Below are 56,901 nucleotides of genomic sequence, written 5' to 3'. Positions count from 1 at the left end.
CGCCTGCTGGTCCTTGTCGGAGGTGACGGCGAGGACGACCGCCGGGATGTCGTCGGTCGAACCGGCGATGACCTGCGGGTCCACGTCGTCGGGAAGCAGCGCGCGGGCGCGGTTGACCGCCTGCTGGATGTCGGCGACGAGCTGCTTGGTGCCCCCGCTGTCGAAGTCGAAGGACGCCATGATGACGGCGCTGCCCTCGCTGGCGGTGGAGGTGATGCCGGTGACCCCGTCGACCGCCTCCAGGGAGTTCTCCAGCGGTTCGACGACCTGCTTCTCGACCACATCGGGGGACGCGCCCTGATAGGGGGCGAGCACCGACACCATCGGAAGCTCGATGGTGGGCAGCAGCTGCTGCTTGAGCTGCGGGATCGCGATCGCTCCGAATACGAGCGCGACGATCGAGATCAGTCCGATCAGGGCCCGTTGCGCGAGGCTGAATCTGGACAGCCAGGACATGGGTGAGGTCTCTCTTCTGTGGCTTGCGCGGCAGGTGGGGCGGGTGACTCGGGACAGACCCGGCCCAGTTACACCTTCGCTCATCGCCGGGGGCGCGGACCTCGGCCCCAGGTTCGCTTTCTCACTGCCCGCATACCGCAGGTGGAGTACGCCGAATCTCCACCCGTTACTCCACCCTGGGGCGCACCAGGCCGGATTCGTAGGCGATTACCACCAATTGCGCCCGGTCCCTGGCGCCCAGTTTCGCCATCGCCCTGTTCACATGGGTCTTGACCGTGAGCGGGCTGACGACGAGCCGCTCGGCGATCTCGTCGTTGGAGTGGCCGCCCGCGACCAGGACGAGCACCTCGCGCTCGCGGCCGGTGAGCGCGGCGAGCCGTTCCGAGTACTCCGCGGCGCTCGGGCCCTCGCCGTCCGAACTGCCGCCCTGGGCGAGGAAGGTGGCGATCAGGCCCTTGGTCGCGGCCGGTGAGAGCAGTGCCTCGCCGGCCGCGGCGATCCGGATGGCGTTGAGGAGTTCCTCGGGTTCCGCCCCCTTGCCGAGGAAGCCGGACGCCCCGGCCCGCAGCGACTGCACCACGTACTCGTCCACCTCGAAGGTGGTGAGCATGACGACCCGTACGTCCGACAGTTCCGGGTCGGCGCTGATCATGCGGGTCGCGGTGAGCCCGTCCGTACCGGGCATCCGGATGTCCATCAGCACCACGTCGGCCCGGGTGGAGCGGGCGAGTTCCACGGCCTGCGCGCCGTCCGCCGCCTCGCCGACCACCTCCATGTCCGCCTCCGAGTCGACCAGTACCCGGAACGCGCTGCGCAGCAGCGCCTGGTCGTCGACGAGCAGCACCTTGATGGGCGGTGTCATGTTTTCTCCCCCGTCCGGCCCGCCGTGTCCGGTTCCTCGGACTCCTCCTCGCGGGCCTTGACGGGCAGGATCGCATGGACCCTGAATCCGCCTCCGTAGCGGGGCCCGGCGGTGAGCGTGCCGCCGAGCGCGGTGACGCGTTCACGCATGCCGAGCAGGCCGTGGCCGCCTCCACCGCCGCCGGGCCGGTCGTGGCCGTCGCCCCCGGCCGGCGCGTCCGCGGCGCAGCAGCCCCCGCCGCCCGCGCCGTTGTCGATCACGGTGATCTCGGCGGTGGACCCGACCCGTACGACGCTCACCTCGGCCCTCGCCCCGGGGCCGGCGTGTTTGCGGACGTTGGTCAGTGCCTCCTGGATGACCCGGTACGCGGCGAGGTCGACGGCGGCGGGCAGCGGGGGGCGCCGGTCGGTGCAGGCCACCTCGACGGGGAGCCCGGCCCGGCGGACGGTGTCGACCAGTTCGTCCAGGACCGCGAGGCCGGGGGCCGGTTCGGTGGGCGCCGCGGGGTCGCCGGACTGGCGCAGCAGCCCGACCGTGGCCCGCAGTTCGTCGAGCGCGGAGCGGCTGGCCTCCCGGACGTGGGCCAGTGCTTCCTTGGCCTGGTCGGGGCGCTTGTCCATGACGTGGGCGGCCACCCCGGCCTGGACGTTGACCAGGGCGATGTGATGGGCGACGACGTCGTGCAGGTCGCGGGCGATCCGCAGCCGTTCCTCGGCGACCCTGCGCCGGGCCTCCTCGTCGCGGGTGCGTTCGGCCCGTTCGGCCCGTTCCCTGATCGCGTCGACGAACGCCCGCCTGGAGCGGACGGCGTCCCCGGCCGCCCCGGCCATGCCGGTCCAGGCGAAGACGCCGAAGTTCTCCTGGCTGTACCAGGGGGCCGAGCCGAAGAACATCGCGGCGGCCGTCAGCACCGCCATCGTCAGCAGTCCGACCCGCCAGGTGGTGGGCCGGTCGGTGCGGGCGGCGACGGTGTACAGCGCGATGACGGTGCAGGTCACCACGGGGGCGGGCGGGTCGGACCGCGTCAGTTCGGCGACCGTCAGCCCGGCGGTGGCCACGAGCACCGCCATGGGACGGCGGCGACGCCAGATGAGCGCGACGGCCCCCAGCACCATCAGGAGCACGCTGCCCGGCTCGGGTCTGCGGGTGGCGAAGACGGACCCGTCCGGTGCGCCGGGGTGGACGAAGGACCCGATGATCATGGCCACGAGCACGGCCAGGGCGAGCGCGGCGTCCAGCGCGAGGGGATGGCCGCGCACCCAGTTCCGGACGCGCCGCACCCCGGTTCCGAGGGTGGTCACGTCGAGCTACGTTACGGCGTGTCGCGCGGGGACCGGGCCGGAAGCCGCACATGGGGCCCGGACCCGGGGAACGGGCGCCCGAGGACCGGCCGGGCACGGGAACGGACCGGCGGGCCGCGCGCCGGGCCGCCCCGGACGCACCCGTGCCCCGGGTCCGGCGGGCCGGATCCGGGGCACGGGTCCCGTGCGGGCGGGTGCTGGAGGGCGCCGCGGGTCAGCCGGGGATCAGGCCGTCGTCCCGGAGCATGGCGCGCACCTCTTCGAGGGTCGCGTCGGACGACGGCAGGATCAGCTCGGACGGCTCCAGGGAGTCGTCCGGCAGGGACGTGCCGAGCTCGCGCACCCTGGCCAGGAGTGCGTGGAGCGTGGTGCGGAAGCCCGGGCCGTCCCCGCGTTCCATCTCGGCGAGCAGTTCGTCATCGAGCTCGTCGAGCTCGGCGAGATGGCTGTCGGCCAGGGCGACCTGACCCTCCCCCATGATCCGTACGATCATGACGCTGCCTCAACTCTTGTCGAACCGGTGCGGGGACTGCGACGACTGCCGCTGGGCGGCGTCCTGCGGGCCGCCCTCGATCGCCTGCTGCGACGTGGAGCCGCCGGCCAGCTCGGCCTTCATGCGCTGGAGCTCCAGCTCCACGTCCGTGCCGCCGGAGATCCGGTCCAGCTCGGCGGCGATGTCGTCCTTCGCCGTGCCGGTCGGGTCGTCCAGGGCGCCGGAGGCGAGCAGCTCGTCGATCGCACCGGCGCGCGCCTGCATCTGCTGGGTCTTGTCCTCGGCCCGCTGGATCGCCAGGCCGACGTCGCCCATCTCCTCGGAGATCCCGGAGAACGCCTCGCCGATCCGGGTCTGCGCCTGGGCGGCGGTGTAGGTGGCCTTGATGGTCTCCTTCTTGGTGCGGAAGGCGTCGACCTTGGCCTGCAGCCGCTGGGCCGCGAGGGTGAGCTTCTCCTCCTCGCCCTGCAGCGTGGAGTGCTGCGTCTCCAGGTCGGTGACCTGCTGCTGGAGCGCGGCGCGCCGGGACAGCGCCTCGCGGGCCAGGTCCTCGCGGCCGAGCGCGAGCGCCTTGCGGCCCTGGTCCTCCAGCTTGGCCGACTGTCCCTGCAGCTGGTTCAGCTGCAGTTCCAGCCGCTTGCGCGAAGTCGCCACGTCGGCGACCCCGCGACGCACCTTCTGCAGCAGTTCGAGCTGCTTCTGGTACGAGTAATCGAGGGTCTCGCGCGGATCCTCGGCCCGGTCAAGGGCCTTGTTTGCCTTCGCGCGGAAGATCATTCCCATACGCTTCATGACACCGCTCATGGGCTTCGCGCGCCCCCTTCTGACGGACTGAGCTCCAGCACTCCAACAGAACCCACAGTACGGGCCCTGCCTCTATTACCGCACTGTTCGAGCACGGATGTGCTCCTCCCCAAGGACGACTGCGTCCGGTCACCGCTCCGGCCCAGGGAGTAGGTGGAGGTCGGGGAGAACCGTTACGCCCGCATCCCGCCGAACACGCGGGTACACCAGCCAGGACGCGGGCCGTTGCCGGATCGTTCCCGACCGGCCTGGGGTCATCGCGATCGAACCCGTACCCTTGGACCTTGTGTTCCGTAGCCGTTCGAAGGAAGAGAAGGCGCCCACCGACAAGGTGACGGCGGACCTCTCCAAGCAGCCCCGCGACCCGCAGGCTCCCAAGGGTCGCCCCACCCCCAAGCGCAGCGAGGCACAGTCGCAGCGCCGTCGCGCCTCCAGTGGCGCGCCGCTCGACCGCAAGGAGGCAGCGAAGAGGCAGCGCGAAGCGCGCCGGACGGACCTGGCCAGGCAGCGCGAGGCGCTCGCCAGTGGTGACGAGCGCTATCTGCCGGTCCGTGACAAGGGCCCGGTGCGGCGCTTCGTCCGCGACTACGTGGACTCGCGCTTCTGCGTCGCGGAGTTCTTCCTTCCGCTCGCCGTGATCATCCTGATCATGAGCGTGATCCAGATCAAGAACATCCAGAACATCTCGCTGTTGCTCTGGCTCTTCGTGATCGTGCTGATCGTCGTCGACTCGATCGGGCTCTCGATCCGTCTGCGGAAGCAGCTCAAGGAGCGCTTCCCCGACACCCCCAAGCGCGGCGCGGTCGCCTACGGCCTGATGCGCACGCTCCAGATGCGTCGCCTGCGACTGCCCAAGCCGCAGGTCAAGCGTGGAGAGCGGCCCTGAGTACGCACGTCTCCGGCTCGGCCGGCGGTCCGTCCGCCGGCCCGCCCGACGATGCCGCCCCGGCCGTCACCGGCTTCTCCGGGGCCTCCCCGGTGTGGCTGAAGGAGCTGGGCGGTCTGCGCAACACCGTCCGCCAGGAGCTCGTCGCCCGGCAGCTGGACGAGCAGATCGCGGCCCGTTTCCCGGTCGGGCAGCGGCTGCGGGTGCTCGACGTCGGCATGGGGCAGGGCACCCAGGCGCTGCGCCTGGCCAGGGCGGGGCACACGGTGACCGGCCTGGAGTCCGACGCCGAGATGCTGCGGGTGGCCAGGGAGGCGCTCGGCAGCGAGCCGGCGGGCATCCGTGAGCGGGTCCGGCTGATCGAGGGCGACGGCCTGGACACCGGGGTGCACTTCCTGCCGGGCAGCTTCGACGTGGTGCTCTGCCACGGCGTGCTGATGTACGTCCGGGAGCCGGACGCGATGCTGGCCGGCCTGGCCCGGATGCTGGCCCCGGGCGGGCTGCTGTCGCTGCTCGTGCGGAACGCGGACGCGCTGGCGATGCGCCCCGGGACCGCCGGGGACTGGGACGCGACGCTGGCCGCCTTCGAGAGCGACACGTACACCAACCGGCTGGGCGTCACCGTACGGGCCGACCGGCTGGACGCCCTGACGTCCACCCTCGCCGGGATCGCGGCACCCCTGCACGCCTGGTACGGGGTGCGCGTCTTCACGGACAACGTGAGCAACGACGTGGAGCTCCCCGCCGCGGCGGAACTGGAGCGGGTGCTCGCCGCCGAGGACCGCGCCGGGCGCACGGACCCGTACCGACGGGTGGCCGCGCTGCTGCACCTGTGCGGCGTGCGGGGCTGACCGCCCGCCGTGTCCGGCCGGGCGGACGCGGGCCGCTGCCGGGGCCGCCCGGCGGCGCACCCTGGCCGGCCGAACCCAACAGGCCGCCGGAAGCGCCAAAAGCGACAATCCAGGCATGGACGCTTCCCATTCCCGCAGCCGTGCCCGGCGGCTCCTGCCGCTCCTGACCGCAGGCGTCTGCGCCGCCGTCCTGGTGAGCGGCTGTTCGGACACGGCCTCCAGTTCTCCGGAGGCCGAGCCCAGCAAGCCCGCCTCCGCTTCCGGGACCGCCGGTGACCTGCAGAGCGACTACCAGACCGTGATCAAGAACGTGCTGCCGTCGGTCGTGCAGATCGACGCCGCCGAGAGCCTGGGCTCGGGGGTCGTCTACGACTCCAAGGGCCACATCGTCACCAACGCCCACGTGGTCGGCGACGGGAAGACGTTCAAGGTCACCGTCGCCACGGGCGAGAAGGCGCAGCGCGCCTCGCTGGTGGCCACCTACCCGGAGCAGGACCTGGCCGTCATCAGGCTCGACAGCGTGCCGGACGGGCTGAAGCCCGCGAAGTTCGGCGACTCGGAGAAGGTCGAGGTGGGGCAGATCGTGCTGGCGATGGGTTCGCCGCTGGGGCTGTCCTCCAGCGTCACCCAGGGCATCGTCTCGGCGGTCGGCCGGACCGTCAGCGAGAGCCGCGCGGGCGGCGGCACCGGCGCGACGATCGCGAACATGGTGCAGACCTCGGCGGCGATCAATCCGGGCAACAGCGGCGGCGCGCTGGTCAACCTGGACAGCGAGGTGATCGGCATCCCGACCCTGGCGGCGGTGGACCCGGAGCTGGGCGACAGCGCGGCGCCGGGCATCGGGTTCGCGATCCCGGTGTCGATGGTGAGGACGGTCGCCGACCAGATCATCAAGAGCGGCCGGGTCACCGACTCGGGCCGGGCGGCCCTGAACATCACCGGGCGCACGGTCGTCGACGAGAACTACCAGCCAGCCGGGGTGGCGCTGGTCAGCGTGGAGAAGGGCGGTGCCGCGGAGGAGGCGGGGCTGCGGGCCGGCGACATCGTCACCGGCATCGGCGACGTACCGGTCACGACGATCACGTCCCTGTCGGAGGCGCTCGCCTCGGACAAGCCGGGCCAGAAGGTCACGGTGACGTACCTGCGCAACGGGGCGGAGAAGACCGCGGAGGTCACGCTGGGCGAGATCTAGGACGCACCCGGCGCCCGTCCCCTGCCGGGCGGGCCGGGAACGGCCGTGCGGGCCCGGCGCGGGCCCGCACGATCGTTTCCGCGCCGGGGCGGGGTCAGCCCTGGTCCGCCTGGAGGCTCATGGGGCCGTAGATCTTCGTCGAGTCCTCGAAGAGCGTCACCTGCTCCGCCCCGCCGTCGAGGAGTTCCTTCCAGTACTCGCCGATCCAGGACTCCGCGTCGCCCTGGGTGGTGAATTCCTCCGGCTGCAGCGCCGGCTCCGTCTCCGTACCGTCGGACTTCTCGAACCGCCACGTCCACGCCATGTCCGCCTCCTGGGTCGTGTTGCTGTCCGCAGCCTAGTGCCCCTCCCGGCAACCTCTGCCCCGCGGCGCCGCCCCGCACGCACGCTCCCGCCGGGCGGAACCGGCCGGCCGCGGCGCCGGGGCCCGTGCCCGGTGCGGGGCGGTGCCCGTACCCGCCCGAAGTGTCCCAAGTCGCGCACCCGCCGCGCGGACGCGGGAGGATCGAGGGCGTGGAACTGACTCTCCTCGGCACCGGAGCCCCCGACGGGCTGCCGCGGCCCGAATGCCCCTGCGCCGCCTGCGCCGTCGCCCGCGGGGCGCGCTCGCGGGCCGCCACCTCGCTGCTGATCGACGACGCGCTGCTGCTCGACCTCACTCCGGGGGCCGTGTTCGCCGCGGCCCGTGCGGGGCGCTCGCTGACCGGCGTACGGCAGGTACTGCTCACCCATCCGCACGACGGGCCCGCCGTGGAGCTGCCCCCCGGACTGCCCCCGGCGGGGCGGGTGCCGGACGGCCGGGTGCTGACGCTGATCAGCGGCCACCGGGTGCGGGCGGTGCCCATGGACGCCCCGGGCACCGGGTACGAGGTCACGGCGCCGGAGGGGACGCGGCTGCTCTACCTGCCGCCGGGGGCCGCGCCCGCCGGTCTCGCGGACCCGGTGGCGGAGCCGTACGACATGGTGGTCGGCGACGTGACGGGGCGGCCGGACGCGGTGGCGCGGCTGCGGGCCGTCGGGGCGATCGGCCCGGCCACCGAGATCGTCGCCGTCCACCTGGACCACGACGCGCCGCCCGGGGCCGAGCTGGACCGGCGACTGGCGGCGGCCGGTGCGCGGGTCGTGCCGGACGGGACGACGCTGGGGGTGGGCGAGTACCGCGCGGGGCCGGGGGTGCCGCGGCGCACCCTGGTGACGGGCGGGGCCAGGTCGGGCAAGTCGGTGGAGGCCGAGCGCCGCCTGGAGACGTTCCCCGAGGTGGTGTACGTGGCGACCGGCGGGGGCCGGGAGGGGGACGCCGAGTGGGCGGCCCGGGTCGGCCTGCACCGGGAGCGCAGGCCGGCCGCCTGGCGCACCGAGGAGACCTGCGAGCTGGTGGAGCTGCTGGAGTCGGACGGGCCGCCGCTGCTGATCGACTGCCTGTCGCTGTGGCTGACGGACGCGATGGACCGGGTCGGCGCCTGGGACGACGCGGCGTGGGCGGACGGTGGCGAGGACGCCCTGCGGAAGCGGACCGCCGCCCTGGTCTGCGCGGTGCGCGGAACGCGGCGCACGGTCGTCGCCGTCACCAACGAGACGGGCTCGGGCGTGGTGCCCGCGACGGCCGCCGGACGGCGCTTCCGGGACGAGCTGGGCCGGCTGAACGCCGCGTTCGCCGACGAGTGCGAGCAGGTGCTGCTGGTGGTGGCCGGCCAGGCCCTGACCCTGCGGGGCTGACCGGGGCGCGTGCACGGGCGTGCGGGGCGCGTGCCGTACGCGCCGGGCGGCGGGAGCGGGCCGGGGCCGCTCCCCCGCCACCGCCGCACGCGGGCCCCGGCCGGGACGGGCCGCGCTCCGGCCTGGCGCCGGAAACCCGGCGGGTACTGTTCCGCAGTGAGCCCGCCGCCGGGCTCGCCGGCCCACTCGACGCATCGACCCGCGAGGCAGACCCCCGTGAATCTGGACGACTTCTCCGACCTGATCGAACGCCCCGACGGCGGCGTACGGCGCGACGCCGAGGAACGCCGGGAGCGCATGATCGTTCCCACCGGCGCCCTCGGCCGCCTGGACGAGCTGGGCGAATGGCTCTCGGCCGCGCAGCAGGCCGTCCCGGTCAGGGCGATCGAGCAGCCGCGCGTGGTCCTGTTCGCCGGTGACCACAAGGTGGCCGAGCTGGACGTCTCCGGGCGCGCGGCCGGTACCGCGCACGAGCTGGTGCGGGCCACGCTGGACGGCACGACGCCGCTCGCCGTGCTGGCCCGGCAGTTCTCCGTACCGGTGCGGATCATCGACGCCGGACTGGACTGCGACCCGGAGCTGCTGCCCGAGCCGGTGGTGCGCCACCGGGTGCGGCGCGGCACCGGCCGGATCGACATCGAGGACGCGCTGACGGCCGAGGAGGCCGAGCGGGCGGTACGACTCGGCATCGCGATCGCCGACGAGGAGGCCGACTCCGGCACCGACCTGGTGGTGCTCGGCGATCTGAGCGTGGGCGGCACGACGGCCGCGTCCACGCTGATCGCGGCGCTGTGCGGCACGGACGCCTCGGTGGTCACCGGGCGCGGCGGGGCGGGCATCGACGACCTGGCGTGGATGCGCAAGTGCGCGGCGATCCGGGACGCGCTGCGGCGGGCCCGGCCGGTCCTCGGCGACCAGCTGGAACTGCTGGCCACGGTGGGCGGGGCCGACCTCGCGGCGATGACCGGCTTCCTGCTCCAGTGCGCGGTGCGCCGGCTGCCGGTGATCCTGGACGGGGTGGTCTCCTCGGCCTGTGCGCTGGTGGGGCAGCGGGCCGCCTTCCGGGCCCCGGACTGGTGGCTGGCGGGCCAGGCGAGCGGCGAGCCGGCGCAGAGCAAGGCACTGGACCGGATGGCGCTCAACCCTCTGCTGGACCACGGCGTCATCGTGGGGGAAGGAAGCGGGGCATTGCTCGCACTTCCGCTCGTCCGGGCCGCTGCCGCGCTTGCGGCGGAACTGCCCGAGCGCGAGCCGGGCGCCGACGAGGAGGACGGTGCCGGCGAGGGGGCCGACGCGGGCGCCACGTACGACGACGCGACCTGAGGACCGGCCGGGCGGAGACCCCCGGCGGGCCCCGGGCCCGCGGACCGGCGGTGCCGCGGCCGTGGAACACCGGCCGCCGCACGGCCCCATGCGATGCGATGCCCCATATGATCGCTTTTCATGGGAGAGGTCCGTATGGGCACCGAGGATTCCGAACGGGCCGGCATCCGGCCGCCGAGCACCGTCCGGTCACGACGCGGCGCCGCGTTCGCCATCTGGTACCTGCGGGTCGTCTCGTTCATCAATTTCCTGAGCGCCGTCTGGGTCACCCTCGGCAACGACCTGCGCCGTCACAACACGGCGAACTACTTCACCCCGTACCTGCTCACGGCGGGTTTCTCCTCCGGCGTCGTCGCGCTCTTCCTGGCGATCACCATGCGCCGCCGCAAGCGGGCCGCGTGGATCGTGAACCTGGTGGTGAGCGGCCTGCTGCTGGTCCTGTTCGCCCTGGTGCTCATGTTCCCGGAGGTCCGGCAGTACCCGCAGAACTGGATCTCGCTGGTGCTGACCGCCGCCTTCGTCGGGGCACTGCTCGCCGGCCGGCGCGAGTTCTACGCGAAGGGCGACCGGTCCAACCCGAAGCTGGCGGCCCTCGTAGCGATCGGCGGGCTGCTGGTCACCTCGCTGCTCGCCGCGGGCCTGGTCGCCCTCACCAACACCGCGCACGACGAGCACCGGGCGACCTTCCTGGACCGGTGGCGCTACGGCGCCCTGCGGCTGGTCTCGGTCGCCGACAACGACGCCGCCTTCCCCGGGATCACCACGCCCGGCTGGGTCGACGTCACCATCAACATCCTCTCCACGCTGCTGCTGATCGCCGTCGTCTACGTGGCGTTCCGCTCCCGCCGGGCGGTCGACCCGATCACCCCCGAGGACGAGTCCCGGCTGCGGGCCCTGCTCGACCGGCACGGCGAGCGCGACTCGCTGGGCTACTTCGCGCTGCGCCGGGAGAAGAGCGTCGTCTGGTCCCCCACCGGGAAGGCCGCCGTCATGTACCGGGTGGTGGGCGGGGTCTCGCTCGCCTCCGGCGATCCCATCGGCGACCCCGAGGCGTGGCCGGGGGCGATCGGGCCGTGGCTGGCCGAGGCCCGTGAGCACGGCTGGGTCCCGGCGGTGATGGGGGTGAGCGAGGAGGGCGGCACCGTCTACGCCCGGCACGGCCTGGACGCCCTGGAGCTGGGCGACGAGGCGATCGTGGAGACCGCCGAGTTCACCCTGGAGGGGCGGGCGATGCGCACCGTGCGCCAGGCGTACAACCGGGTGCGGCGCGCCGGGTACGAGGTGACCGTCCGCCGTCACGCCGACATCCCCGAGGAGGAGATGGCCGAACTGGTGCGCCGGGCCGACGACTGGCGCGACGGGGCGACCGAGCGCGGCTTCTCGATGGCGCTGGGCCGGCTCGGCGACCCGGCCGACGGGCGGTGCGTGATGCTCGAGTGCCGTGACGCCCCGGCCGCGGAGGACGGCGCCCGGGGCGAGTTGCGGGCCGTGCTGAGCTTCGTCCCGTGGGGGCCGAACGGCCTCTCGCTGGACCTGATGCGCCGCGACCGGGACGCCGAGAACGGGCTGATGGAGTTCATGGTCATCGAGCTCCTCCAGCGGGCCGAGGAGATCGGGATCACCCAGGTCTCACTGAACTTCGCGATGTTCCGGTCGGTCTTCGAGAGGGGTTCGCGGCTCGGCGCGGGACCGGTGCTGCGGCTGTGGCGTTCCCTGCTCGGCTTCTTCTCGCGCTGGTGGCAGATCGAGTCGTTGTACCGCGCCAACGCCAAGTACCGACCGATCTGGGAGCCGCGCTTCATGCTGTTCGAGAAGAGCTCCGACCTGCTGCGCATCGGTGTGGCGGCGGGGCGTGCCGAGGGGTTCCTGGAGGCGCCCGGCCTGCCCAAGTGGCTGCACCGCTCGCATCTCGGGACGCGTGGATGAGGGCCGGGGGGCCGCTGCTCGCCGCGGCCCGTCGCGAGTGGGGTCCGCTCCTGGCCGCGGTGCGCGCCGGGTTCGGCGCCGCCGGGGCGCGGGCGGTCCCGCTGGCGCTCGCCGCGGTCTGTCTGACGGCGCTGCTCCATGTGGCGCAGCACCGTCCGTGGGGCTTCGACGCGGTGCGGGTCCTCGGGACGGTGCGGGCCGAGGACCCGTTGTGGGCGGCCCTGCTGCGCACCCCGCTGTCGCTGTTCGTGCCGGCGCCGGACCTGCCGGTGTGGGGGGCGCTGGCGCAGATCCTGGTGGTGTTCGGCGTCGCCGAGGTCTGTCTGGGCCGGTGGCGCACCCTGCTGATCGCGTACCTGGCGACACTGGCCGGGACGCTGTACGCGCGGATCGGTGTCGCGCTCGGCCCGGACGGGCCGTTCGGGCTGCCCGCCTCCGACGCCCGGGTCGTCGACACGGGGCCCTCGGCGGCGGTGGTCGGCCTCGCCGTGTACCTCTGCTGGACGTACCGGGCCCGGTTCACCGGCTGCCTGGTGGTCGCGGCGATGGTGGCCGAGGTGTTCGTCAAGGACAACCTGGCGGGCAAGGAGCATCTGGCGGCGATCGCCGCGGTGCTCGCGCTGTGCGCCCGTACGAGTATCCGTACGAGTATCCGTACGACCGCCCGGACGACCGCCCGCGCGGCCGTACGGGCCCGGCGGCACCGGGGTCAGGGCCGGTGTCCGGGCAGCGGGGTCCGGTCCGGCGCGCCGCCGATCAGATCCTGGAACCTGCGGCGGGGGCCCGCCCAGCGCACGTCGTGGTGGTAGGCGCGCAGCAGCGCACGGGCGCGGGCGCGGTGGCGGTTCCGGTAGAAGCGCCTCGCCCACATCGAGGTCGGCCGGGCCAGCCGGAGCGCCCCGACCAGCGCGACGAACGGGACGAGGGTGCCGACGACCGCGAGCCGCACCTTGCCCTTGAAGAGGGCGATCAGCACGAAGCAGAAGTTGACGACCAGGGTCAGGATCACGCCGAGCCGGTCCTGCTGTTCGTCGCTGCTCAGCTCGTTCACGCCCAGCGGCGAGAACCCGGCCAGGACCAGCAGCACCAGTGCGGCGGTGAGGACCACGGCCTCCACGCTCTTGCGCCCCTCCTCGGTCCAGTACACGTCGTCGAGGTAGAGGATCAGGGCGAATTCGTCCAGCACCAGTCCCGCGCCCACGCCGAAGACCACCGCGCAGATCCCCGCCCCGGGGCCGTGGCGTCCACTCGCGACCGCGCCGAACCCGCCGATCACGCTCAGCACCACGCCGGGGACGACGTGGTGGATGTGCATCCCGCCGGACGTGACGTTGCGGAACGGGCCCTTCCCGGCCCGGATCATCCGGGTGACGAACCGGGTGACGGCGAAGGTGAGCACGAAGGCGGCCAGGGCGAGCAGCAGGGGCAGCTTCCCCGGCTCGACGATGTTCCGTTCGAACCAGTGACCCATGCCACCCACTCCCGATATGCCGTGTCTGCGGCGCTTTATCCCGACATGGGCAATCTATCGGTCGACGGCACCGATTAGCCTGCGCGCCGTGACCTCCCTGAACAGCCACGGCGTGCGTTTCGCCTTCGGCACCCTGACGGTGCTCCCCGTCCGCGTCACCCGCTGGGACCGTGGGGCCGCCCGCGCCGGGATGCTGTGCGCGCCGCTCGCCGGTCTCGTCGTGGGGCTCGCCGCCGCGCTGCCCGGCGTCCTGTCGCTGCTGCTCGGCGCGGGCCCGCTGCTCGCCGCCGTGGTCTCGGCCGCCGTGCCCGCGGTACTGACCCGGGGGCTGCATCTGGACGGCCTGGCGGACACCGCGGACGGTCTGGGCAGCGGCAAGCCGGCGGACGACGCCCTGCGGATCATGAAGCAGTCGGACATCGGGCCGTTCGGGGTGATCACCCTGCTGTTCGTGCTGCTGGCCCAGGTCGCGGCCCTGTACGAGCTGTACGGGCGGGGCTGGGCGTACGGCGCGGCGGCGGCGGTCGCGGCGGCGGTCGTCGCCCGGCTGGCGCTCGCCCTGGCGTCCCGCCGGGGCGTGCCGCCGGCCCGTCCGGAGGGGCTGGGCGCGGCGGTGGCGGGCACGGTGCCGGTGGGGGGCGCGGTGGCGGTCGGGGCGGTGGTGGTCGCGGGCTGCGCGGGGGCCGGGGCGCTCCTCGGCGGGTACGGGGCGGCGCACCACGCACTGGCCGCACTGACCGCGCTCGGTGCGGCCGAACTCCTGCTGCGGCACTGCGTGCGGCGCTTCGGCGGGGTGACCGGCGACGTCTTCGGCGCCCTGGCGGAGACCGCGGCGACGGCTGCCCTGGTGGTCCTGGCGCTCGGCTGAGAGGTGTCCGGATCGTGCCGTGTCCGGAACGTGCCGCGTCCCTGTGTGCCCGGGAGGTCGGCCGCGGGGGCCGGGCCGCCGACCGGCCCGTTCCGTGTCCCGCCGGGCCCGTGCGGGCACGGAGCGGCCCTCCCGGGGCGAAGCCTTCACGCCACGAGGCCCCGCGGGCGGCCCGCCGCCGTGATCCCGCAGCAAAGGCGCGCGTAGGCTCATTCCCGGCACATTGCGGCGGCGTCTACGATGCGCCGGGCACGGTCGGCCCACCCATCGACCGACAACGAACTCAACGGAAGCGAGATTTCACCACCGTGACTGCTCTCACTCTCAGCACTGCCGGTGCGGCGACGCTGCGCGCCGACGCACTCGTCGTGGGCGTCGCCAAGGGATCCAAGGGGCCGGTCCTCGCACCGGGCTCCGAGGCCGTGGACAAGGCGTTCGACGGAAAGCTCGCCACCGTCCTGGAAGCCCTGGGCGCCACGGGTGCCGAGGGCGAGGTGACCAAGCTGCCCGCGCCCGACGGCCTCAAGGTCCCGGTCGTCATCGCGGTCGGCCTCGGCTCCGTGCCGGAGAAGGACGGGGCGTACGACGCCGAGGCGCTGCGCCGGGCCGCGGGCTCCGCCGCCCGGATCCTGGCCGGGGCGAAGAAGGCCGGCTTCGCGCTGCCCCTCGCGTCCGCCGGGGACGCCGGGGCGGTCGCCGAGGGCGCGCTCCTCGGCGCGTACGCCTTCACCGCGTACCAGGGCGGCGAGGACAAGGTCGCGCCCAAGGGCAAGAAGAACGGCAACGGCGTCAAGCTCCCGCTGGCCGAGGTCGCCCTGCTCGGCGGCAAGCCGCGCGACAAGGCGTTCAAGGCGGCCGTCGAGCGCGCCACCGCGGTCACCGAGGAGATCAACCGCGCCCGCGACCTGATCAACACCCCGCCGAACGACCTGTACCCCGAGTCCTTCGCCGCCGTGGCCACCGCCGCGGGCAAGGAGCACGGCATCAAGGTGCAGGTCCTCGACGAGAAGGCGCTCGTCAAGGGCGGCTTCGGCGGTCTGCTGGGCGTCGGCCAGGGCTCGGCCCACGGCCCGCGCCTGGTGAAGCTCGCCTACACGCACCCGAAGGCGGAGAAGACCCTGGCCCTGGTCGGCAAGGGCATCACCTACGACTCGGGCGGCATCTCGCTGAAGCCGGCCGGCCACAACGAGACGATGAAGTGCGACATGAGCGGTGCCGCCGCCGTGTTCGCCGCCGTCGTCGCGGCCGCCCGCCTGGGCCTCCAGGTCAACGTCACCGGCTGGCTGGCGCTCGCCGAGAACATGCCGTCGGGCAACGCCACCCGCCCCGGTGACGTGCTGCGCATGTACAGCGGCAAGACCGTCGAGGTCCTCAACACGGACGCCGAGGGCCGGCTCGTCCTCGCCGACGCGCTGACCCGGGCCTCCGAGGAGAAGCCGGACGCGATCGTCGACGTGGCGACCCTGACCGGCGCGATGGTGCTGGCGCTGGGCAACCGCACCTTCGGCATCATGGCGAACGACGACGCCTTCCGGACCTCGATCCACGAGATCGCCGAGGAGGTCGGCGAGGCGTCCTGGCCGATGCCGCTCCCCGCCGACCTGCGCAAGGGCATGGACTCCCCGACCGCCGACATCGCCAACATGGGCGAGCGGATGGGCGGCGGTCTGGTGGCCGGCCTGTTCCTGCAGGAGTTCGTGGGCGAGGGCATCACCTGGGCGCACCTGGACATCGCGGGTCCGGCCTTCCACGAGGGCGCGCCGTACGGCTACACCCCCAAGGGCGGCACCGGTTCCGCGGTCCGCACGCTGGTCGGGCTGGCCGAGCGCACCGCCGCCGGGGACCTCGGCTGATCTCCGGAACGATGCGCCGTACGGCCCCGGGCATACGTCCGGGGCCGTACGCGTTGCCTCCCACGGCGTCGCCGTACGGATCCGGCGGGGTTTCGCTCTGGACGAAACACCAGCGTTCCCGCCCGTCTCCCGCGCCGGCCTTCCCGGGCGGCGCCGCGCACCCGGAATCACCCCCAGTCCCTACTTCGCGGTAACCCGTCGGGGCGGATGATCGTCCGCCCCGGACCCGGGCCCCGCGTCCCGCCGACCGTCAACAAGTGCGAAGATGGGTTCTCGGCAGGACAGGGCCCCCACCACAGGGCCGACATAACACAAAGCGGCCGAACACCAGCCGACCGGCCGGTCATCCCCCAGCGACGGGGCCCGGCGTACGGCGCACATGCATGGAGGACGTGACGTGGCGAACGACGCCAGCACCGTTTTCGACCTAGTGATCCTCGGCGGTGGTAGCGGCGGTTACGCCGCGGCCCTGCGCGGAGCGCAGCTGGGCCTGGACGTCGCTCTGATCGAGAAGGGCAAGGTCGGCGGCACCTGCCTGCACAACGGCTGCATCCCCACGAAGGCCCTGCTGCACGCGGGCGAGATCGCCGACCAGGCGCGCGAGTCCGCGCAGTTCGGCGTCAAGGCCACCTTCGAGGGCATCGACATCGAGGCCGTCCACAAGTACAAGGACGACGTGATCTCCGGCCTGTACAAGGGCCTGCAGGGACTCATCGCCTCGCGCAAGGTCACCTACATCGAGGGTGAGGGCCGGCTCTCCTCCCCCACCTCGGTGGACGTGAACGGCCAGCGCATCCAGGGCCGCCACGTGCTGCTCGCGACCGGCTCCGTGCCGAAGTCGCTGCCGGGCCTGGAGATCGACGGCAACCGCATCATCTCCTCGGACCACGCGCTGAAGCTGGACCGCGTCCCGAAGTCCGCGATCGTGCTGGGCGGCGGCGTCATCGGCGTCGAGTTCGCCTCGGCGTGGACGTCCTTCGGCACCGAGGTCACGATCATCGAGGGCCTGAAGCACCTCGTCCCGGTCGAGGACGAGAACAGCTCGAAGCTTCTTGAGCGCGCCTTCCGCAAGCGCGGCATCAAGTTCAACCTCGGCACGTTCTTCCAGAGCGCCGAGTACACGCAGGACGGCGTCCGCGTGACCCTCGCCGACGGCAAGACCTTCGAGGCCGAGGTGCTGCTGGTCGCCATCGGCCGCGGCCCGGTCTCGCAGGGCCTGGGCTACGAGGAGGCCGGGGTCGCGATGGACCGCGGCTACGTCCTCGTCGACGAGTACATGCAGACCAACGTGCCGACCATCTCGGCCGTGGGCGACCTGGTCCCGACGCTCCAGCTCGCGCACGTCGGCTTCGCGGAGGGCATCCTGGTCGCGGAGCGGCTGGCCGGTCTGAAGACCGTTCCGATCGACTACGACGGTGTCCCCCGGGTGACGTACTGCCACCCCGAGGTCGCCTCCGTGGGCATCACCGAGGCCAAGGCCAAGGAGCTCTACGGCGCGGACAAGGTCGTCGCTCTGAAGTACAACCTCGCGGGCAACGGCAAGAGCAAGATCCTCAAGACCGCGGGCGAGATCAAGCTCGTCCAGGTCAAGGACGGTGCCGTGGTCGGCGTCCACATGGTCGGTGACCGGATGGGCGAGCAGGTCGGCGAAGCCCAGCTGATCTACAACTGGGAGGCGCTGCCCGCCGAGGTCGCGCAGCTCATCCACGCCCACCCGACCCAGAACGAGGCGATGGGCGAGGCCCACCTGGCCCTGGCCGGTAAGCCCCTTCACTCCCACGACTGATCCAGTCGACCGGGCGCGACGACCGACCCACTTCCGCACTTTCGTAAGGAGCAACCGAAACCATGTCGGTTTCCGTAACCCTTCCGGCGCTCGGTGAGAGCGTCACCGAGGGCACTGTCACCCGCTGGCTGAAGGCCGAGGGCGAGCGCGTCGAGGCCGACGAGCCGTTGCTCGAGGTCTCGACCGACAAGGTCGACACCGAGATCCCGGCTCCCGCCGCCGGCATCCTCGCCTCCATCAAGGTCGCCGAGGACGAGACCGTCGAGGTCGGCGCCGAGCTGGCCGTCATCGACGACGGCACGGGCGCGCCCGTCGCCGCCGCGGCCCCGGCCGCCGAGCCCGAGGCCGCCCCGGCCCCGGCGCCGGCGCCGGTCGCCGAGGCCCCCGCCGCCGCTGCCCCGGCCCCCGTCGCCGAGGCTCCGGCCGCCGCACCGGCCGGTGGCGCCGCCGGTACCGACGTCGTCCTGCCGGCGCTCGGCGAGAGCGTCACCGAGGGCACCGTCACCCGCTGGCTGAAGGAGGTCGGCGAGGAGGTCACGGAGGACGAACCCCTCCTGGAGGTCTCCACGGACAAGGTCGACACCGAGATCCCGGCCCCGGTCTCCGGCGTGCTGCTGGAGATCGTCGTCGCCGAGGACGAGACCGCCGAGGTCGGCGCCAAGCTCGCCGTCATCGGTGCCGCCGGTGCCGCTCCGGCGGCCGCTCCGGCACCCGCAGCCCCGGCGCCCGCCGCGGCTCCGGCCCCGGCCGCTCCGGCACCCGCTGCCGCCGCTCCGGCTCCGGCCGCCCCGGCCGCTCCCGCGCCGGCCCCGGCCCCGGTGGCGCCCGCCGCCCCGGTCGCCGCTCCGGCTCCGGTGGCCCCGGCCGCTCCGGCGCCCGTCGCCGCCCCGGCCCCGGTCGCCCCGGCCGCGCCCTCCGGCGACGACGGCGCGTACGTCACGCCGCTGGTCCGCAAGCTCGCCGCCGAGAACGGCGTCGACCTGGGCTCGGTCAAGGGCACCGGCGTCGGTGGCCGCATCCGCAAGCAGGACGTCGTCGCCGCCGCGGAGGCCGCCAGGGCCGCCGCGGCCGCGCCGGCCCCCGTCGCCGCCGCCGCTGCTCCGGCCGCCGCCTCGAAGGCGCCGAAGCTGGAGGCCTCCCCGCTGCGCGGTCAGACGGTCAAGATGACCCGCATGCGCAAGGTCATCGGCGACAACATGATGAAGGCGCTGCACTCGCAGGCCCAGCTGACCTCGGTCGTCGAGGTCGACGTCACCAAGCTGATGAAGCTGCGCGCCCGTGCCAAGGACGCGTTCGCGGCCCGCGAGGGCGTCAAGCTGTCCCCGATGCCGTTCTACGTCAAGGCGGCGGCCCAGGCGCTGAAGGCCCACCCGGTCATCAACGCCCGGATCAACGAGGACGAGGGCACCATCACGTACTTCGACTCGGAGAACATCGGCATCGCCGTGGACGCCGAGAAGGGTCTGATGACGCCGGTCATCAAGGGTGCGGGCGACCTGAACATCGCCGGCATCTCGAAGAAGACCGCCGAGCTGGCCGGCAAGGCCCGCGGTGGCGGCCTGACGCCGGACGACATGTCCGGTGCCACCTTCACCATCAGCAACACCGGTTCGCGCGGTGCGCTGTTCGACACCGTCATCGTGCCCCCGAACCAGGCAGCCATCCTGGGCATCGGTGCCACGGTCCGCCGCCCGGTGGTCATCGACCACCCGGACCTCGGCGAGACGATCGCGGTGCGCGACATGACGTACCTGTCGCTCTCCTACGACCACCGTCTGGTGGACGGCGCGGACGCCGCCCGTTACCTGACCACGGTCAAGGCGATCCTGGAGGCCGGCGAGTTCGAGGTCGAGCTCGGCCTCTGAGCACCACTGCTGTAACCAGCCTCACCAGCGGCGCCCCCGTCCGGACACCTTCCGGACGGGGGCGCCGCCGTATTGTCTAGGGCACGCCCTGGACACACCGGTCGCCCGGCGGCCGCGATGCACCGCTCTGTCCCCGAAGGAGCTCCCCATGACCCCGCCCGTCGTCCACTCGCTGCGCGAACAGATCCGCGAGCACATCGTGGAGGGGATCGTCAGCGGGCGCTGGAAGCCCGGTGAGCGGATCGTGGAGCGCCGGATCGCCACCGAGCTGGAGGTCAGCCAGACGCCGGTGCGCGAGGCCCTGCGGGAGCTGGAGACGCTCCGGCTGATCGAGTCGGCGCCCAACAAGGGCGTACGGGTCCGCAACCTCACCGCGGCCGACCTGGAGGAGAGCTATCCGGTCCGGGCCGGTCTGGAGCAGATCGCGGCGGAGCTGGCCGCCCCGGCCCTCGGCGAGGACTGCTCGCTCCTGACGCCCCATGTGACGGCCCTCTACGAGGCGGACCGGCTGGCCGACGGCGAGGCGCAGGTGCGGCACACCGTGGCCTTCCACCGTGAGATGGTGCGGGCCGCCGGGAACGCCGTGCTGCTGCACACCTGGGAGGGGCTGGGCATCGAGGTGTTCACCGCCCTGTCGATCCGGTGGCTGGGCACGGTGCAGAAGTCGTACGCGGAGGAGCACGAGGCGCTCATCGAGGCGTTCCTGCGCAAGGACCCGGACATCGGCCTGCTGGCCAAGGCGCACGTGCTCGGCTGCGCACCGCGCGCCTGAGCCCCGGGCCGCGGGGGCTCCGGGCCGACGCGGGGCGGCCCCGGAGCCCGTTCGCGTACGCCGGGAGGGTGTACGCATCTGTCGTGAGGGACGCTCTTCCGTGCAGGTGGGCGCCCTTTTTGCACGCTAAATCCCGTCACTCCGTGCCCCGTTTCGCGGCACCGAATGCCAATTTCTTCATATCGAGAAGTTTTGCCCTTCATCCTTTGATCGATCATCGATCGGCGTCCTACAGTTCATTCGCGGGCCCACCGGCCCCATCGCCCTGTCCTGCCAGTCAGGGCCTTCTCCACCCCCCTCCACTCCGGAAGGCGGCGATCATGACCGACCCCGTAGGAAAGCTTCCGAGCGAGCTCGACCAGCTCCCGGACCGTGACCCCGAGGAGACCGCCGAATGGGCGGCCTCCCTGGACGCCGTCACCAAGGCCGCGGGCCCGCACCGCGCCGCGTACCTGATGCGGCGCTCGCTGGAGCATGCCGAGGGCGCCGGTCTCGCGCTGCCCAAGTTGCTGGAGACCGATTACGTCAACTCCATCCCGACCGCCGCCGAGCCCGAGTTCGACGGCGACCTGGAGATGGAGTCCCGGATCACCGCCTGGAACCGCTGGAACGCGGCCGCGATGGTCACCCGCGGCTCCCGCTTCGGCGTCGGCGGCCACATCGCCACCTTCGCCTCGGCGGCCTGGCTGTACGAGACCGGCTTCAACCACTTCTTCCGCGGCAAGGAGGGGGACGGCTCCGGCGACCAGCTCTACATCCAGGGCCACGCCTCCCCCGGCATCTACGCCCGCGCCTTCCTCGACGGCCGGCTGAGCGAGCAGCAGCTCGACAACTTCCGCCAGGAGGCGGGCGGCGACGGCCTGCCGTCCTACCCGCACCCGCGGCGGCTGCCCTGGCTGTGGGAGTTCCCCACCGTGTCGATGGGCCTCGGCCCGCTGTCGGCGATCTACCAGGCGCGCTTCAACCGCTACCTCGCCAACCGCAACATCAAGGACACGTCGAACTCGCACGTCTGGGCCTTCCTCGGCGACGGCGAGATGGACGAGCCCGAGTCGACCGCCGCCCTCGCGCTGGCGGCCCGCGAGGGCCTCGACAACCTGACCTTCGTCATCAACTGCAACCTGCAGCGCCTCGACGGCCCGGTCCGCGCCAACTTCCGCGTGGTCCAGGAGCTGGAGGGCGCGTTCCGCGGGGCGGGCTGGAACGTCGTCAAGACGCTCTGGGGCAGTGCCTGGGACGAGCTGTTCCGGCTGGACACCACCGGTGCGCTGGTCCGTCGGCTCCGGGAGGTCCCGGACGCCCAGTTCCAGACGTACCAGACCCGCGACGTCGCCTACATCCGCGAGCACTTCTTCGGCGCCGAGCCCGCCCTCGTCGAGCTGGCCCGGCTGCTCACCGATGCGAAGATCGCCGAGTGTTTCTACACCTCTCGCGGCGGCCACGAGGCCCGCAAGGTGTACGCGGCGTACCGGGCGGCCCTGTCGCACAAGGGCGCGCCGACCGTGATCCTCGCGCAGACGGTGAAGGGCTTCACGCTCGGCAAGGGCTTCGAGTCCAAGAACGCCAACCACCAGATGAAGAAGCTCTCGGTGGACGAGTTCAAGGACATGCGCGAGCTGCTCGGCCTGCCGATCCCGGACAGCGCGTTCGCCGACGGCCTGGTGCCCTACGGCCACCCGGGCGCGGACTCCCCCGAGGTCCGCTACCTCCAGGAGCGCCGCGCCGCCCTCGGCGGCCCCGCCCCGGCCCGCCGGGTGCACGCGGTGGCGCTGCCCGAGCCGGAGGAGCGCGCGTTCAAGGCCCTGTACAAGGGTTCCGGCAAGCAGGAGATGGCCACCACCATGGCCTTCGTCCGCCTGGTCAAGGACCTGATGCGGGACAAGCAGACCGGCAGGCGCTGGGTGCCCATCGTCCCGGACGAGGCCCGCACCTTCGGCATGGAGTCGCTGTTCCCGTCGGCCGGCATCTACTCGCCGCTGGGCCAGACGTACGAGCCGGTCGACCGCGACCAGCTGATGTACTACAAGGAGGCCAAGGACGGCCAGATCCTCAACGAGGGGATCACCGAGGCCGGGGCCATGGCCGACTTCATCGCCGCCTCGACGTCGTACGCGACGCACGGCGAGACGATGATCCCGTTCTACATCTTCTACTCGATGTTCGGCTGGCAGCGGACCGGCGACCAGATGTGGCAGCTCGCCGACCAGCTCGGCAAGGGCTTCATCGTCGGCGCCACGGCGGGCCGCACGACGCTGACCGGTGAGGGCCTCCAGCACGCGGACGGCCACTCTCAGCTGATCGCGGCCACCAACCCGGCCTCGCTCAACTACGACCCGGCGTTCGCGTACGAGATCGCGGTGATCGTCAAGGACGGTCTGCGCCGGATGTACGGCCCCGAGGCCGAGAACGTCTTCTACTACCTGACGGTCTACAACGAGCCGAAGCCGCAGCCCGCGATGCCGGAGGGCGTCGAGGAGGGCATCGTCAAGGGCCTCTACCGCTTCAAGGAGGGCGTGCCGGCGTCCGCGGACGCGCCGCGCGTGCAGCTGCTGGCCTCCGGCACGGCGATCCACTGGGCCCTGGAGGCACAGGAGTTGCTGTCCTCGGACTGGGGCGTGACGGCCGACGTCTGGTCCGCCACGTCCTGGGGCGAGCTGCGCCGGGAGGCGCTGGAGTGCGACGAGGCGCTGCTCCGCGGCGAGCAGCGGGTGCCGTACGTGACGCAGGTGCTGGAGGGCGCCCCCGGTCCGGTCCTCGCGGTCAGCGACTGGATGCGTCAGGTCCCGGACCAGATCAGCCAGTGGGTGGAGCAGGACTGGTCCTCGCTCGGCACGGACGGCTTCGGTCTGTCGGACACCCGTGACGCGGCCCGCCGCCACTTCGGCGTGGACGCGCGGTCGATCACGGTCGCGGCCCTGGCCCAGCTGGCCCGTCGCGGCGAGATCGGCGCGACCGCGGTCAAGGAGGCCCGGGAGCGCTACGGGCTCTGATCCGTGACGACGCGGTGGCCGGGCACGTCCCGGCCACCGCTTCCCCCTGTCGGCCCGGCCCGGTCACCGGCCCGGTCACCGCTTTGCGCCGTCGGCCCGTTCCGTCCCCGTCTCCGGTCGGGGGCGGGGCGGGCCGACGGCCACAATGGGCCGCATGCGTGCCGCCCGTCTCATCAAAATGGTGCTGCTCCTGCAGTCCCGTCCCGCCATGACCGCCGCCGAACTCGCCCGTGAGCTGGAGGTGTCCGAGCGGACCGTCACCCGGGACGCACAGGCGCTCTCCGAGGCGGGCGTCCCGGTGTACGCGGACCGGGGCCGGGCCGGCGGCTACCGGCTGATCGGCGGCTACCGCACCCGCCTCACCGGCCTCGCCCGCACCGAGGCCGAGGCCCTCTTCCTCTCCGGGCTGCCGTCGGCCCTGCGCGACATGGGGCTGGCGGACGCCGCGTCCGCCGCCCGGCTCAAGGTGTCGGCGGCCCTGCTCCCCTCGTTGCGGGACGCCTCCGACAGCGCCGCCCGGCGCTTCCACCTGGACGCTCCCGGCTGGTACCAGGAGCCGGTCACCCCCGAACTGCTGCCGGTCCTCGCCGAGGCGGTCTGGGACGACCGGCTCGTCCGGGCCCGCTACCGCCGCCGGGACGGCGACGTGGAGCGGGAGATGGCCCCGTACGGCCTCGTGCTGAAGGCGGGGGTCTGGTATCTCTGCGCCCGGGTGGCGGACGACTTCCGGGTGTACCGGATCGACCGGTTCTCGGCCGTCGAGGTGTCGGACGAGCGGTTCGGGCGCGACGAGCGGTTCGACCTGCCGGGCTTCTGGGACGAGCGGGCCGCCCAGTTCGCCCGGTCGCTGCTGCGGGCCGAGGTGACGGTGCGGCTGTCGCCGCAGGGCGTACGCCGACTGCCGTACGCGATGGACCGTTCGGCGGTCCGGGAGGCGCTGGAGGCGGCCGGTCCGGCCGATGCCGAGGGGTGGATCACCGTCACCCTGCCGGTCGAGTCCCTGGAGGTGGCCCATGGCCAACTGCTTTCGCTGGGGCCGGAGTCGGAGGTCCTGGAACCGGCCGCCCTGCGGGACCGTTTCGCCGCGGCGGCCGAGCGGCTGCGCGAGCTCTACCGCTGAAGGCCGTCGGAGGGCCGGGAGGGTCGCCCTCCCCGTGTCCGCGTGCGTCGCCCGCCGCCAGGGCCGATGCTTGACCCGTGATGGACGAGACGGAGTTCTGGGAGATCGTCGACAGCACCCGCGAGGCCGCCGAGGGCGACCCCGAGGACCAGGCCGACCTGCTCGTCGAACGGCTGGTGCGGCTCGATCCCGAGGCGGTGCTGGACTTCGCCAGGCACTTCGAGGCCCGTTACAACCGCGCCTACCGCTGGGACCTGTGGGGCGCCGCCACCGTGCTGCTGGGCGGCGCCGGCGACGACGCCTTCGACTTCTTCCGCTGCTGGCTGATCGGCCAGGGCCGGGAGGTCTTCGAGGGGGCGCTGCACGACCCGGACGCCCTCGCCGGGCTCCTCGACGACTTCGACGAGGAGCTCGACGGGGACGCCGAGGAACTCGGTTACGCCGCCGACGAGGCGTACGAGCAGCTCACCGGCGTGGTCGCCCCGGACCTCGGCCTGCCGCCCCGGGCGTCGGAGCCGGAGGGCACCCCGGTCGACTTCGAGGACGATGCCGCCCTGGCGGAGCGCTTCCCCGCGCTCTGGGAGCGGTTCGGGCCGCGCTGAACGGCCCCGTCACCGCATCCCCTGCCGAACGGGCCCCGTCGCCGCCGACCTCGCTGAACGGGCCCCGTCGCCGCGTCGCGGACGGCGGGGCCGTCGTTCCGTGTTCCGTCAGAAGTGGGTTCCGCCGTCGACCCGGATCTCCGTGCCGGTGATGAACGCGCCGTCCTCGGAACCGAGCATCGCGACGACGCCCGCGACGGTGTCCGGGCTGGCGAAGCCCGCCCCGAGCGCCGGGGCCAGCTTCATGAAGAGCGACATGTCGGCGTCGGCGGGCAGCCCCGGTCCGGTGCCGCTGGTCATGTCGGAGGAGATCGAGCCGGGGGCGACGGCCACGACCCGCAGCCCCTGCTTGCTGTACTCGCTCGCCAGCGCGTGCGTCATGGACTGGATGCCGCCCTTGCTCGCCGCGTACGCCGACATGTAGGGGTGCGCGAAGCTCGCCGAGGTGGACGAGAAGTTCACGACGGCCGGGGCGTCACCGGCCAGCAGGGCCGGTATCGACTCGCGGATCATCAGGAACGTGCCGGTGAGGTTGACCGCGATGATCTTGTTGAAGAACTCCAGCGACGTCTTGTGCGTGTGCTCGGAGCGCAGGATCCCGGCCGCGTTGACCAGGACGTCGAGCCCGCCGAGGGTCTGCACGGCGGAGGCGACGCCCGCCCGGACCGCGGTCTCGTCCGAGATGTCGAGGACCAGGGTCGTCAGGCGTCCGTCGGTGCCGTTCTCCACCGCCGTCGCATGCGTCACCGCCAGCCCCGCCTCGTTGACGTCGGCGGCGACGACCCGGCCGCCCTCGGCGAGTACGCGGCGGACGGTGGCCTGTCCGATGCCGGAGCCACCACCGGTGATGAGTACGCGGCGGCCTTCGTAGCGGTTCATCTCTGATCTCTCCCGATCCGTATGTGCTGTCCGGGACGGCCCCGTGGTCGTCCGGCCGACCACCACCGTACGCCTGGATGGCACGTTTTGCCACAGTGGCATTTCATGCATGCTTTTCGGTCGGCGCGGTGATCACGGGGGTAATCTCCTGTCGGTGAACACCGAGCCGAGCCACCCCTCCCTCACCGAGCGCCGCAGGGCCGCGACCCAGCTGGAGATCGCGCGGGCCGCCGCCGCGCTGTTCGCCGAGCACGGCCCCGACGGCACCACCGCGGAGGACATCGCCCGCCGGGCGGGCGTGGCGCTGCGCACCTTCTACCGGTACTTCCGCTCCAAGCAGGACGCGGTGGGGCCGCTGCTCTCCGGCGGCGCCGAGCGCTGGCGGGCGCTGCTGGAGGCGGCCGCCCCGGGGGCGGCGCCGGCCGCGACCCTGGAGCGGGCGATCGCCGAGGCGCTCCGGGCGCCGGACGCGCACGCCGCCGAGCAGCTCGGCTGGACGCGCGGGCTGCTGCGGGCGGCGGAGGGGGACCCGGCCCTGCGGGCCGTCTGGTACCGGGTCAATCAGGATTCGGAGGAACGGCTGCTGCCGGTGCTGGCCCGGCTGCTGGGCGACGGGGCGGACCCGCTGGAGGTCCGGCTCGCCGCTGCCGCCGCCACGGCCGCGGTGCGGGTGGCGCTGGAGACCTGGGCGCGGACGGACGCGCCGACGAGCGGCCCCGGCTCGCCCGCCGAGCTCGCGGTGCGCTGTCTGCACGAACTCATGGGCGGCATGCGGCTGTTCACGGACCGGCCCGACGAGGACCGGCCGGGAACGGGCGACTGACGAAACCTCACCGGGCGCGGAAGGACCTGCGGGTGACGGGCGACCGGCGGAACGTCACCGGTCGCCGGGGGAACGGAACGTCACCGGTCGAGCGAGCGCCCCATCATGACGTCGTCGACGTAGCGACCGTGCAGGAAGAACTCTCCGGGCAGCACGCCCTCGACGACGAAGCCCTCCGACTCGTACAGGGCACGCGCGGGCGTGTTGTGGCCGAGCACCCGCAGGGTCATCCGGTTCGCCCCCTCGGCGCGCGCCGCCGCGAACGCGGCCCGCAGCAGCCCCCTGGCGACGCCCTTGCCGCGCGCCCGGTCGGCCACGGCGAGGCCCTGTATCTGCCGGACGTGCGTGTTGCAGGCCAGCGGGGTCGGCGGGACCAGCCGGAGGTAGCCGACAGGCCCGGGCCCGTCGGCCGTCTCGGCCACCAGGAAGTCCTCGGGGCGGTGGCGGTCGTCGAAGAAGGGGCTGTACGGCGGTTGCGGCTTCGGGGTCACGGCGTGCAGCGTCGACCAGGTGTCCCGGTCGAGTTCGGCGAGGGCGTCCCCGTCGGAGGAAACCGCGGTGCGGATCGAGAACGGCTCGTTCCCGTGCGTGTACGTGTGGCTCTCGGGCATGCGCGCCACTGTGTCACGCCGTGCCTCGCCCGGTCAGCCCGAATTCCCCGCCCGGCGCACGGCCGCGCGCGGGCCGCGAGGGGTCGCACGGGCGCCTCGGCACGCACGACGGCGCGTGGGCCGTGCAGGGGGCATTGGCCCGGTCGGCGGCGCGTGCCGGAGCCGCTGCGGCAGGATGGAACCATGCTGCACTCCCGTATCGCTGTCACCGGAGCATCCGGACTCATCGGAGCGGCGCTGGTGCGCTCGCTGCGAACCGACGGGCACGAGGTGGTACGCCTCGTGCGGCACCCGGCGAGGGCCGGCGACGAGGTGGAGTGGGACCCCCGGCGCGGTTACGTCGACGTGGCGGGCCTGGTGGGCTGCGACGCCGTCGTCCATCTCGCCGGGGCCGGGGTCGGCGACCGGCGCTGGACCGCCGCGTACAAGCAGGAGATCCGGGACAGCCGGGTGCTCGGGACGGCGGCGATCGCCGAGGCGGTCGCCTCGCTGGACACGCCCCCGAAGGTGCTGCTGTCCGGGTCGGCCATCGGCTACTACGGCGACACCGGGGACCGCGCCGTCGACGAGAGCGCCCCGGCCGGCGAGGGGTTCCTGCCGTCCGTCTGCGTGGAGTGGGAGGCGGCCACGGCCGCCGCCCAGGAGGCGGGCGTGCGGACCGTGCACGCGCGCACCGGTCTGGTCGTCGGCCGCGAGGGCGGGGCCTGGGGCCGGCTCTTCCCGCTGTTCCGGGCGGGGCTCGGCGGCCGGCTGGGCAACGGGCGCCAGTACTGGAGCTTCATCTCGCTGCACGACGAGGTCGCGGCCCTGCGCCACATCCTGGACACCGAGTCGCTGTCGGGTCCGGTGAACCTGACCGGGCCCGATCCGGTCACCAACGGCGAGGTGACGGCCGCGATGGGACGGGTGCTGCACCGCCCCACGCTCTTCACCGCGCCCGCCCCGGCGCTGCGGATCGTCCTGGGCGACTTCGCCGAGGACGTGCTGGGCAGTCAGCGGGTGCTGCCCGGACGGTTGTTGGACTCGGGCTTCGTGTTCGCCTTCCCCGGCATCGACTCGGCGATCCGCGCGGCACTGCGCTGAACGCGCCGGTGCGGGCGCCGTGCCGAGCGCATCGGGCCCTGTTCCCGGCACACCGGCGGCGCGCCGGGAACGCACCGGCGCACGCCGGACCGCGCACCCCGCGCGTCCCCGGACCGCGCAGCTCGCGCCGAATCGGACACGGATGCGACCCCGTGCAACGGTGCCCCTGGCGCGCGCGACTGCGACCCCGTCGGCGGCGCTCCTAGCCTCCTAGCGAACTCGGGCATTCCGGGGGCCTGTCGGGGGCAAGAGCCTCCCAGTAGTTGCGCCGACTCGGGGAGGGGCACGTGCTCAGCTCGGCACATCACGCGGACGTCGTCATCATCGGGGCCGGGATCGCCGGCCTGTCAGCAGCCCACCGCCTGACCGGCGCGGGGGTGAGTGTCAGCGTTCTGGAGGCCGGCCCCCGGGTCGGCGGCCGGATGACCACGGCCGAGCTGGACGGCTTCCGGCTCGACCACATCGGGCCGCTCCTCAGCACCTCCTGCCCGGAGCTGCGCATGACGCCCGGCCTGGAGGGGCTGGCGCTGCGCACCTTCGCCCCGGGGGTCCTCGTCCACAGCGAGGGACGCCAGTACCGGACCGGCGACGCACGGGGCGCACGGGGCGCATTCAAGGCGGCGCGCGCCCTCGCAAGCGCCCCCAGGCCGCCGATGGGCGGGCCGATCGACCAGGCCCGGCTGGGCGCCGCGCTGTCCCGGCTCGCCGCCACACCGACCGCCCGCATCCTCGCCCGGCCCGAACAGACGGCGCTCGCCGCCCTGTCCCACCGCGGCCTGCCCTCCCGCACGGTCGACGGCTTCCTCCGCCCGCTGCTCTCCGCGCTGCTCGGCGACCCCGGTCTCAGCACGTCCAGCCGGTGCGCCGATCTCGTCCTGCGCGGCTACGCGCGCGGCCGGCTGTGCGTGCCGGAGGGCGGCTCGGGCACGCTGCCCGATCTGCTCGCGGCCTCGTTGCCCCCCGGCACGGTGCGTACGGGCGTGCATGTCACGGCCGCCGACATCACCTCGGTCCGCACCAAGGAGCACGGCGAACTGGGCTGCCGTTCCCTGCTGCTGGCGACCGGCGCCGGGGCCGCCGCCGAACTGCTGCCGGGGCTGCGGATGCCGTCCTTCCATCCGGTGACGGTCCTTCACCACACCGCCCCCGTCGCCCCGCCGACCGGCTCCTCGCTGCTGCTGGACGCCGACCGCTCGGGGCCGGTCGCGCACACCGCGGTGATGAGCGCGGTCGATCCCTCGCGCGCGCCGCGCGGCCGGACGCTGATCAGCTCGACGGTGCTCGGCACCCCGCCGTCGGACCTGGACCGCACGGTCCGCGCCCATCTCTCCGCGCTGTACGGCACGCCCACCGACGACTGGGAGCTGCTGGCCTCCCACCACGACCCCGAGGCGATACCCGCGATGCCGGCCCCGCACGACCCGCGCCGCCCGGTCCGGCTGCTCTCCGGCCTGTACGTGTGCGGCGACCACCGCGACACCAGTTCGGTCCAGGGCGCGCTGGTCTCGGGCCGCCGCGCGGCCGACGCGATCCTCACCGACCTGGGCGTACGGCCGGGGCGCGGCAACGGGACGGGGCTGCCCGAGGCCGCGTAGCGGGGGCCGCCGAGCGGCCCGGGGCGCGTCCGGCGGTACCGGCGTCCGCCCGCGGGGCGCGGTGCCGGACCCCGGCACCGCCGGGTCTCATCCCAGCGCGGCGACCCGCTCGCGGTAGTTCCGCACGGCGGCCGCGTCCCGGTACGGCTCCAGGCGGCGCTCGAAGTCCCGTACGTACTCCGTCGCCCGCACCGAGCGCATCTCCGCGGCCTGCTGGGCGGCCTCGGCACCGAGCGCGCACGCCTGGTCCAGTTCGCCGAGCCCGAGCCGGGCGGAGGCCAGCACCACCCGGCAGAACAGCCGGCTGCGGGCGTACGCCGGGGAGCGCAGCTGGAGCGAGCGCTCCGCGTGCTGGGCCGCGGCCCGGTGCTGCTGCAGGTCGCGGTGGCAGTGGCCGAACTCGTCGGCGAGCTGGGCCTCGTCGAAGTACCGGGCCCAGTGCGGCACCTCGTCCCCGGGGCGGGCGGTCTCCAGCGCGTGTTCCGCCCTCGCCAGCGAGGTGGTGCAGGCCCTGGCCTCGCCGAGCACGCCGTGGGCGCGCGCCTCGACGGCGTGCAGCAGGGCCTGGACTACGGGCGGCGCCGAGGAGCCGATGCCCTGCTGGGCCACCCGGGCCAGCTGCACGGCCTCCCTGCCGTGTCCGAGGTAGACCGCCTGCCGGCTCATGGTCATCAGGACGTAGCTGCCGTACGCGCGGTCGCCCGCGGCCTGGGCGAGCCGCAGGGCCTGGACGAAGTACCGCTGGGCCAGGCCGTGGGCCGCGATGTCGTAGGAGGTCCAGCCGGCCAGCCGGGTCAGGTCGGCGGCGGCGGAGAAGAGCCGGCGCCCGGTGGCCTCCCCGTACGTGCCGCGGAGCATCGGCTCCGCCTCGTGCTCCAGGTAGCGGACGAGTGCCTGCCGGGCGTGGCCGCCGCCGTAGGTGTTGTCGAGGGCTCGGAAGAGCTCGCCGACCGAGCGCAGGGCGGCCACGTCGCCGCCGCTGACCCGCTGGCCGGGGCCGCGTTCGGTCCGCTGACGGGGGACGCCGTGGCCGTCCGGCAGGCCGGTGACCGCCGGGGGCACGGGCGCCCCGGGGGGTGTGGACGGGCCGGAGGGCCGGGAGGGCACGGGTCCGCGGGGTCCGCCCCGGCCGGGTCCGGGTGCCGTGGCCCCGCCGGGTCCGGGCATCCCGTACGTCCCGCGCGCCCCCGGCACCCCGCGTGCGCCCGCAAGGCCGCCGGGGCGGACGGAGCCGCCCGGCTCGGCGGTTCCCACCGCCCCGGCCGTCCCGCGGACGGCACCGGTCCCGTCGTGCGCCGGGGGCGCGGGTTCGCCGCCCCGCCCCACCCATTCGTCGGCCCGTCCGATCAGCCAGTCCCTGCTGGGCACGACGAGTCCGGCGGGAGTGAAGGCGATCTTGCGCAGTTCCGCGTTGCTGCCCGAGTCCTTGCGCCACAGCCCGCTGACGATGTCGACCGCCTCCGCGGGCGTGGCCGCGAACTCCAGGCCGGCGTAGACCGGGGCGCACGCGTCGAGGCCCAGGTCCTGTGCGGAGAGGCGGCGGCCGAGCCGCCGGGTGAAGACCTCGGCGATCAGCGCGGGGGTGGTGCCGCGGGGCTGCTGGCCGCGCAGCCAGCGGGTCACGGAAGTTTTGTCGTACCGCAGGTCGAGGCCGTGTTCGAGGCCGAGTTGGTCCACCCTGCGGGCGAGGCCGGCGTTGGAGAAACCGGCCTCGGTGATGAGCGAGGCGAGTCGGCGGTTGGGGGTGCGCTGCGGAGGTCGTTCCGACATCAGCTGTACGGTCTCCTGCCTTCGGGGCCGGTCGGCCAGCCCTTATGGAACGGCGCGAATTTAGCGGCCTCCGTGCCCGTCACAGCTACCTTCGCTTCACTTTCATCCGATCGTGTGAGGATTGAGGGCGGCGCTGACGGGTAAGACCTGCCGGGCCGCCGCCCCGGGGCCGGTCGTACAGTGGCCGGGGGCGTGATCCAGTGCATGGTGGCGCGGTTCCGGGCACCTCCCGGCTCCCGGCACCGCTAGTAGGAGGGCATCTGTCGTGGCTGAGCTTCGGTTCGTCCGGCTGGGATTCGGCGAGGAAGCCGTCGACTACCAGGAGGCCTGGCAGAAGCAGCGCGAGGTGCACGCGGCCAGATTCGAGGACACCGTCCCGGACACCTGTCTGCTGCTGGAACACCCGCCCGTGTACACGGCCGGGCGACGCACGACCGACAGCGAGCGTCCGCTGGACGGCACCCCGGTCATCGACGTGGACCGCGGCGGCAAGATCACCTGGCACGGTCCCGGGCAGCTGGTCGGCTACCCGATCCAGAAGCTGCCCCGCCCGGTGGACGTGGTCGCGCACGTACGCCGGCTGGAGGACGCGCTGATCCGCACCGCGGCCGAGTTCGGCGTGGAGACCACCCGGGTCGAGGGCCGCAGCGGCGTCTGGGTGCTCGGCGACCCGGTCGAGGACCGTCCGTCGCTCGGCGGTCTCTCGCTCGACTTCGACCCCCGGCTCCAGGACGAGGAGTTCGACGCGCGGCTGAACGGCCCCGAGTACGCCCCGTCCAACGCCGGCCAGCGCCGCGAGGACCGCAAGCTGGCGGCGATCGGCATCCGGGTGGCCAAGGGCGTGACCATGCACGGCTTCTCGTTCAACGTGAACCCGGACAACACCTGGTTCGACCGGATCGTGCCGTGCGGCATCCGGGACGCGGGCGTCACCTCGCTCGCGTACGAGCTGGGCCGCGACGTCACCATCGCGGAGGTGCTCCCGGTCGTCGAGAAGCACCTCCGGGACGTCCTGGAGAACGCGCATCTGGCGCCGCGCGTCGTCGGACGACCGGCGGATGCCGTGGCCACGGCATGACACTCTGGAGGGCCGACGGGGAATAGGACCTGTCGGCCACAGGTTGGCCAGACGTAAAGCCGTCTGAACCACGGGCGTACCCTGGTGTTCGCCGAAGAATCCAATGCAGTGAAAGCAAAGGGGAGTGCCGGAGTGTCCGCTGTCGCACCCGACGGACGCAAGATGCTTCGCCTGGAGGTCCGGAACAGCCAGACCCCCATCGAGCGCAAGCCCGAGTGGATCAAGACCCGGGCGAAGATGGGCCCCGAGTACAACCAGTTGCAGAAGCTCGTGAAGAGCGAGGGTCTGCACACGGTGTGCCAGGAGGCCGGCTGCCCCAACATCTTCGAATGCTGGGAGGACCGCGAGGCCACCTTCCTCATCGGCGGTGACCAGTGCACCCGGCGCTGCGACTTCTGCCAGATCGACACGGGCAAGCCGCAGGCCCTGGACCGGGACGAGCCCCGCAGGGTCGGCGAGTCCGTCGTCACGATGGACCTGAACTACGCCACCATCACCGGCGTCGCGCGCGACGACCTGGAGGACGGCGGCGCCTGGCTGTACGCGGAGACCGTGCGCCAGATCCACGCGCTGACCGCCGACCGGGAGGCCGGCCGCACCAAGGTCGAGCTGCTGATCCCCGACTTCAACGCGGTCCCCGAGCAGCTCGCCGAGGTCTTCTCCGCGCGCCCCGAGGTGCTCGCGCACAACGTGGAGACGGTGCCGCGGATCTTCAAGCGGATCCGCCCCGGCTTCCGCTACGAGCGCTCCCTGGAGGTCATCACGCGGGCCCGCGAGGCCGGGCTGGTGACCAAGTCGAACCTGATCCTCGGCATGGGCGAGACCCGCGAGGAGGTCAGCGAGGCGCTCCGGGACCTGCACGACGCGGGGTGCGAGCTGATCACGATCACGCAGTACCTGCGCCCCTCCGTGCGGCACCACCCGGTCGAGCGCTGGGTGAAGCCGCAGGAGTTCGTGGAGCTGAAGGACGAGGCCGACGAGATCGGCTACTCCGGCGTGATGTCCGGGCCGCTGGTCCGTTCCTCGTACCGCGCCGGGCGCCTCTTCCAGCAGGCGATCGAGCGCCGGGACGCCGCCGCCGCGGCGCCCGCCGTGTGAATCCGAGCACAAGAAGCTACTGAGCAGTAATGGATGGTCCGACGCGGCCCCTACGCTCTCCGCAGGTCGGAGGCGCGTATGGGCCGCGTCGGCGTGCGCGGCGCCCGGATCAAGGTTTCATTGGTGTTTGACCGACCGGTCATGCGCTGGTAACACCGAGCAATGACGCTGGGTGCACACGGGCGCAGTGGCTCGCGGTGGCCGTCCGGCCGCCACCGGCCCTGTCCCCGTGCCCCGCGCCCGCCACCCATTTCGCGCAACGCAGTCCCGGGCACGTTCGCACCGGGCAGCTGAGTCCACGCAACTCAGTCCGCACATCCGCTCCGAGGAGATTTCCACGATGCAGGCCGTGCCGGTACGCGCCACCGCCATCCCTTCCGTCACCGATGCCCTCCGCGCCGTCGAGTCGCTGCTCCTGAGCGGCGGCCAGCGCACCGCCCGCCGCAACGCCTGGAACGCGGTCGTGGAGGACCGGCGCCGGGCCAAGGACAGGGTCGAGACCGAGTACGTACTGGAGGCCGCGGCCGACCACCGTTCCTAGGCCACGTAAACTTCTGTGCATGGCGAGGAAGGCAAACACTGAAGGCGCGGACAGCGCCGAGAACGCGGGGCGGCTCAAGCAGATCGCCCTGACCTACAAGATGGCCAAAAGGACCGATCCCAAGGTCGGTCTCGTCGTCGCGGGCGTGGGAATCGTCACCTTCGGTGTCCTTCTCGGGGTCGGCTTCCTGATCGGCCACCCGATCTACCTGGGCATCCTGGGCTTCGTGCTGGCCCTCCTCGCAATGGCGATCGTCTTCGGACGGCGTGCCGAGCGTGCCGCCTTCGGGCAGATGGAGGGGCAGCCGGGCGCCGCCGCGGCCGTGCTGGACCGGGTGGGACGCGGCTGGACCACGACCCCGGCGGTCGCGATGAACCGCAACCAGGACGTCATCCACCGCGCCGTCGGCAAGGCGGGCATCGTGCTGGTCGGCGAGGGCAACCCGAACCGGGTGAAGGCTCTGCTCGCGGCCGAGAAGAAGAAGATGTCGCGCATCGTGGTCGACGTACCGGTGCACGACATCATCGTCGGCAACGACGAGGGCCAGGTGCCGCTGAAGAAGGTGCGCACCAAGATGCTGAAGCTGCCGCGCGTCCTGACCGGCCCGCAGGTGACGGCCGCCAACGACCGGCTGCGCGCGATGGGCGACCTGATGAGCAACATGCCCCTGCCGAAGGGCCCCATGCCCAAGGGCATGCGGATGCCGCGGGGCAAGATGCGCTGACGTCTCGAGAACGTCGAAGGGCGGGGCGCGAACCGGTTCGGTTCGCGCCCCGCCCTTCGTGTACGTACGCTTTCGGCAGTGCCGGTGCCCCGGGCGTGTCCCGGGCCCTCCCGGCGCCGGACGCCCGCAGGACCGCCCCGGGTGTCCCGAACCGCTTCGGACGGGATGCCCCGGATGCCGTCGGACACCTCGGACGCCCCTGGCGCCTCTGCGGCCTCGAACGCGCCCGGCGCCTCGGAGCCGCCGAATGTCTCGGATGCGGACCTGGACCGCGCGGGCCGGCCGGATGCCTCAGATGCGGACCTGGACGGCGCGGGCCAGCCGGTCGTGCAGCCCGCGGCCGTCGCGGTCCCACACCAGGGCCGGGATCACCAGGCACAGCAGCACGCTGCGGACGACGGCCCACCCGAACGGCAGCCGGCCGCCGTTCTCCGCGATGACCCTGATGCCCAGGATGCGCTTGCCGGGGGTGCAACCGATGGTCCCGACGGTGAGCACGCTCAGTACGAGGAAGATGCCCAGGGCCCAGTTCCCGGCCGCCTGCTGGTCACCGCGAGCGAACAGCCCGTATGCGATCAGCATGCACAGGGCCCAGTCGATGAAGATCGCGCCGAAACGCCGGCCGAGCGGCGCGACGGAGCCCGGCCCCTGCTCGGGCAGGCCCAGCCGTTTGCCCCGGTGGCCGAAGTCGGCCCCCATCTCCTCGGCGGCCGCGCGCGGCCCGGAGAGCCACGATCCGATTGCTTGCCTGTTGTCCACCCGAACACGGTACTGCGCCCGCATTCTCCCCCGGCCCGGCGGGTACCGCGCAGGGCCCGGAAGGGCCGGGAAAGGCCCTGGGGAACGGCGGGGGGAGGGAGGGGAGGAACGGTCGGGGCGACGCCTCCATTACCGGCCATGAGGCGCCGGTCACACCCGGCCCGGTTAACTTCTGCGAAACAAATGGGTCATGCTTGAGAAATCCGGTCTGCCTATGGTCAGGTCCAGCGTGTGCCACCGCACTGGCCCCACCACGAGCTGCAACCCCGTCCCTCCCGGGCCGGGAGTAGGAGGAGTTGGATGTTCCAGAACGCCGACGACGCGAAGAAGTACATCGCCGAAAATGACGTCAAGTTCGTCGACGTCCGGTTCTGTGACCTGCCCGGTGTGATGCAGCACGTCACCGTCCCGGCGGCGACCTTCGACCCGAACGAAGAGCTTGCCTTCGACGGCTCGTCGATCCGCGGTTTCCAGGCCATCCACGAGTCCGACATGTCCCTGCGCGCGGACCTGTCGACCGCCCGTGTCGACCCCTTCCGCCGCGACAAGACCCTCAACATCAACTTCTTCATCCACGACCCGATCACCGGCGAGCAGTACAGCCGCGACCCGCGGAACGTGGCGAAGAAGGCCGAGGCGTACCTCGCCTCCACCGGCATCGCCGACACCGCGTACTTCGGTCCCGAGGCCGAGTTCTACGTCTTCGACAGCGTCCGCTTCCAGACGTCGGCGAACGAGAGCTTCTACCACATCGACTCCGAGGCCGGCGCCTGGAACACCGGTGCGCTCGAGGACAACCGCGGTTACAAGGTCCGCTACAAGGGCGGTTACTTCCCGGTCCCGCCGGTCGACCACTTCGCCGACCTGCGCGCCGAGATGTCCCTGGAGCTGGAGAAGAGCGGCCTGCAGATCGAGCGCCAGCACCACGAGGTCGGCACCGCCGGCCAGGCCGAGATCAACTACAAGTTCAACACGCTGCTCGCCGCCGCCGACGACCTGATGCTCTTCAAGTACATCGTGAAGAACGTCGCCTGGCGCAACGGCAAGACCGCGACCTTCATGCCGAAGCCGATCTTCGGCGACAACGGCTCGGGCATGCACGTCCACCAGTCCCTGTGGTCCGGCGGCACCCCGCTGTTCTACGACGAGCAGGGCTACGCGGGCCTCTCGGACACCGCCCGCTACTACATCGGCGGCATCCTCAAGCACGCCCCGTCGCTGCTGGCGTTCACCAACCCGACGGTGAACTCCTACCACCGCCTGGTCCCGGGCTTCGAGGCCCCGGTCAACATGGTGTACTCGCAGCGCAACCGTTCCGCCGCGATGCGCATCCCGATCACGGGCTCCAACCCGAAGGCCAAGCGCGTCGAGTTCCGCGCCCCGGACCCGTCGTCCAACCCGTACCTCGCCTTCTCCGCGCTGCTGATGGCGGGCCTGGACGGCATCAAGAACAAGATCGAGCCCGCGGAGCCGATCGACAAGGACCTCTACGAGCTGGCTCCCGAGGAGCATGCGAACGTCCAGCAGGTCCCGACCTCCCTCCCGGCCGTCCTGGACGCGCTGGAGGCGGACAACGAGTACCTGCAGGCCGGTGGCGTCTTCACGTCCGACCTGATCGAGACGTGGATCGACTACAAGCGCACCAACGAGATCGCCCCGATCCAGCTGCGCCCGCACCCGCACGAGTTCGAGCTCTACTTCGACCTCTAGACCGCGAGGTCGGGTGATCCGGTAACAAACACACCGCACAGCACAGGTTCATGGGCCCTCATCGGGAAACCGATGAGGGCCCATGGGCGTTCGAGGCCGCCGATCAGCTGTCGGGCACGAGGCGCAGCGGGGGCTGCGCCTGCGCCGTCCGGACGCGTCGCCTGCCGGAGGCAGGGAATCACTGAGCCGGCATCATCACCGGTTGCTCGACGGTGCCGGTCCCAGTCCCTGTGCCGGTGCTGGTGCCGGTACCTGTCCCGGTCCCGGTACCCGTGCCGGTCCCGGTGCCAGTACCCGTGCCGGTGCCGGTACCGGTACCTGTGTCAGTGCCGGTCCCAGTACCCGTACCCGTGCCGGTTCCAGTACCCGTGCCGGTGCCGGTACCTGTGCCGGTCCCAGTACCCGTACCCGTGCCGGTTCCAGTACCCGTGCCGGTTCCAGTGCCCGTGCCGGTGCCGGTGCCGGTGCCGGTTCCAGTACCCGTGCCGGTACCGGTGCCGGTGCCTGTGCCGGTGCCGGTCCCAGTGCCCGTGCCCGTGCCTGTTCCAGTACCCGTGCCGGTCCCAGTGCCGGTGCCGGTTCCAGTACCCGTGCCGGTACCAGTGTCCGTGCCCGTGCCCGTGCCCGTTCCAGTACCTGTGCCCGTGCCCGTGCCCGTGCCTGTTCCAGTACCTGTGCCTGTGCCTGTGCCCGGTGTGGTCGTGCCGCCACCGACCGTGTTGCCACCGCCGACCGTGTTGCCGCTGCCCGCGATGACGGAGCCACCGATGGTGGAGCCGATGATCTGATTCAGGTTGTTGATCGTCTGATTGCTGATCTGGTTGATCACGGTCTGCGACAGGCCGAGGCTTCTGCCCGTGGCCTGCGCCGCCGCCACGCCCTGTGCCGCCGCCTGCTGCGGGGAGGCGCCCCTGCTGATCGCCGACTGCGCCGCGCTCACCCCGGCGGCCGCGGCTGCGGCCACGCCGCCTGCCGATTCACCCCCGGTGCAGGCCACGGGTCCCACGGAGAAGCTGCCCGTGCCCGTCACTGCGGTCGGTCCGATGCGACCGTCGGCAGAGGGGCGCAGCACCATCCCGCCGGGAGAGACGACGAACAGCGCGTTGGGATCGAAGTTCTCTCCGGTCAAGGTGCTCGCCGCCACCCGGCACGTCTGGGTCGGTGCGGCGGAAGCCGGTGCGGCAGTGGTCACTGCCAGCCCTCCGACGAGCGCCACTGCCGCGGCGGAACTCAGGACGACTTTTCCCTTCACGGTTTTCCCCTTTCGGACACTGCGCTTTCTTGCTGTTCCAGCCGCGTGCCGTCGTGCGCAGCGGGCAGGAGTCACGGCGTGACCCCGGCTTGACGCCGATGTGACGACGGGACTGAAAGCAGCAACTCCGGGCGGGATTCCTGAATCCCGCCTCTTCCAGCTTGCGCGCTCATTCCGAGGATGTCGCACCGAAAGATTTCCGGGATTCAACCAGTAATTACTGGGGAGTTGAGAGCCGGTTCCGCACAGGACGTGCCCCGGACCGGACGATACGATGGTGGCCGGCGCCCGGTACGGGTTCTGCGGGAGTCACCCCGCCGAACCCCGGCGCCGGTACCACCGAGGCCCCGGAAAACTGATGGGGCAATCCGGTTCACATCGAACCTCCGAGCTGATGAACATGAAGAAGACAACCCTGCGGAACATCGGTGTCGCAGCGGCGGCTTCCTTCTTGGCAGCCGGAATCCTCGGTACTTCGGCGAGCAGTTCCGTCGCCCTGCCGCAGAATTCCCGGGCCGCGCCTTCGGCGCTCAGGTGCTACACAGTCGTTGACGACCCGAATGAGATCGTCTGCTACCAGATTTCGCAGCGGGCCACGAATACGGGGAGTCAGATCGTGTTCTGGCCCTTCCTCATCCAGGTGCCCACACCTGCGAATCCCCCGGAGCCGGTCGTCGTGAACGTCCTGCCGCCGGATCTGCCTCCGGATCTGTCCGCGGGGATTTTCTCCGGGTAGTACGGGGCAGCGGCTCCGGCCGTCGACGGGGTCAGTGCCGCAGGGCCGTTCCCACCTCGGCCACGACCTCGCCCGACAGCTTGCGGTTGCTGCGGGCCGTGGCGTCCTTGGACGCCTTGGGAGCGACGCCGGACACCGTCACCACCACCGTGTCGACCAGGCCGCCCTTGTCGTCGCGGAAATTGATCTGCACCGCGTAGGACTTCGCCGAGTCGGTGCCGTTCGTCACGGTGACCTTCGCGGTGGCCCGGCCGTCGCCGTCGGTGACGGGGGAACCCACCTTCACGTCGCCCCTGGCGTTCACACCGTCCTTGAAGCCCTTCAGCTTCTCGCCCGCCGCCGCTGTCGCCGAGGCCACCACGTCGGCACCCCTGGACGCCGCCGACGCCGCGGCGGACGCGGCCCTGGAGGCCGTCTCGGAGGCGCTCCCGCCGTCGCCGGAGCAGGCCGCGGCCGTCGACATCACGACCGCCGTCAGCAGCACGGCCACCGGTCCCCGTACGGCGTTCCTCGTCATCGTGCCTCCCGGCGCTCGCCCCCTGCCCCCGTTCCTCCCCGGCCCAGTCAAAGGGGCGGCGGGCGATGCCGCATGCCGTGGGCACCGGACGGGTGGTGGTCCGGGTGGCCGAAGCCGGCCGGTGCCGGGTCGCGGCGCGTCGTGGGACGGACCAGCCTGGGGGCATGAACGACACGGACCCGCCCGGGATCGTGGGCGACGCGTACGGACCCGGGGTCGTGGGCGACCGGGAGCGGTTCACCGCCCCCGGGACGGCACGGCCCCGGCGGTGGTGGCCCGGGGTGCTGCTGCTCGCCGTGCTCGTACCGGCCGTCGGTGGTGCCGTGGCCGTCGAATGGACCGCCGGGGTGCTGGCGCGGGAGGGGGCGAGACCTCTCCGCGTCACCTACGAGGTCACCGGGACCGCCCGGGACGTCACCGTCACCTACCCCGCCTGGCAGGACGGCGGCCTGTCCACGGCGCGGCTGACCCTGCGCTCCCTGCCGTGGACCGGGGAGGTGCGGACCAGGGGCTTCATGCGGGGCGGCGCCCTCGCCGTCACCCTCGGGAGGTCGGGCGGCGAGGTCTCCTGCGCCGTGACGGTGGACGACGGAACCGTCCGGACGGCCTCGGCCTCCGGGGCCTTCGCCACCGCCACCTGCGACGGCTTCTGAACCCGATGCGCGGGGACTCCGAAGGACCGGGGACGCCGAAGCGCCGATGCGTGCCGATGCGCACGGGTGCGGCCGGGTTCCCGGGCTCGGTGAGGAGCCCGGGAACCCGGCCGCACGGGATGCGTCGGAGTCAGCGCCCGTAACGGATCAGGGCGCGGACCATGCGGCAGGTCGTGTCGGACGGCGGGTGGATGCCGATGCGCTCGGCGGTCGCGCGTATCTTGGCGTTGGTCGCCGTCGACGGGTAGTAGACGCCCGTGTCGAGCAGGGCTATCGCCAGGCGCATGGCCTTCAGGCGACGGTTGTGGGTGATGTACCACTCACGGGGCCGGCCCGCGGGGAGCGGCTTCTTCTGCAGGGGCTTGTGGAACGGCTTGGTCGTGACTGCGGCAACGGCCATGAACAACCTCCTGGCACGGTCGTGGAACCCTCACGAACTACCTCCATTTTACGGCCCACCACTGACAATCGCCGCTGGCCAGCAGGGCTTTCATGGATTTGTTCCGGCGTCTTCGGCCGCACCGGGAGCGGGGTCCTGCCGGGCCTTCGCCGTCCGGGGGAACGGGGTCGCTCCCGTACCTTTGACCCCATGGAGATCTGGATCAACCCCGCCTGTTCGAAGTGCCGCAGCGCGGTGCAGCTGCTCGACGCGGAGGGTGCCGAGTACACCGTCCGCCGCTACCTGGAGGACGTGCCGTCGCCGGACGAGATCCGGGCCGTGCTCGACCGGCTGGGACTGGAGCCGTGGGACATCGCACGGACCCAGGAGGCGGACGCGAAGGAGCTCGGGATCAAGGAGTGGCCGCGCGAGGCCGACTCCCGCGAACGGTGGATCTCGGCCCTCGCCGAGCACCCGAAGCTGATCCAGCGGCCGATCATCACCGCGGACGACGGGACCGCCGTCGTGGCGCGCACGGACGAGGCGGTACGGGACGCCCTGGGCCGCTGAGGGACCGGCGCGCCGGGCGGGTGCGCCGCCCCCGGAAGCGTCCCCGTGCGGTGCGTCGGCCCGCCCGGCGTGCCGTACGGGCGCGTCGGGGCCGTGCCCGCCCGTGCCGGGCCCCGCGTCACCGGGCCGTCAGGAAGTCGGCCGCCCTGCGGTTCAGTTCGGCGGCCGTCGGCTCGTGCAGCGGCAGGGTGTGGTGGGTCGCACCGGGGATCGTCACCGTCTGTGCGCGCGGCAGCAGCCGGTCCGCCGCGGCGGCGACGCGGGCCGGGTCGTGGACCCTGCCGCTCCCGGCCAGCAGGATCAGGGTCGGCACGTCCAGGCCGCGCAGGGCGTCGGGGGCCGGGCGGGGACCGGTGACGGGGCGGGCGGAGGGGAAGTCCGCCCCTGCGCAGCACAGCCGCAGCCAGGCCGGGTCCAGTGCGGCGCCACCCGTCTCCCACTCCAGGAAGGCGCGCGTCCGCCGCGCGTCGGGGCGGAGCAGCATCGGCAGCGCGCGCAGCAGGTAGCCGGGGCGGAAACCGGCGAAGCACTGGGTGGGGTCGAGGAGGATCAGCTTCCGGACGCGGTGGGGCGCGTGCAGGGCGTGGTGGAGGGCGATCCAGGCACCGTACGAGTGCCCGCACAGCGCGGCGCGGTCGGCGCCCAGCCCGTCCAGCACGGCGTCGAGCCAGGTCGTCAGGTCCCGCACCGTACGGACCGGGCGTTCCCCCGCGACGCTGCGGCCCGGGTCGCCGACGAGGTCGACGGCGTGCACGCGGTGGGTCCGGCCCAGGTGGGCGGCCTGGGCGTACCAGACGGTGGAGGTCGCGCCGCCGCCGGCCAGCAGCACCAGGGGCGGGGCGTCCCCGGGGCCGTGGCTGTTGACCCGGGTCGTGCCGTACGGGGTGGGGAGCTCCGTGTGCGTCGTGCCGGCGGGCCATCTGGTCGCCAGGACCTCGTCGTAGGCCGCGAGGAAGGACGTGCTGACGGTCATGGGTGTGCCTCCCGGATCGACTGCCGACCGATATTATCTCGCTGAGCGAGATGATTGGAACGGGTGACCGGGAGAGGGGACGGCGTGATGAGCGACGAGGGACCCGAGCTGGAGCTCGTCCATCTGCTGCGCAGGGTGACCGTCGAATTCGGGCTGCGCCAGGCCGAGTTCGCGAGCCTGCACGGGATGCACAGCACCGACGTGCGCGCGCTGATCTGCCTGCTGGACGCGGAACGGGCCGGTACGGCGGCCACCGCCGGGTGGCTCGGCCCGCAGCTCGGGCTCAACTCCGCGGGCACCACCTCGCTCATCGACCGCCTGGAGCGGCTGGGGCACCTCACCCGGATCCGCGACGCGTGCGACCGGCGCCGGGTGCTGCTGAGCGTGACGCCGCGCGCGAGGGAGCTGGGGCGGGCGTTCTTCGGGCCCCTGATCGAGGACACCACGGCGGTGCTGCGCGACCTCGACGACAACGGGACGGCCGCCGTCCGGCGCTTCCTGGACGCCGCGCACCGGGCGGTCGCCACGGCTCCCCCGCCGGTCGCCTGAACCGGCCCGCCCGCCGGTCCCGTACCGCCCCACCGCCCGACCGACCGCACGAACCGGCTCGTCCCACGAAGCGGAGACCTCACCCCATGTCCCGGCCCGGCCCCTTCCCCATGGCCTTCTTCAGCGACTTCGTCATCACCGGAACGGTGGGCGGCGCCGACGCCGCCTCCACGCCCGACGAGGTCACGGCACTGCTCGGCGACGACTTCGTGGAGAGCTTCGAGCGGGGGCGGCGGCTGCGCTGCTACGACCTCGCCGAGTTCGCCTGGCAACGGCTCTCGCCCGAGGACCCCTGGGACGGCCTCTACGTCATGGTGCAGGCCCATCGGCTCGAAGTGCCCCTGCTGATGGACGACTTGGACCGGGAGCTGCGGCGGGCGGGCTTCCCCGTCACCGAGGTGACGCCCGACGGGCTCGGATGCCGTCGTTTCGTGCGGGAGGACAGCCGGGTCGGTCTGCTCGTCGACGAGGGCACCGGGGCCGTCCTCAAGATCTCGGCACCGACGTGGTTCGGGACCGGCCCCCGGTACGCGACGCCCGCCTGGTCGCCGGAGGCCGGGAGGAGCTGGGCGGAGCACCTGGTGGGGCTGGACCCCGACGGGCGGGAGCGGTGGGCCGCGCGCCGCGGGCCCGAGGACGCGGAGGAGTGCGCCCGCTGGTGGTGGTTCCTGCTGGACTCCTGCCTGCGGCGGACCCCCCAGGGGCCGGACCGGGTGGGGAGTCCGTGGGCGGAGCTGGCGCTCTGGCTGGTCGGGAAGTGCCGGACGGCCGGGGTGCTGGACCGGGCGGAGGCGGCGCTGGAGGTCGCCGGCCGGGAGCTGCTGCCGCCGGACGAGACCGTCCGGATGTGTCTCGACGCCATGCCGGTGTCCCGGGCCGAGGTGGCGATCAGGGGCACCACCGCGTACACCCGGGAGCACCTCGTGGCGGTCAACCGGTCCCGGCGGGTCAAGGCCCTGGCCCTGGCCGCCGGTGCCCAGCTGCGCAGGGGCGTGCGGGAACCGGCGCTGCGGGCCGAGGTGACGGCGTGGCTGGAGCTCCGCCCGGTACTGATGTGACGGCCGGGGCGCCGGGCCGGGGCCGGGGCCGGGGCCGTGGTTTCCTCCGCTCCCCTACTCCCCCACCTGCTTCTCCGCCTCGGCCAGCAGTTCCGTGAGCCGCAGGCCGAACCGTACGTCGCACGGGTTCGGCTCCCCCGTGCGCACCGATTCGATCAGCGCGTCCACCGCCGCCCGGAAGGAGCCGACCGCGTCGCCCCAGCGCGGCAGCGTGACGACTCCCTGCTCGCCCCGGAGCTCGATGCCGGTGCCCACCGCGCCCGTCGGGGCGCCCAGGGCGAGCGTCACCGTGCTGGACGCGCCGGAGGTGTGGCGGAGGATCAGGTGGACGGCGTCGGACGGGCCGCGTGCCGCGGTCAGCCCGGTCACGTCGCCCAGCACCGGGATCAGGACCGACAGGACGTGCGGGCCGACGTCCCACAGGCCGCCCTTCTCGCGACGCCAGGGCGAGGCGGCGTACTCGCTGGTCGAGCCCGGTGCGAACAGTGCCCCGATCCACTCGGCGCGGGCGGTGAACCAGCCGTCCAGGGCGGCCTGTTCACCGATCCAGGCGGAGGTGTCGGCCGCGAACCTCAAGGTGCAGAAGACGACGGACGCGACCCCCGTCTGTTCGACGGCGCGGGCGACCTCGCCGGCCCCCGCGACGGTGGTCGCGACCGGCTTGTCCAGCAGCAGGTGGCGTCCGGTGGCCGCGGCGCGGGCGGCGAGCGGGGCCTGGACGTCCGGCGGCACGGCGAACGCGATGGCGTCACTGGCGGCGAAGAGCTCGTCGATGCCCGCGTCGCCGGTGTACGCCGTGGTGCCGTGCGCGGCGGCCAGCGCGTCCGCGGCCCCGGCGTTGCGGCCCCACACACCGCTGAGCGCGACGCCGGGGTGGGCGGCGAGGGCGGGGGCCTGGGTGTTCCGGGCCCAGGGCCCCGTACCGACGAGGCCGATGCGCAGGGGGGTCGGGGGAAGTGTCGTCATGGGGCAAGTCTGCCGGGTGGACCGGGCCCGCCCCGTATTGAGCCGCCGACCGGCCCCGTCCCGGCGGATCGGAACGGCGGATCGGCACGCCGCCGGGAACGACGCCCGGAACGGCGGCCGTCGCCGGTCATATCCATTTGGCCGGGGGCGGCGTTCATGGCTACGTTTGCGGGGCCGGCCGCGGGACTCCGGCGCGACTTCCGGGACTTGCCTCTGAAGCAGTGATTTCGCTGTTCGCGCCCCCATTCCCCGGCCGGCACCCCACCGCCCCCGTACCGGGCGGTGCGCGACACCACGGGGGAACCATGTCCACCAGCACCGGCACCGACGCCGGGCTCGTCGCCGCCGAGGACGTGCTGCTCTTCGTCAACGCGGCGATCACCGCCACCGGCCAGCGCGAGTTCCGCTCGACCGCGTACCAGCAGCAGCTCTCGCTGGACTTCCTGCACGAGTACGTACGGGTCAACTACCGCCGGGTGTACGCCTGCGCGCTCGCCCTCGACATCAACGACCACAACGCGGCGCGCATCGTCCAGGGGCTGCTGGAACACGCCGGGGACGCGACGCCCGGGGAGAAGCGCACCGAGGGCCGGCTGATCGCCGCCCGGCTGGCGAAGCTGCCGCCGCAGCGCGTGTACCGGCTGTTCCGGGCGCTGCGCGCGGCCGGGGTGAACAACCGGCGCACCCGCGCGATCATGCGCGACTGGCTGGCCGCGCGGCCCGACCTGGCGCACGACGCGGTGAAGTACCGCTCCGGTCTGAAGGCCGCGGCCCGCCACGCCCACCTCCGGCTCGACGGGGCCGGGCGGCCGGAAGCGGCCGGGGAGCCGGAGGAGGACGCCGAGGTCGGGGACTTCCTGTTCCGGCCGGGACTGCGCACCCACTACCGGCACCAACTGCTCGACGCCTGGCGGCGCGCCCACTACGAGCAGCGGGCCGTCACGGAGCTGCCGTTCACCGTCGCCGAGGGCTTCGCCGCCCGGCACGGCATGAGGCGCGAGGTGCTCCTGGAGCGGGCCGCACCCCGGATGACCCGGCTGGAGCGGCTGCGGACCCAGCGGCAGCGCACCGACACGACCGGCCTGCTGCCCGCCGACGTGGACCTGACCGCGATGCCGCTGACCCGGCTCGCGCTGTACGTCCTGTCGCTCGACCTCGACGAGCGCCGGCTCCACCGCGCGGAGCTGACCCGCGCGCTGCGCACGGCGGCACGGCGCGCGGCGGGTCCGCACGCCGGGAGCTGGGGCCGGGTCGCGGCCGTGCTGGACGACAGCTACTCCTCGTACGGTTCGGGCGAGAAGCGGCGCCGTCCGCTCGCCGTGGCACTGGCCTGCCACCACCTGCTGGAGGCGCTGGCCGCGCCGGGCGGGTACACCCCGCTGTGGACCTCGGGCCGCACCGATCCGCTGCTGGCCAGGCCCTGGGGGGCGACCCCGCTCGGCACCCGGGTGCTGGACGCCCTGGAGCTCGGCCCCGACCGGCTGGTCATCGTCTCGGACGGCTGGGACAACGCCCCGCCCGGACTGGCCGGCGAGGTGCTCAGGGTGTGGCGGACCCGGCTCGACCCGGACCGGCGCACCGAGGTGGTGCATGTGAACCCCGTATACGACGCGGACGGTTTCGACGTGCGGCGCCTCGCGCCGAGCGTGCCGACGGCGGGCATCCGGGACGCGGAGGACCTGCCGACGCTGGTGGAGATCGCGCAGTTCGCCGAGGGGCGCACGGGACCCGCGGCCCTGTACGCCTATCTGGACCGGCAGGTCGCGCGTTTCGTGGCCGAGGACAGGACGGGAGCCGCATCGTGAGGACGGGAGCCGCATCGTGAACAGGCTCGAACTGACCGGGCTCACCACCCGCCCCGCCCAGGTGTGGGGCGGCGTCCGGCTGGTGCCGCTGGTGCGCGAGCAGCCGGTCGAGGGGCTCCGGCTGCACGAGGAGCTCTACCTGGACGCCGTGCCCGGCGTCGTGGACCTCGGGCCGCGCGACCACTACGTCTCGGTCATTCCGCACGGCTTCGTCGCCGACTGGTCCGGCGAGGGCGAGCAGAGCGTCGCGTACGGCACCCAGCTCGGCGCCCCGGCGGGCTCCCCGGCCGGGGGCCGGACGCCCCGGACCGCCCGGCTCCACCGCCACCGCCACCACCGCATGGCCAAGCGGCAGCCCGGCGACCGGCTGCGTTTCCTGCCGCTGCACCTCGCGCTGGAGGGGTATCTCGCCCTGCACTTCGGCGGGCCCTCGACCGCCTGGGAGGAGTGGTCGCGGCAGGCGCTGCGCGACGGCCTCTCGCCGCGCGCCGAGGACGCGTACCTGGGGTGGACGGTGCAGGGGCTCGACGACGCGCTGCGGGCCTTCGAGATCCATCCCGGCCAGTGCGGCGTGATGGTGTACACGGCCGATGTGCTCGCCGCCGCGTTCGTGGTGCCGCACCCGGACGACTACCGACTGCTGCACCCCTCGCTGCTCCAGGACCTGTACGGCGAGCTGGTCCACCAGTACGCGATGTACGGCGGGCCGGTGCCCGAGTTCACGGCGCGGATCTCCGACGGCGCGCAGCTGCGGACCCTCGCCGAGCTGCGGTCGGCGGCGCGGCGCCAGGAGCTGGAGTGGGAGCGGGCGCACGACACCGTGTTCGCGCGCGAGCTGCTGGACAGCTCGTACGCCTTCGACCAGGTGTACCGGATGGGTTCGTTCACGCTGTGGCGGTTCCTGCCCCCGTTCCGGCCGGGCGGGGAGGGGCAGCACATCGGCGAGACGATCACCGACCACAAGGGGCGGGTCGCGTACCTGAAGACGTTCCGGCTGTCCGAGGCCCAGATCCGGCGGGGGCACCTGCTGCACCGGCTCGCCGACGCGGACTGGCAGCTCTCGCGGGCGGCCGCGTCGCTGAACACCACCAAGAAGGAGATGCGACGCCGCATCCACGCGGCCGGCTTCGAGTGGCTGCTCAAGGTCCAGTAGGACGGGTCCCGGGGGCGGCGTCGTCCGCCCGCGGCCCGTGCGCGGGACGGGAAACCTCGGTAACACGGGGTTCACATCCGGGCAACGGACGGGAAATCGCGTCTTGCGAAGCTGCGCTGGACAGACCGGACCGCAGGACCGCAGCACCCGCAAAGGATGGCTTCCGTGACGTTCAAGGCCGAGTACATCTGGATCGACGGCACCGAGCCGACCGCCAAGCTCCGTTCCAAGACGAAGATCATCACCGGGGACCCCTCGCAGGACGTGGACCGGCTGCCGATCTGGGGCTTCGACGGTTCGAGCACCAGCCAGGCCGAGGGGCACGCCTCCGACCGGGTGCTGAAGCCGGTCTTCGTCTGCCCGGACCCGATCCGCGGCGGCGACGACATCCTCGTGCTGTGCGAGGTCTTCGACATCGACATGACGCCGCACGCCTCCAACACCCGTGCCGCGCTGCGCCCGGTGGCCGAGCGGTTCGCCGGTCAGGAGCCGGTCTTCGGCATCGAGCAGGAGTACACCTTCTTCGACGGCCACCGGCCGCTCGGCTTCCCCGAGGGCGGCTTCCCGGCCGCCCAGGGCGGCTACTACTGCGGTGTCGGCGCCGACGAGATCTTCGGCCGCGAGATCGTCGAGAAGCACCTCGACAACTGCCTGAAGGCGGGCCTCGGCATCTCCGGCATCAACGCCGAGGTCATGCCCGGCCAGTGGGAGTTCCAGGTCGGTCCGCTGTCCCCGCTGGAGGTCTCCGACCAGCTGTGGGTCGCCCGTTGGCTGCTGTACCGCACCGCCGAGGAGTTCGACGTCTCCGCGACCCTCGACCCGAAGCCGGTCAAGGGCGACTGGAACGGCGCGGGCGCGCACACCAACTTCTCCACCAGGGCGATGCGCGAGGGCTACGACGCGATCATCACCGCGTGCGAGTCGCTGGGCGAGGGTTCGAAGCCGATGGACCACGTCAAGAACTACGGCGCGGGCATCGACGACCGGCTGACCGGTCTGCACGAGACCGCCCCGTGGAACGAGTACAGCTACGGAGTCTCCGACCGCGGCGCCTCGGTCCGCATCCCGTGGCAGGTCGAGCAGGACCGCAAGGGCTACATCGAGGACCGCCGCCCGAACGCCAACGTCGACCCGTACGTCGTCACGCGGCTGATCGTCGACACCTGCTGCTCCGCGCTGGAGAAGGCCGACCAGGTCTGATCCCGCAGCGCCGTCGTGGCGAGGGGGTGTTCGTCCGGCCGGACGAACACCCCCTCGCCGTGCCCGGCCGGGACCGGCGTGAGGAAGCCAACACGGCGGAGCGTACCGACGGGTGAGAGGGGCCTGCTGCGCCGCCCGGTTGTCTGGTTCAATGGGGCCATGGTCGGCATCCAGTACATCTCGACAGGTCGCAGCGACCTCGAACCGTTCTGGCCTTCCCGTCAGCACCACGACTTCGACCGGGTGTGTTGCCGCGCGTTGAACGCGCAGGCCCTCTAAAGCCGCTCACCCCGGCCTTCGGTCCGCGCGCAAGCAAGTCCGTCCACCGACGACTCCTTCGCGCGAAAGAGCTGACCCTCATGGCGAACACCCGTACCTTCTCCGCCGCTGCCGCCGCCACCGCGGCGCCCTCGGCCCCCGCTGCGGCCACCCCCTCCGCCCGTCCCTTCCCGCCCCGACGCCACCGGTTGCGCGCCGTCGACCCCGACGAGGTCGCCCGGCCCGTCGACGTGACCGACTTCCTGCCGCCGGGCGCCACCTGGCTGCCCGCACCCCAGCACACCGTTCCGGCGCTGCCGGGCCGGCCGCCGATGATCGGCTACCTGGTGCTCGTACCCGCCGATCAGCGGCCCGCCCCCGGAAGCCCGCTCGCCGGGGCCGCCCAGTACGTGGTGCCGACCCCGGTGGAGGACCCCGCCGCGGGTCCGGTGCGCATCGACCCCGTGCGGCGCACCGCCGCGGTGGACGGGAACACGCTCGACCTCACCTACCTGGAGTTCGAGCTGCTCGCCCATCTGGTCGCGCACCCCCACCGGGTGCACAGCCGCGACCAGTTGGTGACCACGGTCTGGGGTTACGGGCACGTGGGCGACGGGCGCACCGTGGACGTCCACATCGCCCGGCTGCGGCGCAAGCTGGGTGCCGAGCACCGCCGTTCGATCCAGACCGTGCGGCGCGTCGGCTACAAGTACATCCCCTGACGGCACCGAGGACGCGTGGAGCGGCCCCGGTCCGGCACCCGCCGGTCCGGGGCCGTTCCACGTGCCCGGCCGGGGGTGTTGCTGGGTACACCCCGACCGGGTGTCGGACCGGCTGACACCCGGACCGCCCGCCGGGTGAGACTGTCTGCGCGACGGGGTCCGGCACGAGGGCCCCACGAAGGGGGGCGGACCACGATGAGTACGACAAAAGGACGGGTGCGCGGTGCGCTGTCGGCCGCCGGGCGGGGGTTCGTGCTGTCGTTCGCGAGCCTGGCCGGCTCGGTCACCCTCTTCGTGTGGACCGTGCTCTCCATCGTCTTCATCCCGCTGGGCATCGGCCTGCTGACCACCCCGCACACACTGGAGCTGGTGCGCAAACACGCCAACCGGCGCCGGCTGCTCGCGATCACCTGGTTCGACATCCGCATCCCGGTCCCGTACCGCCCCTTCCCCGAGGACCTGCGCACCGGGTTCACCGGGCGGGTGGAGCGGACCACGCTGATGCTGAAGGACCCGGCGACCTGGCGCGACATCCGTTGGCTGCTGGTCGACATGACGGCCGGTTACGTGGTGCTGGTCCTGACGGTCGGGCTGTTCGTCTATCCGCTGGAGGGCTTCGTCCTGGCGGCGGGCCTGTGGCGGGTCTTCACCGACGACCGGTACTGGTACGCGTTCGTGCCGGTCGACAGCCAGGCGACGGGGCTGGCCGCCGCCGCACTCGGGGTGGCGCTGCTCGCGATCGGCGTGCGGTTCGCCGAGCCGCTGCTGCGGCTGCACTTCGTGATCACCCGTGCGATGCTGGCCCCCGTCCAGGAGCAGGAACTGGCCCGGCGCATCGACCGGTTGACCGAGACCCGGCACGAGGCGGTGGACACCGCCGCCTCCGAGCTGCGCCGCATCGAACGCGATCTGCACGACGGCGCCCAGGCCCGGCTGGTCGCCATGGGCATGAGTCTGGGCACCGTGGAGGCGCTCATCGAGAAGGACCCGGCGCAGGCGAAGAAGCTCCTGGCAGCGGCCCGCGAGTCCTCCGCCGAGGCCCTGACGGAACTGCGCGACCTGGTGCGGGGCATCCACCCGCCGGTCCTCGCCGAGCGCGGACTCGGGGACGCGGTACGGGCGCTGGCGCTGCGACTGCCCTTCGACTCCGAGGTCGAGGTGGAGCTGTCCGGCCGGGCGGACGCCGCGGTCGAGTCGGCGGCGTACTTCGCGGTGAGCGAGACGCTGACGAACGCCGCCAAGCACTCGGGGGCGGACCGGGTCCGGGTGGACATCTGGCACACGGACTCCGTGCTGCGGATGTCCGTCACCGACAACGGCGGTGGCGGGGCGAGGATCGGGGCGGGTTCGGGCCTGAGCGGAATCGAACGCCGACTCGGTACATTCGACGGCGTCCTGGCCGTCAGCAGCCCCGCGGGCGGCCCCACCATGGTGACCATGGAGATCCCTTGCGAGTTGTCCTAGCCGAAGATCTCTTCCTGCTGCGCGACGGCCTGGTCCGGATGCTGGAGGCGTACGACTTCGAGATCGCGGCCGCGGTCGAGTCCGGTCCCGAACTGACCAGGGCGCTCGCCGAGTCGGAGCCCGACGTCGCGATAGTCGACGTCCGGCTCCCGCCGTCCCACACGGACGAGGGCCTGCAGTGCGCGCTGGCGGCGCGGCGGGCCAGGCCGGGGCTGCCGGTGCTCGTGCTGTCGCAGCACGTGGAGCAGTTGTACGCGCGCGAACTGCTGGCGGACGGCAACGGGGGCATCGGCTACCTGCTCAAGGACCGGGTCTTCGACGCCGACCAGTTCGTCGACGCGGTGCGCAGGGTCGCGGCCGGTGGCACCGCGATGGATCCGCAGGTGATCTCGCAGCTGCTCTCCCGGCGGTCGCAGGACAAGCCGATGGGCGGGCTCACCCCGCGCGAGCTGGAGGTCATGGAGCTGATGGCCCAGGGCCGTTCGAACATGGCGATCGCCTCGCAGCTGGTGATCACGGAGCGGGCGGTGGCCAAGCACACCTCGAACATCTTCGGGAAGCTCGCCCTGCCGCCGTCCGACGACGACAACCGCCGGGTCCTCGCGGTGCTCGCCTACTTGGACCGGGGCTGAACCGGACCGGTCCGGTCCGTACGCCCGTGAGGGCCGAACGGGCCGGATCGGGACGAACCGCCGCCCGCCCCATTGCCCGCCCCCTCTCCCGTCATTAACGTGCGCACCGCACACGCCTGTTGTCGCATGCATCACCATGAACAACACCGAGGAGTGCGGACCGTGACGGAACCTTCCCTGCCCTTCAGCGCCTCCCGCCCCTTCGGCCCGTCCCGGCTCACGAGACGTGCGCTGCTGGGCGCGGCCGGAGCGGTCGGAGCCGTTGCCGCCGTCGGCGCCGCCCCCGCGTCCGCCGTCGCCGCGCCGTCCGCCCCCGCCCGGGACCTCGGTCCCGCGCACGACGCGCTCCGTCGTCTGCTGCCGGACCACGCGGACCAGTTCCGGCTGCGCGCCCTCCCCCGGGGCGGGGGCGCGCAGGCCCCCGACCGTTTCCGGGTCACCGGCTCCACCGGGCGGATCGAGATCGCCGCGACCACCCCGGCCGCCGCGCTGACGGGGGCCCACTGGTACCTCAAGTACACCTGCGACGCCGTCGTCTCGTGGGCCGGCAGCCGTACCGTGCTGCCCCGTCGGCTGCCCGCGCCCCGCACCCCCGTGGAGCGCTCCGCGACCGTGCCGCACCGCTTCGCGCTCAACGACACCCACGACGGCTACACCGCCCCGTACGCCGACTGGCCGCGCTGGGAGCGGATGCTCGACGTCCTGGCCCTGCACGGCTGCAACGAGGTCCTGGTGACCACCGGTCAGGAGGCCGTCTACCACCGGCTGCTCCAGGACTTCGGCTACGACGACGCCGAGGCCCGCGCCTGGCTGCCCGCCCCCTCCCACCAGCCGTGGTGGCTGCTCCAGAACATGAGCGGATACGGCGGCCCGCTCGGCACCGGGCTGATCGACCGGCGTGCCGCCCTGGGGCGGAACATCGCCGACCGGATGCGGGAACTGGGTATGGCACCGGTGTTCCCCGGCTACTTCGGCACGGTCCCGGACGGCTTCGTGGACCGCAATCCGGGGGCCCGGGTCGTCCCGCAGGGCACCTGGAACGGATTGCGCCGCCCCGACTGGCTCGACCCGCGCACCCCCGTCTTCGCCGAGGTGGCCGCCGCCTTCTACCGGCACCAGGAGGAGTTGTTCGGCCCCGCGGCGCACTTCAAGATGGACCTGCTGCACGAGGGCGGAAACGCCGGTGACGTGCCGGTGCCGGACGCCGCCCGCGCCGTCGAGTCCGCGCTGCACACCGCGCACCCCGGCGCGACCTGGGTGATCCTCGGCTGGCAGGCCAACCCCCGGCCCGCACTGCTGGAGGCGATCGACACCGGGCGGCTCCTGATCGTCGACGGCCTCTCCGACCTGGACACCGTCACCGACCGGGAGAAGGACTGGGGCGGGGCCCCGTACGCCTTCGGCACCATCCCGAACTTCGGCGGCCGTACGACGATCGGGGCCAACACCGACCGCTGGACGGAGAAGTTCACGGCCTGGCGCGACAAGCCGGGCAGCGCCCTGGTCGGCACGGCGTACATGCCGGAGGCGACCGAGCGCGACCCGGCGGCCCTCGAACTCTTCGGCGAGCTGGCCTGGCGGTCCGAGAAGGTGGACCGGGAGGCGTGGTTCCGGGCGTACCCGAAGTTCCGCTACGGCGGCCGCGACAGCGCGGCGGAGGCGGCCTTCGCCGCACTGGCCGCCACGGCGTACCGGCTGACGAGCACCGACGGCCGCCCCGTCGACTCGCTCTTCTCCCGGCGCCCGAACATCACCGCCTCGGTGAACACCGCCTTCGACCCGGCCGGTTTCGACCGGGCGTTCGCGGCGCTCCTCGACGTCCGCCCGGCCCTGCGCGACTCGGACGCCTACCGCCACGACCTCACCGACCTGGCCCGGCAGGCGCTCGCCGACCGTTCCCGGACCCTGCTGCCGCAGCTGAGGGCCGCCCGGGACGACAAGGACGTCGCCCGGTTCCGTACCCTCGCCGCGCTCTGGCTGAAGCTGATGCGGCTGGCCGACGCGATGGCGGGCTGTCACCGGGCCTTCCTGCTGGGACCGTGGCTGGAGGACGCCAAGCGGCTGGCGACGAGCCCGGCGGAGGCGGTCCGGCTGGAGTGGACGGCGCGCACCCTGATCACCACCTGGGCGGACCGGACCGCTGCCGACCAGCTCAGCAACTACGCCAACCGCGACTGGCACGGGCTGCTGTCCGAGGTCCATCTCCCGCAGTGGCAGGCCTACTTGGACGAGCTGACCGACGCGCTCGTGGAGGACCGGGCCGCGAGGCCGTTCGACTGGTACCCGGGCGAGGAGGAGTGGACCCGCCGGACCGACGCCCATCCGGTGCGGGCGACGGGCGATGCCCACCGCACGGCGCGGCGGGTCTTCGAGACCCTGTCCACCGCCCCGTACCAGGGCGCCGTCACGGTCTCGGCCGATCCGGTGGCGTTCACCCCGGGCAGCACCGGCACGGTGACGGCCGCCTTCCGCAATCTGAACGGCCTGCGGTCCACCGGCCGGGTCGACTTCGAGCTCACCGGCCTCGACGCCACCGCGACGGGCGGCACCTTTCTCGACGGGGTCGCGGCCGGCGGGTCCGGTTCGGTGCGCTGGCGGGTCACCGCCCCGTCCGAGCCGCTGACCGCTCCGCTGCGGCCGATGCCGTACGGGCTGAGCACCGTGTACGGGCCGCGCGGCGAGGACCGGGTGACCGACCTGCGGCGCGGCGCGGTGTACATGGCGGCGCCGCTGGAACCGGGCTGGCGCACGTACACGGCGAACGCCGCGGTCTTCGGGCAGTTGGGCGGGCGGCTCGCGATCAACGGGGCGGGCCAGGACCTGTGGAAGGGCACCAGCCAGTTCGGCACGGCGTACCGGGAGGGGGCCTGGGCCGAGGGGGCGGAAGTGACCGTGCGGGTCGACGCGCAGGAGAACACCGGGGGCTGGGCGCGGGCGGGGATCGTGGTGCGCAACGGCCTCGCGACGCCGGGCTCCGCCGGGTTCCTGAACCTGGCGGTGACGCCGTCGAACGGTGCGGTGCTCTCGTACGACACGAACGGCGACGGCACCCTGGACGCCTACCGGCGGATCACCGGGGTCGGGGCCCCGGTGCTGCTCCGGCTGACCCGGGCCGGGGACGAGTGCACGGGCTCCTGCTCCACCGACGGCGGGACGACCTGGCGGACGGTGGGAACGGTCGCCGTGCCGGGGACGGCGACGGCGCAGGACGTGGGGATCTTCATGAGCGCGACGAACGGCGGCAGCGGGCTGCGCGGCACGGTCGAGTTCAGCGGGTGGCAACTGGGCTGAGGCCGCGGCCCTTCGCGCCGCCCGCGAGCGGGCCGGATGACCCGCGCGATTCGTCCGTTCCACTGAACGCGCGTGCTGTCCGGGTGCACCCGACGGCGCGGCGCGGCGGCTGCGGGCGCCTCTTCCCGAGGCTTGTCACGGTACGCACCCGGCCGGGCACGCCACTCGGTCGGACTCCTGTTCTCGACTGCGCGCATCGGGCCGTCACGTGGTGGTCGCAGCCGGGTCGGCCGACGGCCGGTACCGGTTCGGGTCCGGGAAGCACCGCCGTCCGCGGGAAACCCGCGGTCGCCCGGAGCGCGAGCAGCCGCCCGCGGAGAGCCTCGGTCGGTTGCCGTCGACCGGGCCCAGTCACGCCGACGTCACGCCGCGGTGACGCCCGGCACCCGACGATGGCTGGTGCAGGCAAGCTCAAACCCGCTTTCACACGCAAGGAATCCACCATGATGAGAAGCATTCGGCGAGGAATTCCCCGCCTGATCGGCGTGTCGAGCTTGATCGCGGCGCTCGCCGGCGGGGTTGGCGTGGCAAGCGCCACAGCAGCTCCCCAGGCCCAGGTCCCGTCCCAGATCCTCTGCACCCAGTCCTTCCCCCCGACCTGCATCGACACCGCCACGGGCAACATCGTCCAGCAGGGCGCGCAGACCGGCGGCATCGGCAATGTCCTGCAACAGGGGGCACAGACCGGACGAGGCACCGGCAACGTCCTCCAGCAGGGCGCACAGACCGGCCAGGGCACCGGCAACGTCCTGCAACAGGGCGCACAGACCGGACGAGGCACCGGCAACGTGCTGCAACAGGGCGCACAGACCGGCGGCACCGGCAATGTCCTGCAACAGGGGGCACAGACCGGACGAGGCACCGGCAACGTCCTCCAGCAGGGCGCACAGACCGGCCAGGGCACCGGCAACGTCC

At 72.9% G+C, this 56,901-nt stretch carries 51 protein-coding genes and 1 pseudogene (1 of these 52 only partly in view); 36 read left to right on the top strand and 16 right to left on the bottom strand.

The annotated features are described in order from the left end of the window. From ABZZ04_RS12620 to ABZZ04_RS12600, 5 genes are all read right to left on the bottom strand, one after another. Window positions 1-456 carry the 5' end (the start) of an efflux RND transporter permease subunit gene (locus ABZZ04_RS12620; RefSeq protein ID WP_356932186.1) on the bottom strand. 2,703 nt of this gene lie to the left of the window's left edge, so only the first 456 of its 3,159 coding nucleotides appear in the window; the start codon lies at window positions 454-456; the stop codon falls past the left edge of the window. A gap of 166 nt (window positions 457-622) precedes the next feature. Further along, window positions 623-1,318 carry a response regulator transcription factor gene (locus ABZZ04_RS12615; RefSeq protein WP_356932185.1) on the bottom strand — a complete coding sequence of 232 codons (696 nt, stop codon included), beginning with the start codon at window positions 1,316-1,318 and terminating at the stop codon, window positions 623-625. Continuing rightward, on the bottom strand, window positions 1,315-2,619 hold the full coding sequence (locus ABZZ04_RS12610) for a histidine kinase (RefSeq protein ID WP_356932184.1): 1,305 nt from the start codon (window positions 2,617-2,619) through the stop codon (window positions 1,315-1,317). Before ABZZ04_RS12610 ends, ABZZ04_RS12615 begins: the two co-directional genes overlap by 4 nt. Window positions 2,620-2,833: 214 nt before the next feature. Beyond that, a complete protein-coding gene (locus tag ABZZ04_RS12605) occupies window positions 2,834-3,112 on the bottom strand; it encodes a hypothetical protein (protein WP_356932183.1) in 279 nt (92 codons plus the stop codon). A 9-nt stretch (window positions 3,113-3,121) separates the two neighbouring features. Continuing rightward, window positions 3,122-3,904, bottom strand: a complete 783-nt coding sequence (locus ABZZ04_RS12600) for a PspA/IM30 family protein (RefSeq protein WP_356932182.1) — start codon at window positions 3,902-3,904, stop codon at window positions 3,122-3,124. Between the two features lie 298 nt (window positions 3,905-4,202). Here ABZZ04_RS12600 and ABZZ04_RS12595 point away from each other — a divergent pair, with 298 nt between their 5' ends. The 3 genes from ABZZ04_RS12595 to ABZZ04_RS12585 all read left to right on the top strand — a co-directional run bounded on the left by ABZZ04_RS12595 (window position 4,203) and on the right by ABZZ04_RS12585 (window position 6,845). Continuing rightward, window positions 4,203-4,802 (top strand): DUF3043 domain-containing protein, encoded by a 600-nt coding sequence (locus ABZZ04_RS12595; RefSeq protein WP_356932181.1) that lies wholly within the window; start codon window positions 4,203-4,205, stop codon window positions 4,800-4,802. Between the two features lie 116 nt (window positions 4,803-4,918). Next, window positions 4,919-5,653, top strand: a complete 735-nt coding sequence (locus tag ABZZ04_RS12590) for a methyltransferase domain-containing protein (protein WP_356932282.1) — start codon at window positions 4,919-4,921, stop codon at window positions 5,651-5,653. A 115-nt stretch (window positions 5,654-5,768) separates the two neighbouring features. After that, the gene (locus ABZZ04_RS12585) at window positions 5,769-6,845 is read left to right on the top strand and encodes a trypsin-like peptidase domain-containing protein (RefSeq protein WP_356932180.1); all 1,077 of its coding nucleotides are present in this window, start codon (window positions 5,769-5,771) and stop codon (window positions 6,843-6,845) included. A 94-nt stretch (window positions 6,846-6,939) separates the two neighbouring features. Here ABZZ04_RS12585 and ABZZ04_RS12580 read toward each other — a convergent pair whose 3' ends face one another. Then, the gene (locus ABZZ04_RS12580; RefSeq protein WP_356932179.1) at window positions 6,940-7,149 is read right to left on the bottom strand and encodes a hypothetical protein; all 210 of its coding nucleotides are present in this window, start codon (window positions 7,147-7,149) and stop codon (window positions 6,940-6,942) included. Window positions 7,150-7,358: 209 nt separating this feature from the next. Between ABZZ04_RS12580 and ABZZ04_RS12575 the strand changes: the two genes are divergently transcribed. From ABZZ04_RS12575 to ABZZ04_RS12560, 4 genes are all read left to right on the top strand, one after another. Further along, window positions 7,359-8,561, top strand: a complete 1,203-nt coding sequence (locus tag ABZZ04_RS12575) for a bifunctional adenosylcobinamide kinase/adenosylcobinamide-phosphate guanylyltransferase (RefSeq protein WP_356932178.1) — start codon at window positions 7,359-7,361, stop codon at window positions 8,559-8,561. Between the two features lie 216 nt (window positions 8,562-8,777). Further along, window positions 8,778-9,884, top strand: a complete 1,107-nt coding sequence (cobT, locus tag ABZZ04_RS12570; RefSeq protein ID WP_356932177.1) for a nicotinate-nucleotide--dimethylbenzimidazole phosphoribosyltransferase — start codon at window positions 8,778-8,780, stop codon at window positions 9,882-9,884. 120 nt (window positions 9,885-10,004) lie between these two features. Then, entirely contained in the window at window positions 10,005-11,810 is a 1,806-nt protein-coding gene (locus ABZZ04_RS12565; protein ID WP_356932176.1) for a phosphatidylglycerol lysyltransferase domain-containing protein, read from the top strand. Then, window positions 11,807-12,619, top strand: a complete 813-nt coding sequence (locus ABZZ04_RS12560; protein WP_356932175.1) for a hypothetical protein — start codon at window positions 11,807-11,809, stop codon at window positions 12,617-12,619. The genes ABZZ04_RS12565 and ABZZ04_RS12560 overlap by 4 nt, the downstream gene beginning before the upstream one ends. Here the strand turns inward: ABZZ04_RS12560 and ABZZ04_RS12555 are convergent. Continuing rightward, window positions 12,520-13,281: a hypothetical protein gene (locus tag ABZZ04_RS12555; RefSeq protein WP_356932174.1), complete on the bottom strand. Its 762-nt coding sequence runs from the start codon at window positions 13,279-13,281 to the stop codon at window positions 12,520-12,522. The genes ABZZ04_RS12560 and ABZZ04_RS12555 overlap by 100 nt on opposite strands. Window positions 13,282-13,369: 88 nt before the next feature. Between ABZZ04_RS12555 and ABZZ04_RS12550 the strand changes: the two genes are divergently transcribed. From ABZZ04_RS12550 to ABZZ04_RS12515, 8 genes are all read left to right on the top strand, one after another. Continuing rightward, window positions 13,370-14,149, top strand: coding sequence for an adenosylcobinamide-GDP ribazoletransferase (locus ABZZ04_RS12550; protein WP_356932173.1), 780 nt, complete (start codon window positions 13,370-13,372; stop codon window positions 14,147-14,149). Window positions 14,150-14,457: 308 nt separating this feature from the next. Then, window positions 14,458-16,002: a leucyl aminopeptidase gene (locus ABZZ04_RS12545; RefSeq protein WP_356932172.1), complete on the top strand. Its 1,545-nt coding sequence runs from the start codon at window positions 14,458-14,460 to the stop codon at window positions 16,000-16,002. A gap of 397 nt (window positions 16,003-16,399) precedes the next feature. After that, on the top strand, window positions 16,400-17,788 hold the full coding sequence (gene lpdA, locus ABZZ04_RS12540) for a dihydrolipoyl dehydrogenase (protein WP_356932171.1): 1,389 nt from the start codon (window positions 16,400-16,402) through the stop codon (window positions 17,786-17,788). Window positions 17,789-17,850: 62 nt separating this feature from the next. Continuing rightward, on the top strand, window positions 17,851-19,653 hold the full coding sequence (gene sucB, locus ABZZ04_RS12535; RefSeq protein ID WP_356932170.1) for a 2-oxoglutarate dehydrogenase, E2 component, dihydrolipoamide succinyltransferase: 1,803 nt from the start codon (window positions 17,851-17,853) through the stop codon (window positions 19,651-19,653). A gap of 148 nt (window positions 19,654-19,801) precedes the next feature. After that, window positions 19,802-20,425, top strand: a complete 624-nt coding sequence (locus ABZZ04_RS12530) for a GntR family transcriptional regulator (protein ID WP_356932169.1) — start codon at window positions 19,802-19,804, stop codon at window positions 20,423-20,425. Window positions 20,426-20,745: 320 nt separating this feature from the next. Next, window positions 20,746-23,415 (top strand): pyruvate dehydrogenase (acetyl-transferring), homodimeric type, encoded by a 2,670-nt coding sequence (aceE, locus tag ABZZ04_RS12525; RefSeq protein WP_356932168.1) that lies wholly within the window; start codon window positions 20,746-20,748, stop codon window positions 23,413-23,415. 154 nt (window positions 23,416-23,569) lie between these two features. Next, window positions 23,570-24,535: a WYL domain-containing protein gene (locus ABZZ04_RS12520; protein ID WP_356932167.1), complete on the top strand. Its 966-nt coding sequence runs from the start codon at window positions 23,570-23,572 to the stop codon at window positions 24,533-24,535. A gap of 80 nt (window positions 24,536-24,615) precedes the next feature. Next, window positions 24,616-25,137 carry a DUF4240 domain-containing protein gene (locus ABZZ04_RS12515; RefSeq protein WP_356932281.1) on the top strand — a complete coding sequence of 174 codons (522 nt, stop codon included), beginning with the start codon at window positions 24,616-24,618 and terminating at the stop codon, window positions 25,135-25,137. Between the two features lie 108 nt (window positions 25,138-25,245). Here ABZZ04_RS12515 and ABZZ04_RS12510 read toward each other — a convergent pair whose 3' ends face one another. Then, complete coding sequence (locus tag ABZZ04_RS12510) at window positions 25,246-26,016, bottom strand: SDR family oxidoreductase (protein ID WP_356932166.1); 771 nt, start codon at window positions 26,014-26,016, stop codon at window positions 25,246-25,248. 154 nt (window positions 26,017-26,170) lie between these two features. Between ABZZ04_RS12510 and ABZZ04_RS12505 the strand changes: the two genes are divergently transcribed. Further along, window positions 26,171-26,839 (top strand): helix-turn-helix domain-containing protein, encoded by a 669-nt coding sequence (locus ABZZ04_RS12505; protein ID WP_356932165.1) that lies wholly within the window; start codon window positions 26,171-26,173, stop codon window positions 26,837-26,839. Window positions 26,840-26,919: 80 nt separating this feature from the next. On the opposite strand, the gene ABZZ04_RS12500 is transcribed toward ABZZ04_RS12505, so the two are convergent. After that, a complete protein-coding gene (locus ABZZ04_RS12500; RefSeq protein WP_356932164.1) occupies window positions 26,920-27,450 on the bottom strand; it encodes a GNAT family N-acetyltransferase in 531 nt (176 codons plus the stop codon). Window positions 27,451-27,633: 183 nt separating this feature from the next. On the opposite strand from ABZZ04_RS12500, the gene ABZZ04_RS12495 reads away from it, so the two are divergent. Together ABZZ04_RS12495 and ABZZ04_RS12490 are read left to right on the top strand one after the other, a co-directional pair. Continuing rightward, window positions 27,634-28,533 (top strand): TIGR01777 family oxidoreductase, encoded by a 900-nt coding sequence (locus ABZZ04_RS12495; protein WP_356932163.1) that lies wholly within the window; start codon window positions 27,634-27,636, stop codon window positions 28,531-28,533. Window positions 28,534-28,820: 287 nt separating this feature from the next. After that, a complete protein-coding gene (locus tag ABZZ04_RS12490; RefSeq protein ID WP_356932162.1) occupies window positions 28,821-30,128 on the top strand; it encodes an NAD(P)/FAD-dependent oxidoreductase in 1,308 nt (435 codons plus the stop codon). Window positions 30,129-30,215: 87 nt separating this feature from the next. Here ABZZ04_RS12490 and ABZZ04_RS12485 read toward each other — a convergent pair whose 3' ends face one another. Further along, entirely contained in the window at window positions 30,216-31,898 is a 1,683-nt protein-coding gene (locus ABZZ04_RS12485) for a regulator (protein WP_356932161.1), read from the bottom strand. A 265-nt stretch (window positions 31,899-32,163) separates the two neighbouring features. On the opposite strand from ABZZ04_RS12485, the gene lipB reads away from it, so the two are divergent. The 4 genes from lipB (at window position 32,164) to ABZZ04_RS12465 (ending at window position 35,339) form a co-directional block, all read left to right on the top strand. Next, window positions 32,164-32,976, top strand: coding sequence for a lipoyl(octanoyl) transferase LipB (gene lipB, locus ABZZ04_RS12480; RefSeq protein WP_356932160.1), 813 nt, complete (start codon window positions 32,164-32,166; stop codon window positions 32,974-32,976). Window positions 32,977-33,108: 132 nt separating this feature from the next. Then, the gene (gene lipA, locus ABZZ04_RS12475; protein WP_356932159.1) at window positions 33,109-34,074 is read left to right on the top strand and encodes a lipoyl synthase; all 966 of its coding nucleotides are present in this window, start codon (window positions 33,109-33,111) and stop codon (window positions 34,072-34,074) included. 340 nt (window positions 34,075-34,414) lie between these two features. Next, on the top strand, window positions 34,415-34,615 hold the full coding sequence (locus ABZZ04_RS12470) for a hypothetical protein (protein WP_356932158.1): 201 nt from the start codon (window positions 34,415-34,417) through the stop codon (window positions 34,613-34,615). 19 nt (window positions 34,616-34,634) lie between these two features. Then, complete coding sequence (locus tag ABZZ04_RS12465) at window positions 34,635-35,339, top strand: DUF4191 domain-containing protein (RefSeq protein WP_356932157.1); 705 nt, start codon at window positions 34,635-34,637, stop codon at window positions 35,337-35,339. A 291-nt stretch (window positions 35,340-35,630) separates the two neighbouring features. Here ABZZ04_RS12465 and ABZZ04_RS12460 read toward each other — a convergent pair whose 3' ends face one another. After that, a complete protein-coding gene (locus ABZZ04_RS12460) occupies window positions 35,631-36,098 on the bottom strand; it encodes an RDD family protein (RefSeq protein ID WP_356932156.1) in 468 nt (155 codons plus the stop codon). A gap of 300 nt (window positions 36,099-36,398) precedes the next feature. Between ABZZ04_RS12460 and glnA the strand changes: the two genes are divergently transcribed. Then, window positions 36,399-37,808, top strand: a complete 1,410-nt coding sequence (gene glnA, locus ABZZ04_RS12455) for a type I glutamate--ammonia ligase (protein ID WP_356932155.1) — start codon at window positions 36,399-36,401, stop codon at window positions 37,806-37,808. 178 nt (window positions 37,809-37,986) lie between these two features. Here glnA and ABZZ04_RS12450 read toward each other — a convergent pair whose 3' ends face one another. Then, a complete protein-coding gene (locus ABZZ04_RS12450; RefSeq protein ID WP_356932154.1) occupies window positions 37,987-39,060 on the bottom strand; it encodes a hypothetical protein in 1,074 nt (357 codons plus the stop codon). A gap of 394 nt (window positions 39,061-39,454) precedes the next feature. On the opposite strand from ABZZ04_RS12450, the gene ABZZ04_RS12445 reads away from it, so the two are divergent. Next, window positions 39,455-39,796 (top strand): hypothetical protein, encoded by a 342-nt coding sequence (locus tag ABZZ04_RS12445; RefSeq protein ID WP_356932153.1) that lies wholly within the window; start codon window positions 39,455-39,457, stop codon window positions 39,794-39,796. A 31-nt stretch (window positions 39,797-39,827) separates the two neighbouring features. On the opposite strand, the gene ABZZ04_RS12440 is transcribed toward ABZZ04_RS12445, so the two are convergent. Next, window positions 39,828-40,313, bottom strand: a complete 486-nt coding sequence (locus ABZZ04_RS12440; protein ID WP_356932152.1) for a hypothetical protein — start codon at window positions 40,311-40,313, stop codon at window positions 39,828-39,830. A gap of 164 nt (window positions 40,314-40,477) precedes the next feature. Between ABZZ04_RS12440 and ABZZ04_RS12435 the strand changes: the two genes are divergently transcribed. Continuing rightward, window positions 40,478-40,966, top strand: coding sequence for a hypothetical protein (locus tag ABZZ04_RS12435; protein WP_356932151.1), 489 nt, complete (start codon window positions 40,478-40,480; stop codon window positions 40,964-40,966). A 130-nt stretch (window positions 40,967-41,096) separates the two neighbouring features. On the opposite strand, the gene ABZZ04_RS12430 is transcribed toward ABZZ04_RS12435, so the two are convergent. After that, a complete protein-coding gene (locus tag ABZZ04_RS12430; RefSeq protein WP_148834616.1) occupies window positions 41,097-41,366 on the bottom strand; it encodes a hypothetical protein in 270 nt (89 codons plus the stop codon). Window positions 41,367-41,555: 189 nt separating this feature from the next. Between ABZZ04_RS12430 and ABZZ04_RS12425 the strand changes: the two genes are divergently transcribed. Then, window positions 41,556-41,915: an arsenate reductase family protein gene (locus tag ABZZ04_RS12425; protein WP_356932150.1), complete on the top strand. Its 360-nt coding sequence runs from the start codon at window positions 41,556-41,558 to the stop codon at window positions 41,913-41,915. 118 nt (window positions 41,916-42,033) lie between these two features. Here the strand turns inward: ABZZ04_RS12425 and ABZZ04_RS12420 are convergent, their stop codons facing one another. Beyond that, entirely contained in the window at window positions 42,034-42,888 is an 855-nt protein-coding gene (locus ABZZ04_RS12420; protein WP_356932149.1) for an alpha/beta hydrolase, read from the bottom strand. 87 nt (window positions 42,889-42,975) lie between these two features. Here ABZZ04_RS12420 and ABZZ04_RS12415 point away from each other — a divergent pair, with 87 nt between their 5' ends. Beyond that, window positions 42,976-43,437 carry a MarR family transcriptional regulator gene (locus ABZZ04_RS12415; protein ID WP_356932148.1) on the top strand — a complete coding sequence of 154 codons (462 nt, stop codon included), beginning with the start codon at window positions 42,976-42,978 and terminating at the stop codon, window positions 43,435-43,437. Window positions 43,438-43,523: 86 nt separating this feature from the next. Beyond that, window positions 43,524-44,495, top strand: a complete 972-nt coding sequence (locus ABZZ04_RS12410; RefSeq protein ID WP_356932147.1) for a hypothetical protein — start codon at window positions 43,524-43,526, stop codon at window positions 44,493-44,495. A gap of 54 nt (window positions 44,496-44,549) precedes the next feature. Here ABZZ04_RS12410 and ABZZ04_RS12405 read toward each other — a convergent pair whose 3' ends face one another. Then, window positions 44,550-45,461 (bottom strand): Gfo/Idh/MocA family oxidoreductase, encoded by a 912-nt coding sequence (locus ABZZ04_RS12405; protein WP_356932146.1) that lies wholly within the window; start codon window positions 45,459-45,461, stop codon window positions 44,550-44,552. 305 nt (window positions 45,462-45,766) lie between these two features. Between ABZZ04_RS12405 and ABZZ04_RS12400 the strand changes: the two genes are divergently transcribed. From ABZZ04_RS12400 to ABZZ04_RS12365, 8 genes and pseudogenes are all read left to right on the top strand, one after another. Continuing rightward, the gene (locus ABZZ04_RS12400) at window positions 45,767-47,266 is read left to right on the top strand and encodes a hypothetical protein (RefSeq protein WP_356932145.1); all 1,500 of its coding nucleotides are present in this window, start codon (window positions 45,767-45,769) and stop codon (window positions 47,264-47,266) included. Window positions 47,267-47,282: 16 nt separating this feature from the next. Continuing rightward, the gene (locus ABZZ04_RS12395; protein WP_356932144.1) at window positions 47,283-48,419 is read left to right on the top strand and encodes a hypothetical protein; all 1,137 of its coding nucleotides are present in this window, start codon (window positions 47,283-47,285) and stop codon (window positions 48,417-48,419) included. 165 nt (window positions 48,420-48,584) lie between these two features. Beyond that, window positions 48,585-49,619, top strand: coding sequence for a glutamine synthetase (gene glnII / locus ABZZ04_RS12390; RefSeq protein WP_356932143.1), 1,035 nt, complete (start codon window positions 48,585-48,587; stop codon window positions 49,617-49,619). Window positions 49,620-49,978: 359 nt separating this feature from the next. Continuing rightward, window positions 49,979-50,599, top strand: a complete 621-nt coding sequence (locus ABZZ04_RS12385; RefSeq protein ID WP_356932142.1) for a winged helix-turn-helix domain-containing protein — start codon at window positions 49,979-49,981, stop codon at window positions 50,597-50,599. Between the two features lie 195 nt (window positions 50,600-50,794). Beyond that, on the top strand, window positions 50,795-52,063 hold the full coding sequence (locus ABZZ04_RS12380) for a sensor domain-containing protein (RefSeq protein ID WP_356932141.1): 1,269 nt from the start codon (window positions 50,795-50,797) through the stop codon (window positions 52,061-52,063). Beyond that, window positions 52,048-52,695, top strand: a complete 648-nt coding sequence (locus tag ABZZ04_RS12375) for a response regulator transcription factor (RefSeq protein WP_356932140.1) — start codon at window positions 52,048-52,050, stop codon at window positions 52,693-52,695. Before ABZZ04_RS12380 ends, ABZZ04_RS12375 begins: the two co-directional genes overlap by 16 nt. Before the next feature lie 162 nt (window positions 52,696-52,857). After that, on the top strand, window positions 52,858-55,986 hold the full coding sequence (locus tag ABZZ04_RS12370) for an alpha-N-acetylglucosaminidase (protein WP_356932139.1): 3,129 nt from the start codon (window positions 52,858-52,860) through the stop codon (window positions 55,984-55,986). A 524-nt stretch (window positions 55,987-56,510) separates the two neighbouring features. Next, window positions 56,511-56,901, top strand: a pseudogene (locus ABZZ04_RS12365) (hypothetical protein); the annotation flags it as partial.

Origin of the sequence: Streptomyces sp. NPDC006435, from assembly GCF_040612315.1 — a bacterium.
Taxonomy (GTDB): domain Bacteria; phylum Actinomycetota; class Actinomycetes; order Streptomycetales; family Streptomycetaceae; genus Streptomyces.
The sequence above is the reverse complement of the archived record's forward strand: the minus strand, read 5'-3'. Positions and strand labels throughout refer to the sequence as shown.

Bases quoted from the DNA above. Each gene is read 5' to 3' on its own strand.
- ABZZ04_RS12430 (WP_148834616.1), bottom strand. From the start codon at position 41,366: ATGGCCGTTGCCGCAGTCACGACCAAGCCGTTCCACAAGCCCCTGCAG.
- ABZZ04_RS12510 (WP_356932166.1), bottom strand. From the start codon at position 26,016: ATGAACCGCTACGAAGGCCGCCGCGTACTCATCACCGGTGGTGGCTCC.
- ABZZ04_RS12445 (WP_356932153.1), top strand. From the start codon at position 39,455: ATGAACATGAAGAAGACAACCCTGCGGAACATCGGTGTCGCAGCGGCG.
- ABZZ04_RS12385 (WP_356932142.1), top strand. From the start codon at position 49,979: ATGGCGAACACCCGTACCTTCTCCGCCGCTGCCGCCGCCACCGCGGCG.
- ABZZ04_RS12600 (WP_356932182.1), bottom strand. From the start codon at position 3,904: ATGAAGCGTATGGGAATGATCTTCCGCGCGAAGGCAAACAAGGCCCTT.
- ABZZ04_RS12530 (WP_356932169.1), top strand. From the start codon at position 19,802: ATGACCCCGCCCGTCGTCCACTCGCTGCGCGAACAGATCCGCGAGCAC.
- ABZZ04_RS12415 (WP_356932148.1), top strand. From the start codon at position 42,976: ATGAGCGACGAGGGACCCGAGCTGGAGCTCGTCCATCTGCTGCGCAGG.
- ABZZ04_RS12560 (WP_356932175.1), top strand. From the start codon at position 11,807: ATGAGGGCCGGGGGGCCGCTGCTCGCCGCGGCCCGTCGCGAGTGGGGT.
- ABZZ04_RS12380 (WP_356932141.1), top strand. From the start codon at position 50,795: ATGAGTACGACAAAAGGACGGGTGCGCGGTGCGCTGTCGGCCGCCGGG.
- sucB (WP_356932170.1), top strand. From the start codon at position 17,851: ATGTCGGTTTCCGTAACCCTTCCGGCGCTCGGTGAGAGCGTCACCGAG.
- ABZZ04_RS12565 (WP_356932176.1), top strand. From the start codon at position 10,005: ATGGGAGAGGTCCGTATGGGCACCGAGGATTCCGAACGGGCCGGCATC.
- ABZZ04_RS12420 (WP_356932149.1), bottom strand. From the start codon at position 42,888: ATGACCGTCAGCACGTCCTTCCTCGCGGCCTACGACGAGGTCCTGGCG.
- ABZZ04_RS12615 (WP_356932185.1), bottom strand. From the start codon at position 1,318: ATGACACCGCCCATCAAGGTGCTGCTCGTCGACGACCAGGCGCTGCTG.
- ABZZ04_RS12435 (WP_356932151.1), top strand. From the start codon at position 40,478: ATGAACGACACGGACCCGCCCGGGATCGTGGGCGACGCGTACGGACCC.
- glnA (WP_356932155.1), top strand. From the start codon at position 36,399: ATGTTCCAGAACGCCGACGACGCGAAGAAGTACATCGCCGAAAATGAC.
- aceE (WP_356932168.1), top strand. From the start codon at position 20,746: ATGACCGACCCCGTAGGAAAGCTTCCGAGCGAGCTCGACCAGCTCCCG.
- ABZZ04_RS12470 (WP_356932158.1), top strand. From the start codon at position 34,415: ATGCAGGCCGTGCCGGTACGCGCCACCGCCATCCCTTCCGTCACCGAT.
- ABZZ04_RS12495 (WP_356932163.1), top strand. From the start codon at position 27,634: ATGCTGCACTCCCGTATCGCTGTCACCGGAGCATCCGGACTCATCGGA.
- ABZZ04_RS12555 (WP_356932174.1), bottom strand. From the start codon at position 13,281: ATGGGTCACTGGTTCGAACGGAACATCGTCGAGCCGGGGAAGCTGCCC.
- ABZZ04_RS12425 (WP_356932150.1), top strand. From the start codon at position 41,556: ATGGAGATCTGGATCAACCCCGCCTGTTCGAAGTGCCGCAGCGCGGTG.
- ABZZ04_RS12580 (WP_356932179.1), bottom strand. From the start codon at position 7,149: ATGGCGTGGACGTGGCGGTTCGAGAAGTCCGACGGTACGGAGACGGAG.
- ABZZ04_RS12465 (WP_356932157.1), top strand. From the start codon at position 34,635: ATGGCGAGGAAGGCAAACACTGAAGGCGCGGACAGCGCCGAGAACGCG.
- ABZZ04_RS12405 (WP_356932146.1), bottom strand. From the start codon at position 45,461: ATGACGACACTTCCCCCGACCCCCCTGCGCATCGGCCTCGTCGGTACG.
- ABZZ04_RS12515 (WP_356932281.1), top strand. From the start codon at position 24,616: ATGGACGAGACGGAGTTCTGGGAGATCGTCGACAGCACCCGCGAGGCC.
- ABZZ04_RS12440 (WP_356932152.1), bottom strand. From the start codon at position 40,313: ATGACGAGGAACGCCGTACGGGGACCGGTGGCCGTGCTGCTGACGGCG.
- ABZZ04_RS12500 (WP_356932164.1), bottom strand. From the start codon at position 27,450: ATGCCCGAGAGCCACACGTACACGCACGGGAACGAGCCGTTCTCGATC.
- ABZZ04_RS12485 (WP_356932161.1), bottom strand. From the start codon at position 31,898: ATGTCGGAACGACCTCCGCAGCGCACCCCCAACCGCCGACTCGCCTCG.
- ABZZ04_RS12410 (WP_356932147.1), top strand. From the start codon at position 43,524: ATGTCCCGGCCCGGCCCCTTCCCCATGGCCTTCTTCAGCGACTTCGTC.
- ABZZ04_RS12520 (WP_356932167.1), top strand. From the start codon at position 23,570: ATGCGTGCCGCCCGTCTCATCAAAATGGTGCTGCTCCTGCAGTCCCGT.
- ABZZ04_RS12585 (WP_356932180.1), top strand. From the start codon at position 5,769: ATGGACGCTTCCCATTCCCGCAGCCGTGCCCGGCGGCTCCTGCCGCTC.
- ABZZ04_RS12400 (WP_356932145.1), top strand. From the start codon at position 45,767: ATGTCCACCAGCACCGGCACCGACGCCGGGCTCGTCGCCGCCGAGGAC.
- ABZZ04_RS12605 (WP_356932183.1), bottom strand. From the start codon at position 3,112: ATGATCGTACGGATCATGGGGGAGGGTCAGGTCGCCCTGGCCGACAGC.